We start from the raw sequence: 57,671 nt of genomic DNA on the forward strand, positions 1-57,671 counted from the left end.
ACGGACAGCTTCTGGAGGAACCCGACCCCGCGTCGGGCTACCACCACGCCCTGACGTCGATCGACCGACTGATCAAGATCAACAACCCGCCACGCGGCCTTGATCAACAGTTAGTGAAAGACCGAGGTTAGTACATGTTCAGCGTTCTCGGTGATGGAACGCATGTGGCTGATCACCGTGACCAGCCGGCCGGTTGTGCTGTGGTCGGTCAGCGTATTGAGGGCATCGCGCAGGAAGGTGGTGTCAAGGGTGCCGAAGCCCTCGTCGAGGAAGAGCGCTTCGACGTGGCCGGTCGCACGGCTGGCGAGTTCGACTACGGCGAGCGCCAGGGCGAGGCTGGCGAGGAAGGTTTCGCCGCCGGAGAGCGTCTTAACATCTCGGGCAGCCATGGTGTCCATATCGATGATCCGGAAGTCGGCCGCGAACCTGTAGCGGCCACCGGAGATCGAGAGCAGGATCTCGCTTGCCTGGCGAAGCAGCGCTTGGAGGCGCCGGCTGACAGCGTCAGCGATGAACTTGCCCTCGGCCAGCACTACCGACAGTTGCGCAAGAACATCGACTGTGCCAGCCGCAGCATCAATCCGCTCCTGCAACGCGTTCACCACGGGGAGTTCCTCCCGGGCGCGCTCGATCTGCCTTTTCAGGTTCTGGACCGTACCGTGGGCGGCAAGGTATTGCTGCTCGAGGTCTTCTTCGCCGGCGGCACCAGCCGTATGGCAGGCAAGGCCGATGGCCTCTCCGGCAGCCTTCTCGGCACGCTGCTGTTCGTCGATTTTTGCGGCGCAGATGCCGAGGAGTTCCTTTGCCTGAGCGAGAAGATCAGCAGCCCAGTGCGCCTGCGTGTCCAGGTCTACGTGCGCGGCGGGCGCGGCCGCCGGTTCTTCGAGTCCGAATGCCCCTGCGGCGTCGTTAACCCGCTGCGCCAGGGTCAAGAGCTTGTCTCGCAGCGTCGCCGCCGGCTTGGTGATTTTCTTGGCGTAGGTCGTCTCCAGCGCCGCGCTCCGCGAGCGCAGGCCGGCGAGCGCTTGTTCGGCGCCGGTCCATCGGCCGGCCAGCTCCTGAAGGAGTCGCTGATGGGCTTCGGCTGCTGCCTTCTGTTGCTGGACTTCCGCGACGTCCAGGGGTGTGGCGAGAGTGAAGCGGGCGGGTAGGCGGCTGGCCGCCTCGTCGATCGATTGGCGCAAGGCGACGTTGTCGCGTTCCTGCTCCTGATGGGCAGACATGCGCTTGGCGTGGGCCTCTGAGAGGGTGACGAATTCGGTTCTGGCGGCGGTCGCGGTATCGCGGGTGTCGTCGCGAATCTTTCCGGCGCGCTCGACGTCTTGCTGCGCTTTGGCAGCGTCATCGGTGACCAGTTTGAGGATCTGCTCGTCGGTTCCCGACAGGTCGGCGTCTCCAACGACTTCCTGGAGGCTGATCAGCGCTTCACTGAGCAGGCTCTCGGCTGTGGTCACGCTCTGCTGCGCGGCAGGCAGGTTGTCTCGTTCCAGGGTTTCCACCCGGGCGGCCGCTACGGCGGCCGCCCGACCCGTCTTCTCCGCCCGGACTCGGGCTTTCTTGTGGGCGTCGTCGGCGGCGGTGAGGTCGGGTGCGATCGGTGCCGTGAAGTCGGCAGGCAGGGGACGAGTACAGATGAGGCATGCCGCGCCGGGTTCGAGGTCCGCGGCGGCGTGCGCTGCGGCGTTCGCCTTCAGCAGCGCGCGGTGCGTTTGTTCGCTCTCGCTCCGGTTGTGCTCGGCCTCTTCTGCGATACCCGCCGCTTCTCTTGCCTTGGCTATGGCGGTGCCGAGAGCCTCTTCCGTCGTGGCGAGTTCTGCGCGTGCCTTCTCTAGGTCTGCGGCGGCTCCGCGCCAGATCCTCAGTCGTTCGACGGCCTTGTGCTGCCGATCCTGGGCTCGTTTGAACGCCGTTTCCGCGTCTGCATGCGTCTTGTTGGCCGCCGCGACGGCTGGCTCAAGACCGGCCAGGCTCTGTTGCACGCCTTGTAGCCGGAGCTGCTCGACGGCAAGGGCTGCGGCGTTCTCCGTAAACTGCCGGTGGCGTTTCCGCTGCTGGGGTAGCTGTTCGGCGAGGTATTTCAGAGTGTTGATCGTCGTGGCGGTGCCGGCCACATTCCCGCCGTACTGCTCGGCCTGTGTGAGCTGACCTTGCAGGAGGTCTTGCTCGATCTGCAGTTGGTGGGTCAGTTGGTTGATGTCGGCGCGCTGGCCGTTGAGCGTTTGAGCCTGCAACGCCAAGGCGTGTAGCTGGTCGGCGGCGCCGGCAGGAACTGCGGCCGCCAGGGATTCCTTCAGCTGGGTCAGCGTGCTGGCCGCCCCGGCGGCTCGTCGCTGTTCGGCACGCGCATCAGCGATGGCGGCCCGAGCATTCTGGAGATGTTCCAGGCCCTGCTGCTGCACGCTGTGCTGTTCGGCCGCGGCGGCCAGCGCCGCGGCCGGGTCGTCGAGGAACCTCCTGCGGTGCAGCTGGTACTCGTTGAGCCGGTCCTTGAGCCGCGCCTGAAGGGTTCGGGCGTGCTCGCGGACCTGGCCCAGTTGCTCGAGACCGAGGACGGAGTCGAGGACTTTGCCTCGGTCACGGTCGCTCATGCGCAGCAGTTCCTGGAAGCGGCCTTGGGGCAGGACCACGGCACGTAGAAAGGTGTCGCAGTCGAGCCCGACAATCCGCCGGATCTCTGCGGTGACCTGCCTGGCCCCGGTGGTTAGGGCGCCGGTGTCGAGGCAGGTCAGCCGGTGCACTGACGTGGCGGTGTGCCGGCTGACGGACCGTGATACCTGCCATCGGCGGCTGCCGACGGTGAACGTGAGTTCGACGGCGAGGGTGCCGTCACCGCCGTCGGCGATCAACGGGGATGCGGTGGCAGCGTAGGTGCATCGGTTGTAGAGGGCGTAGCAGATCGCTTCCAGAATCGTCGATTTCCCGGCGCCGGTGTCGCCGACTATCGCGATGAAGCGCTTATCGGTGAAGTCAATGGTCTGCTTCGCGGTGTACGTGCCCAGGCCGCAGAAGGTCAATGTCTGTGGTCTCATGCCGCCCCTCCGATGGTGCCGTGCTGGTTGCCGGCAGCGGGAAGGCGATCTCGGGGTCGGCCGCCAGTAGCTGCTCTTCCGGCAGCTCGGGTGGTTCGTGTTCGCTGGCGTGCGGCAGCAGGGTGCTGAAAAGCTGAAGAACCTGTTGCGCCGAGACGCCTTGGACACCGCGGGTGGCGAGGTATTCGCTGAACAACGTCGTGGTGTCGACGTCGGTGGCGTCGTCGACAGGGGCGAGCAGTTCGAGCCTGCGGTCGGCGGCGTTCTCCCGTAGATCGGCGATGGTGGCCTCAGGCAGCAGGCCGCGGATCTGGCCGGCCAGGTTGTCGATGTGGTTTTCGGTGTTGACCGTGACCAGGCAGATGTCCGTGGTCACGGAGGCCGCCGTGGTGCGGATCTCGTCGAGCGTTCCGGTGATGTAGTGCAGCCGGCGGCCGCGCTTTAGCGGAATTCGTTCAAGGACGGCGCCTTGGCCGGGCTGCAGCGTCGCGACGACGACGCTCTTGTCCTCGCCGACCTCACCGAAGTCAAGCTGCAGGGGTGAGCCTGCGTAGCAGCCCGTTACGCTGGTGGTCGGCAGTGGCTGCGGTTTGTGGATGTGACCGAACGCCGCGTAGGTGACCACCGGCAGGTGCTGTGGATCGGTGGCGTAGAAGTCGCAGGTGTGGCTGGGGTTCTCGGTCCGCGACGGGATGGCGCCGGCGATGTACTGATGTGCGGCAAACACACTCACGTCGCGGGACGCGTCGAACCCGTCTCTGAGCTCGCGCATGAGGCGCTGCTGCAAGCCGGCGATGTGTCCGGCGTAGGTGATGCGCCGCTGGCCGGGTTCGTCGAAGACGTTGACGATGCGGTTGGCGCTGATGAACGGCAGTGCGGCGACGTGAATCGCCTGCTCGCCGGCTGGTAACCGCAGGACTTCACCGACGGCGTTGTCGTGGCTGGTGACGAAGTGGATCGGCGCGGACCGGCTGAGCAGGTCGTGCAGCCAGTGCAGGTATGCAGCCGAGTCGTGGTTGCCGCAGACGACCACGACTGGAGCGATCTCGGCGAGGTTGTGCAGCGTGCTGGTGGCCAGTTTGAGCGAGTGCAGCGGTGGCCGCTGCATGTCGAACAAGTCACCCGTGTTGAGAATCAGGTCGGGGCGGGTGGCGGCAGCGATTTCGGTGATCTCGGCGAGCACCGCTTCGTGGTCGCTCGCCCGGGAGTGGCCATAGGTGGTACGTCCGAGGTGCCAGTCGGAGGTGTGCAGTACTTTCACGTGCGACCTCTTCGTCGTCAGTGGCTGCGATCGGTGGGAGGACCGGCATTGTGAACCCGACAAGGGCCGGCCAGAACGGTGCCAGGGGTGAGCTCAGAGGGCCCGGATGCGGTGGGCAATGAGATGTTCAAGCAGGGCCTGGTTGGCTTCCCAGCCGTTGGGAAAGCGCGGTTGCGTGTTAAAGGGCACGGGGTCGGCGGAAGGGTGGGCGTCCAGCAGGTCGGAGATGCCGTCGCGGGCGACCACGATGCAGGCATGCCGGTGCCGTGAGGTCAGGACGCACAGCCGCCCGGATTCGAGGTGGAACGCCGTGGCGTCGCGGCGGCCGGACAGCGGATGTAGCACGATGACGATGTCGTACTCGCTGCCCTGCAGCCGGTTCGCGGTGTCGACGCGGATGTTCGGATAAGCGGTCTCGGCCAGCCCGCTTTTGATGGCAGCCATCTGGTCGCGGTGTGCCACACCGATCGCCACTCGGTCTGCCGTCACCCTGGCACCATCGGGGTGGCGTTCATCGCGGAGCATCGTGCCGCGCTCGAGAACACGCACAGCGAGCGCAACGACCGCGGCGACCGCTTCAGCGTCGGTGCGCACCGTGTGCCGGCGCGGCAGTTGGTAGAAGGCCCAGCCGTTGGCTGCGGCATGTTCGATCGCCCGGTCAGCGGGGCTATTGCCGAGGCTGCGGGTCGGCAGCCACATCTCCCGCGCGCCCTGTTCGGGCGCGGATTCGAAGGGTGCGAACGGATAGAAGGCGTCCGACACCGGGATCGCGGTGTGAGGGGCAAGCCGCCACGAGCGCGGCAGCTGCCGTTCCGGGATGTCCGGATTGTTAGCGAGCATGGCGGCCACCGCGCTCTGCAGCGGGCTCCAGGCCAGGCCGGTCCATCGGTCGACGTTGACGACGGAGAACGGGTCGAGTTGCCCAGGGTCGCCGACGAACGCAGCCCGTTCGAACGTCGAAGCGAGTCGCAACAGGGTGTCCGAACGCATCTGGTACGCCTCGTCGATGATCGCCCACGGCCCGCGCTCGGTGATGACGGGGTCGAGCCACTTCGCTGCGGTGGCAACCACGATGGCTGCCTGACGCAGATCGGGGAACCGGTTCGCAATCAGGATGTTGGAGGCGGCGAGGGTGGCCGGCACCGGGTAGCCGTAGGCGGTGTATCGGCCGACGGTGATCCGCGGATCCACGGCGGCGATCTTGGCGACGAGATCGTCGACTTGGGAGTTGGTTTGTGCGACGACGCGCACCTGGTCGCCGTGCCGGGCCAGGTGGTGAGCCATGTAGGTGACGGCGGTGCTCTTGCCAGCTCCGGGGGGTGAGTTGAGCACCACGCCAGGTTGCGGACCCTCGGTCAATAACCGAAGTACGTCGAGGACCGCGGTGGGCGGGACATAGGTGACGGTCATGACCACGGCTCCTGGGCATCCTGCTCCGTCGGCAGGTAAGGCTTGGGCGGGCCGCCATGAGTCCACGGGGTGTCCTCCTTGCGCGGCAGCGTCGGCGCCCGGCGGTAGTCGTCCTTGAAGAGGCTGTAGCACACGGAGTCCCCTACGGCGGGGACGGTGCCGGGCCGTGGTTCACGCCCGCTGCCCATGCCCTCGCGAAGTTCCAGCTCGACCATCACCGTGTCGCCGTCACGAGTCACCGAGACGACCGTGGTCTTCTGGTCCAGCAACTCAGGCCGGCGCAGACCGCTCTCGCCGGCGGCGAGGCTGATCGCGTCGGTGGTCGATACGGTGATCAGCGGCCGCAGGCTCCTGCCGACCCGCCGGTTCGGGACGGCGGCGATGACGGTACCGACGAACGCCTCACCGATCATCCGAGCCTCGGCCATCACCATCGGGTCGTCGAAGGCGCGCTCCGCGTCATACTGCTGCTGGGCCCGTTCCAACCAGTACAGGCGCCGGGCGGCGTACACCGCTGAGTCACGTTTGGGCTGCGCCCCAGGGCTGGTCGCGATCCAGTCGGCGGCCTGCGTGAAAGCGTCAAGGTCCCGTTCCCAGCGAACACCGACATGAGCACCGGCCGGAAGACTAGGGTCACGCAACAGGGTGATCGCCTGCCACATCCGATGCCAGGTGCCGTCGAGCTGCTTTCGCAACTCCTTGCGGATCTTGTCCTCGGCGATGCGCGACGCCGCCGGGCTCGCCGCCTGGTGGTAGGCGGCGAGCAGCGGCTCGAGGATGCCGTTGTCGAACGACGGATCCGTGGCAGGTCCGGCAGGCGGTACCTTCAACGGATTTTCGCAGGCACGCGCGGCATCCCGCCCGGTCATCCCGGGTGGCGGCGCGATCCAGCCGAGTACAGCGGGAAGATGCTGGTCCTCCTCGGTGCTCTGCCCGGTTGCCCAATGCAGGGTCAGCGCGTCGGTCGCCGCGACCAGCATGGCGGAGCCGGCGTATTCAGCACGGTCGGCGAGGAACGTCAGCCATTTACCCATGACCGGGATGTTGCGTGGCACGGCCCACTCGCCTGTACTCCTTCGCAAGCGGGTGGAGCGCCCGAGGATCCGGATGAACTCGACGCCGGCACGGTTCGGCACCCAGACCTGCGGTGCGTCCGCGCACCGGTACTGCACGCCGGACGCGCCGGCGCGCACCGGAAGACGCCGGTTCGTGCGCGGCGTGATGTAGGCGGCGAAGATCTTGGCCAGCTCATAGGCGAAGGCAACCTGCTGGTCACGGTTCCGGGGCTGCGCAACCGTCAACAGCTCCGGTGTATCAGGGCTGGTGCCAATCATGACGGCGAGCGGGGCGTGGGCCTCGCCCGCCATCGCCAACGGCACGAACACCAGCGGCTCACTGCTCACATGCAGATGCCGGACAGTCGTCAGGCGCTGCGCCACCGCCTGGTCGCTGGCATGGGCGCGGGCCAGGGACGTCAGCAGGCTCACATCAAGCTCCCGAGCAACTCGTCCCGATACTGTTGGGCCCGCCGCAGCAACTCAGCTTGTTCGACCTGGTCCAGGCCAGGAAGGCGCGTACCGCGAGCCAGACCGACGACCTCACCGATCGTGTCCAGCGCCAGCTCCTCACGGACCTGCCGGCCGAGCACCGCCGTGGAACCTTGTTCCTCGGAGCGGCAGAACCGCGCCATCTCACAGGTGTCCAGGCACGACGGTGCGTAGCGTGCCGGCACCAGACGCAGGCCCGCCTTCAGCTCCTCGGCGGAGCGGGAACCGGCCGGGCCACGCAGAGCGAACGTCAACCCTGCCGGCAGGTTCGACAGAATCGTGTCGAGGTCATGCATCCGCATCAGCATCCGCCGGACCGCCGCGACCTGGTTCCGGACGTTGACCCGGGCCGCGAACGGCTTGTTGATAAAGTTCTGCGGGCACACGAAGATCGCCTCGTCCGCCACCAGGTCCTCGTCGAACCCGTGGGAACGAAGCAGTTCCCGAAGGGCGTAGACGTAGACCGCAGCCTGCAACTCTGCGCCTTCCACCGCGGCCGCAGGCGCCTGGCCGTCGATCACCGAGAACGACTTGACCTCGACGATGTAGAACTTCCCGCCCGACTTCACAGCCACCAGATCGGGCTCGAGGAAGACGTCGTAACCCGCGACCGTGATCTTCAAGTACGGGTGGTCGAACAGCGTCCCGCCATCCTGCGCCGAGCGGGCCACAGCGGTCAGCCGCTGAACCGTGTTGCGGTACCGGGCTAGCTTGCCCTCGTTGCCGCCGATGGTCTTCAAGTCCTCGTGTTCGGCTTCCGGAATGGATAGCCCGATGTCCTCCCGCAGCAACGTCAGCAGCTGCGCACCGCCACTCGCCTTGACCTGGGCTTCGAACTGGGCGCCTCGGGCAAGCACCATCCGCGACGGCTTGGCGTACATCGGGTGCCGGATGGCTCGGGCCAGCTCGTCCTTGTCGATACCGGCTGCATCCAGCAGATTCCGGCGGCCGCAGCCCGGGTTGCCGACAATCGACGAGATAGCCCTGGCGTCGAGGCTCTGTGGTTCAGTGTCCCCCCGCAGCGCGTCAAGACGCGCCGTCAGTTCTTTCACGTGCTCTTCCTTCGCGTGGGAAGTGCGGATTCAAGATCAGGTGTCGCTCGCAGCATGCGACGCCACCTTGAGAGCGGCGCCGAACAGCTGGTGAAGATCGTCGAGCTGGTCGACGGCGCGCCGGGCTGCCGCTTCGCGCTGCGACAGGTCTGCGTCACGATGAACTTCCAGCTCGGCCTGCGCCGCACGCCGCACGGCGTCCGGCCTCGTCGTGTCGAATGAGGTGGCACCGCCGGGGATGTTGGCGGCGAACTGCCACAACAGACGCCGGGCGGGCAGAGTCGCCCAGTCCGGGTGGCTCAGGTGCTCGGCGATACGGATCGCCGAGGTCAGAAAGTGAACCCTGGGACTCAGCGGCCCGACGATACGGGTGGAAAGCGGCCAGGTGGAGACAGCCAGGAGACCGCGGGCAGGCGAGAGCCGGTCAGCGGTCAGGGCCGCACACAAGTAGTACGGCCGAGCCCACGGCGCCGTCTTGAAGGATCTTTCCTCGTCTCGGCGAAGGCTCGTCAGCTGCTGCCCGTTCAAGGCTCCAGCGAAGACCGCCTGGTGCAGGGCGACGATGAGCTTCGGCGCCGCCGGGACGCCCAGGAACGTCAAGGCCTGGTGGACCTGGTCACGAATCGACAGCAGGCTCCCGGCGTCCTGCGGCTCGGTCCGCGGTTGCGAAGCCAGCTTTTCCGGTTCGATCGCCAGAAGCGCGTCATCCCACTGCACCTCCGCCTGACGAAGGTCGGATCGCAGACGCCGCGCCTCGGCCCGATCACCGGCCATCAGGGCACGACGCACGGCTGTGCGCAGCTCGTCGATGCGCGCCTCGAGATCGTCGAGAGATTCAGCCACGGACACACCGTAGCCGCTTCCACGCGTTCCAGCAAGTTCCAGTTTTCTCCAAGAGTCCGCCGTGGACGGAACATCGGCTGGACCAGCAGAGCTTGCAACGAAGGCGACTCAGCCGATCAGCACTCCGCCACGCTCCATAGGAGGCACGCTGGACCCGGCTCGATGCTCCGATCCACGCTGCGCTCACGTGCGCTGTTCAGGCGCTGCTTCTCTGGTCGCCTGGCATTGCTGGCCTAGGTGACGTCATGCACTGATGAGGTGTGACTGGCCCGGACTTGGCAGCGAGCGGGCGAGGATTTCCGTGCCCGCGGCAGGAACACGCCTTCTAAGACGTCCTAGGAGGATAGGGTTCCTGGCCCGACCGTCGCTCCTCCTTCTTCGACTGCGGCCCCCATCCGTGTGCTGGCAGCGAGGGGCATGGCGAGGGCTGCGGCGGCATGGATCGCGAACACCGCGACGACGATCGTGGTGACCGGTAGGCGGCGTCGGGCGCCGGTGAGGACGAGTCGTCCGGTGACAGACAGAACGCCGAGCAGGCTGGCGGCGGTGGCGGCGAAGGTGGCCGGGTGGCGGCGAAGGTGGCCGGGTGGCCGCGGCTGATGAGGTAACCGACCACGGGGACGCCGATGGCGCTGGTGGCGGCACCGTGGGCGATCAGGGCGGCAACGAGGATCCAGAACCGGGGGTCGCGCATCACGGCACGCGCCGCAATGCGTCGCAGGGTGTGGTCCGGTCGCGCCACGGGGCTGGGTGCCCTGGCATGCGGCGGCCCGTCTTTCCCGGCAAGCGCTACGAGGACTGGAATCTCGAAGACCCCGCCGGCAAGGGCGTCGAAGCGGTCCGCCCGATCGGCGACGAGATCCGCACCCGGGTGGAGAAGCTCCTCACCGGACTGGGCCCCACCGCCTGACCAACCCGCCGGCGCTGCCCGTCGCTAGTCACCCCTCGGGCGGGGCCGACAACTCGCTCATCCGGCCGCTGACACGGCCGGGACAGGTCAACACGGCTCCCTGCCCGCAAACTGACGGTGGCCCGGTACTGGTTCAACCGGCGCATCGATGGTGTTGGTGCAACGATGTACGGCGTGCCAACTGCGAAAACTGCTACACCTGCCGTCTCGCCGCTGGCCGGCGAGCCGATCAAGCGTGCCGATGCCGAGCGGCTCGCGGGAGTGCTGAAGGCATTCGCCGACCCGGCCCGGCTGCGACTGCTCAGTCTGATCCAGTCCGCCCCGGAGGGCGAGGCGTCCGTGAGTGACCTCACCGCGCCGCTCGGTCTCTCCCAGCCGACCGTGAGTCATCACCTTCGGATCCTCACCGAGGCCGGCCTGCTCGAACGCGAAAAGCGCGGCGTCTGGGCGTACTACCGGCTCGTGCCGCCCGCGATCGCGGCGATCGCCGACCTGCTGACGCCACCCCGCAAGCGAGCGACGAAGAAGGCCCGCTGAGCGGCACCCGCGAAGGCCGGCGCCCAATCCTGCGGGTGCCGGCACGGGCGTCCGCTCTGGTCGCGGGTACGTCGGCCACGCCGGCAAGGTCTTGCCTCATCCACGGTGCCGGGCTGGTCGGATCGGTGGCGACACCGTGGTTAGGAGTAGGGACACCAGTTTTTGCCCGTGGTCGGCCAGCCGGCGCCGCTGGCCGTGAGCCGCTTTAACGGTGGCGATAGCCGACCGGGCGTCAGACCAAGCGGTGGTCGAGGGCGGTGTGGGGGGCGAGCAGCGGTTCGAAGATGTCGCGGCCGAGGGTGACGGCCTGGTCCTGGTCGAGAACCGTGGCGGCCAGGCTGGGGTGGGCGTCGATCCACGCCTGAGCGCCGGATGCGCTCGTGAAGAAGTTGATGGTGGAGCAGCAGGTGTCCACGGAGCGACCGGCGTCTCCGGTGGCCGCGTACACGATCACCGCTTCGGCCGGCTGGAAGGTGGCGGCACCGTTGGTGATGGTCACGCGGACCGGTTGGCCGGTGTGCGGATCGGCGGAGGTGATGGTCGCGTCGGTGCCGAGCATGAACGGCATGCCCAACGCGTCGATGGCGCACATCGCGTACACCTCGACATCGCCGAATGAAACCCGGTGCGGCGTCGGCGTTGGGGAGAACGGGTAGGCCGCGACCACACGCCCGCCGCTGTCGAGGGCGACAAGGTCTTCCCGGGCAAGTTCCCGCAGCGCCTTCGCGGTGTCCAGGTCCGCCTCGCTGGCGGCAGCGCGGATGTCGGCATCAGTGGGGGCAGCTCCGGTGGCGGCGAAGTGATGCAGGATCGCTCGATGCACCTGCTGGAGGCTGTCGGGGAGCTGCTCGGCGCGGCGGGGCCGATCTGTCCGGATCGCATTGCCCGGCTGCTGGCAGCAATCGACCCGGCTCTGCTCCCTTGCGGTGGTAGCGGGCCCGGCGCCTATCGCCTGGCGGAGGGCAGCGCGGATGCGCTCGCCAGTGGGGATATCTAAGCGACAGGCCGCTGAACCGTCGCCGGTGGCGCCCATCACGTCCACGCCGTTGACCAGGATCGACGGAGACGGATAGTCGCCCACGACCTCGGTGACCCCCGTGATGGGCAGACCGACGTCGGCCAGGGCCGCGCGCAGCTCATGCCGAGCCGGCGCGAGGTTCGGACAGTCCGGCACCGAACGAAGCTCAACAGCCACCCGGCCCTCTGCGGTGCGATCTGCTGCCGCGGTCATCACAGCCCTCCTAACAAACGGCCCGGGTGGCATCACGCGTCGCCGACTGGCCGGCACGGCTCTACCCGTACCTGACTGAACCTTTCAGTCAGGGGAAGGTCAAGGCGCGACGATAGACGCCAGATGCGGATCGGGGGAACTTGCGTGATGCCGGAGATGGTGAGCCGGCCGCGTTGACCGGTGCACATCGGGTCTTGCTCGCCGTCGCGGTGGCGGTCCACGCCGTGTAGTACCTGGGTCAGATTGGGATGACCGGGCCGCCGCCGGCGATGCCGCCGTACAGGCCGGGCTGGCCGGTCAGCACGCTGCAACCGAGGTCGATCGCGGCGAGCACCGCGGTGGCGGCGTCGACCCTGCCGACCGTGTCGAGGGTGACTGCGAGGGCCTCCCAGCTGTCCGGCGGTGGCGAGAGGATCTCGGCGATCGGGTGGTTGACGAGCAGCTGCAGGCGATCCGTGTCGACGACCACCCGGGCGGCTTCGGCCACGCACAGTACCGGCAGCCCGAACACGCAGTTCTCTTCGTCGGCGACCTCGGCGATCACCTCACCGACGTCAATCGACCCTCGAGTGAAGGCGATGATCGCAGAGGCGTCGAGGACGACCCGGACGGCCGGTTCGGTCACGCGGCGCGGGCCGGCAGGCCAAGCTGCTCGCGAGCCTGGGCGTCGAGCTCCGCCGTCCACCGCTCCCGGGCCTCGTCCAGGCGGCGGCGCGCGCGAGCCTTCCCCTCGTCGGAGACGACGATGCCGGCGGCGGCGAGGATCTCCTCGCTGCGGGCGCCGGTGTTGGGGCTCCTGTCGGCCATGCCCGCAGGATACCCCCTGGTAGGCGCGGGAGTCACCAGCACGCCGCCGGCGCTGCTGCCGGGCGCTGGGGCTACTGGTGCTGGTGGGGCAGTTGAGCGTGGCACGCGAACGGCGGGAGCGCGACCTCGAGGAGAGGCGTACCCGGTCGCCAAACGCATCACCGACTCCGGCCCATGCCTGGTTCCCGGTTAGCATCCCGACCGGCCGGTCCTGCCCGCCACCATCACCCACCGGCTCCAACGCCTCGGCCTCCAGCCCAGCAGCTACCGCGCTGCCGCCCCTGGTTCACCTGGCCGTCGAGATGCCCCCGGCCGTCCTCGGCGACATCCTCCCAGTTAACCGGGCCGTTGCGGCGAGCTGGAGACAGCCCGGCGTTCGCGGAGGTGCTGCGAGAGCGAGTTGCGGGGGTACGGAATGGAGTTGCCAACGCTGCGTGGCGAGCCCTGTACTGACGGCGCCCTCCCCGCCTCTACCAGGTCCGCACCCGCACCGCGCCCAGATCGACGACCGGTGCCGGGCAGGACAGTGCCGAGCGACGCAGGGCTTCTGCGTCGCGGGCCGGTATACGCCGCTAATCCGGACCGGCGCCGCCGCGACCGCCTACTCCGGTGGTCCCGCAGCGACGTCGATGCCGGCCCTGGCCAGTAGGGTCAGTGCCTCCGGGAAGGCGCGGTTGAGCGGGCCGTGGTTGATGCGGACGCGGCTAGCAAGTTCATTGTCCCGGGCGATGCGGGTGGCGTCGCCGAGCACCGTGAGCCGGTAGTGCCACCATCGCACCGCTCCGTCGCGCTGCTCTACCCGGATCAGGTCATCTGCGGCCCGGGCGGCGATCGCCCATCTGCCGTTCGCGCCGGTGGCCCACACGGCGACGACGCCGGCGCCGTCGATGGCATCGAGAGCCTCGGCGGCCGCGTGGAACGGGTTGGTGAAGGCGCCGCCGACGTGGAGTGCGGTGTCAGCGTGCCGGTTCACCCGCCAGGCCGGCCGGCGGTCCTCCAGCTTGTCGATGGCGGTGGCGAGCGGGTCGTCGTCGACGATCATCACCGCGGTGCGCATGACGTCGTCCGGGTCGATGGGGAAGCCGCGGCTGTTGCTTATGGCCTCCGCGTAGTCAGCCACGAGGGTGGCGTCGGCGGCGACCACGAGGTGCGCGGCCCGTTCGGCGGCCTCCTCGTAGCGCAGGTACTCGGCGGGGCGGCCCGCCGTGGGTAGGTGGTCGCGGATGAGGTAGAGAGCGACGGCGGCCACGCTCGCGACGTTGGCCTCGATGGCCGCTGGCATGTCGTCCAGGTCGAGCGTCTCGACCACCTGGGCGAGCACGGTGATCCACCCCTGCTCACCGTGCGGCGTCTCCCAGGCGCCCAGTTCGACGCCGACGAGCACGAGCGTCCCGACCGCCAACCGGTCGATGGCGGGCAGGTGGGCGAGGTCGACGCGAACGGCACGGGTGAGCGCGCGGCCGACGCGGCGCAACTCGTGCAGCGCTCGCTCGTCGTTGTCGTCGTTCGGGTCGCTCTCGTCGTCCGCGTTGCGGGAGCCGCCGAGCTCGGCGTTCTGCCCGGTCGAGGGGTCGATGTCGTCGTTGACGGTGTTCGCGTCGTCTCCGTCGAGTCCGGCGGCGCGTTCGTCGCTGAGGAGGTCGGTCGGCTGGAGCAGGTCGCTGCCGTAGCTCGTGCTGGTGGCGGAAAGGGCCGCAAACCCGCCGAGTGAGAAGTGGAACATGGCTGTGCCGAGCCGGCTTTTGGCGTCGTCGCTGTAGCGCAGCCAGTCCTCGGGGTCGGTGTCGAGCCTCGGCGTGCCGGTGGCTGTCTCCGACTCGCCGGTGGGCCCGCTGGTGCCGCCTGCGGCGGGTAGGGCGATGCTGGCGCGGGAGGCGGCGAGCTGCCGGACCCCGTGGAGCCACCGTTCGGCCAGGCGCGCGTCGGCGAGGATCTCGATCGGTCCCTGGGAGCCTCCCCGCGGCTCGTCGCTCACCCGGAACATGGTCCGTTCGGGATCGGTGACGAACACCAGGTTTCCGTCGCGCGTGACGCCGTGTTCGGTCCATGCCGTCCGCACCCGGGATCCGCCGGGCAGGTCGACGCCGGCGATGAGGTGTTGGACGACGCCTTCGGGGACGGCACCGACGTCGGCCCAGGTGTCGAAATCGGTGTGGGAGGAGGCCACGATCCGTACCGGGCGGGGTGTGGGGTGCGCGAACGTGAGGTGCAGTCCGCCGGCGGCGCGGGTCGCCGCGAGGAGCGTGGCCCTGGTGGCCGTGTCGACGTGGTTGGTCGTGCTGATCCGGACGGCGGGCACCTCGTCGAGGCGGATCGGCACACCGCCGGGAAACAGCGGTGCGGAAGGCCGGGCAAGAACGGCGAGCTCGACGTTTCCGCCGTCGGCGACGGGCTTGAGCAAAGCTGCCGAGGACAGGTTGGGGCTGCCGGTGAGCGTCCAGCATGCGCCGTCGTAGCCGATGGCTTCGACGAGCTTGCCGTGTCGGTAGGAGCGGTGCCGGTCCTCCACCACCTCGAGGTCGATGCCGAGGTCGCCGATCACACGGGCTATCGCCTCGGGTTGCACGACTGTCCGGTGCCCGGATTGCACGGCGAGCGTGACACGTGCCGGGGCCAGACGCAGCGTCAGCTCCTGGATTGCCTCGGCGCGCGCGTCGTGAAACGGCGCATAGAGCCGCAGGCACTCCACGGGCGTGACCGGAAGCTGGTCGATGATGGGAGCGTCGGAGGTGTGCACCAGCCGGTGGCCCGTGTCAACGACCTGGCCTCCGCTCAAGGCTTCGAGGGCGGCGGCGGTGCGACCCATCGCGTCGGCGGCGGGCGGGCTGATCGCGCAGAGCCGGGCGACGCTCCGCAGCCATTCCGCCGCGTCGACGACCAGCCGGGGACACCTGTCCCGATCCACGGCGGCGATCGTCCAGGTCTCGGCGTTGAGGTGCCAGCCGCCGACCGAAAGGTTGCCCGAGCCGACGGCCACCAGCGCTCGCGCGGGCCCCACGATGACGGTGAGCTTGGGGTGGAAGGCCCTCCCCGCGGTTGGGGGTACGGCGAGGCCGTGCACGTAGCGGGTGCCGGCGTTTCGGGCGGCGCGCGGGTCCGGGTTGGACATGCGCAGATCGCCGACGACCGTGACGCGGGCACCGGTCGCCTGGGTGACGCCCAGCACGGCACGCTCGAAGAAGCCTAGGTCGGCGTTGAAGGTGCAGAAGAGCGCCTCACGGGCCTGCCGATCGGCGTGTTTCTCCTCGGCAAAGATGTACGGCAGAGGCGACGGCACTGTCACGACGTCGCCGGCGTTCTGGTAGTCGCCGCCGCCGACGTCGAAGGCCTGGTCAGGCAATGAGGTCACCACGGTCACCGATCCCCCACACGGCGTCGGTGCGGGCGAGCAGGCCCATGCCGGCGAGGATGCCGGCCAGTTGGTCCCACCGCAGCGAGGCGGAACCCGCCGTCTCGTCGGAGTCGCGGAACAGCAGGTCATCGCGCAGATGCACCCGGGTGGGAATCTTGAGAACGCCCTTTCGGGGATCGACGCGGGCCTTGGCCAGCGCGAGCCGCTGCGACCGGTCGACCATCGTGTCGGTGAGCCATCGGGCGAAGTCGCGCAGTGACCTGTCGTGCCATCGGTCAAGCTGGTCGGCCAACCACCGCGGCGCCAGCTGCTCGTAGCGGTCCTGTGCCTCGTGTCCCTCGAAGCCGTGCAGCTCCCGACCGGCCAGCTCACGCACACGGCGAGCGCCGAGGGCCAGCACGCTGAGGTCGCGCACGGGAGTCTCCAAGCCCAACAGCCCCGGATCGTGCTCGGCGGGCACCGGCCGTCCCGTGCTGTCCATGGTTCGTGGCAGCCCATCCCGGAACGCTCCGACGGTGCTGTCGGGTAGCAGGTCCGCGAGGTGTGCGGCCAGCTCCGCGCGGGGCGTGAGCCCTTGGATGCCGTTGACAAGCCAGGCCCAGAGGCTCCGCCACGCCGTGACGGAGTAGTTGCGCAGGATGAGGCCCCGCCACTCGTCGGACAGCTCCAATGCGGACAGGACCGGGTCGCTCATCGCCTCCGGCTCGTATGCAAGAAATCGCGACACGTCACGGGTTACCCGGCGGACCTCCGTCAGCTGAATGACGCGGGCGATCATGCGCAGCGTCTGCCGGCGGACACCGGCCCGCGTCGCAGGCGTCTCGGCGTCCGAGGCGGCGAACAGTCGGGCGAGCCAAGCGCCGTCCGCGCTGGTGGCCGAATGGCAGATGCACAGCGACTCGTAGGCGTCGAGCGTCGCGTCGTCGAGGGTCCGCCTGCTGACCAGGTCAAGCACGTCGCCGAGCCCCTGAGCGACAGCACCGGTATCCATCTGGTCACCGGGACCGATGTCGTCGGCTCTGGTCACGATTCGAAGCAGAACCTCGGAGCCCCGGTACGCCGGCCAGAAACCCCAATTCGGCTTGGCGTAGACACCCGGCGCGGCCAACTCCGCCACATCCACGCCGCCGTCGGACCCCCGCCTCAGGATCTCGTCGTATCCGTGTGGTCGGGACAGCGCCTCGTGGGCGAAGCCGGCGGCGCGGTAGTGACGCGCCGACACCGCCCCAACGACGACCTCAGCCCGGCGCAACAGGCTCTGTGCCGCGCTGCGGGGCAAGCCCCGCCTCTGCGCCTCCGCGGAGATCAGGCCGTGAAGCGCGTAGTAGCGGGCGTTGAGAGTAACCGTCGTGACCCCGGGCACAAGCCGATCTACAACGTTCATGGTGAACCGCTCCACCGACAGCGGAAACCGGCCCGCGTAAGTCCTTGATCCTGAAGACGACCACCCAGGACCAGTCACCACGGCCGCCAGTCTGCCGCCGGCTCCGACTCGGCGCAAGCACGGACGAGCGTCGAGGTGATAGCCAGGGTGACGACGTTGGAGACAGTCTCTCCGGCTGGCCGCCGCCGACGCCGTACATCCCGGGGCCAGCTCGTCGAGTGGCTCGGCACCGGCCCTCGTCATTGCGCCATGGACTGCGGGAGGTATCCACCCTGGGGACATCTCAGTCAGAAGCGGCAAGCCGCCTGTGGCCTCGTCCTCCGGCACTCCAAATCACTGATCTTCCGGCAGAGGGCACGATCATCGGGGCGCAACGCTCCATAGGTGCATGAGACCATGGGCGCCGCGCTCTTGCCCTTATGGGACAGAAGGTCGTTGAGCGCCATACTCGCTGCAGAGACATCCGCCTCTTAGCCCCAGATCGCTATGGCCGGGCCTGGACCGAACAGTTGGTCTTCGATGAGGCGGATCTCCTTGATCCTGCTTCCCTTATCCAGCTCGAAGGTGAGCCAGCCGCGAACGCAGTCTTTCGGCAGGACTGTGGCGGAGTAGGGCAGGGCAGGCTGCCGCGGTTCGGGAGTGATGTCGGCGGGCTGTAGTTGGTAGTCGTCGGTGGTCTTGAGCTGCCAGGAGCTCCAACTCGGGGTCGGCAGGCTCTCCCCCGTGGTGGCGTTGCAGATCTTCACATCGGCCGGCACCCACACTTTGCCCTTGTCGGGCTCGGAGTCCGCCTGTCCGTCAAATTTGGCCGAGTAAATGGTTACTTTCCAACCAGCGCCGGTGAATGTCTGGCCGATCTTGAGCCGGGCCGGGCCCTGGTCCTCAGTCGGGGATGGCGACCTGTCCACAGCGGTCGGGGTTCTCGTGGCAGGCGCGGCCGAACTGGCCTGCGAAACTGGACCCCGCGGTGCTGGTGTATCGGCGCTGTTGCCGCAACCGGCAAGGAGGACCGCCGCCGTGGCGACGGCAGAAAGTGAGCCTGCCTTCATGACCCGTAATCTACCGTCCCTTGTGGGGTGTCGCAGTGAACGCCTCAAGCGGCTACAACACCGTCGTGCGGACGAACGGCGCCGGGCTCTGCATCGACGTCGAGTGGGTACGCCGCCACGCCGGGAAGGGCTTCCGCGTTCATCCCGCCGGTGGGTCCTGGAACGAACCTTCGGCGGCCTGATGCAGCACGGTGACTCGTGTGTGACTACAAAACCCTCCCTCGGCGCCCCTGCGACGATGATCCGTTGGGCGAGCCGACGCTGGTCGCTGGTGAAGTACCTCGGGTGGTGCCGAGGAAAACCAAGGGCGACCCGGGGAGGAGAATAGCCATGACGGGACGAGACAGACGATCAGCAACCCGCTTGCTTACGCCCCTGTCTCGTGCAGCGGCCTTGCAGCCGCTCGAGAGAGACCCTCGCCTTCCACGATGGCTTCTTGCAGTTGCCTGACGAGTTGGCGCAGGCTCGCGTCGAGGTCGACCTGGTCTTTCGTCTGGGCGATGATCTCGTCGCGTACGTTGTCGACGAACGGCTGCCAGGTGTCGCGGGCGAGCCGCGTGCATTCGGCGATGACCTGTTGACGCATCTCGGCCGCGGCCTTGTCCTGGTTCAGGCGCGTGCGATTCGCGAGGTGTTGGTCGACGAACTTCGTCAGGTAGACGGTGAGGGGGAGCGCGGCTTCGACGGTGCCGAGGTACGGCTTCACCTTCTCGGCCATCTTTAACGTCTTGGTCTGCTTGCCGGCGGTCTCCCCGACGTCCTTGGTCATGGTCTTCAGCACGCCGAGCAGCATGCCCCCGATGTTCTTGGTGTGTTCCGAGATCTGGCCTAGCCCGTCCGGCGCGGTGGCGGCGTTCTCCCCGGACTTGAGTGTCCCGACCAGCGAAGCGAAGCCGGCCCAGGTGGGGAGTGCGCGGTCTCGCTCCTTGCCCTTGCGGATCGACTGCCGCAACCGATCTAGGTGGCCCTCATTCTTGGCGAACCACTCGCCGACCGTGCGCTGCAGGTCGTCGGCGGCGGAGCCGGACTCCCACGACCGCCGCAGCACCTCGTCGATGAGACCTTCGAGGCCGGCCTGAGCGGCCCGGTCGAGGTTGCCGAGCTGCCTCTCCCATTGGCCGCGGCGATCGACGCCGTGGGCTGCCACCCTGGCCTGTTCCGCGTAGTCCGCCAGTTGCCCGCGCAGTACGGACAAGGTCTCGTCCAGCACCGCTGACCAGTACCGTTGCCCGGCCGCATGCCGCCACTCCGGCAGGGCCGACGGGGACACCGCCCCGAAAGCGTTCGTGAGGTCCTGCATGCCGTCCCAGTCCCGGAACTCGTCCCAGGTGTCGCGGCCGAGATCGGTCACCGGCCCGGCGGTCTGGAACGGGTCCTGCGAGACGACGAAGACCGGCACCCGATCGTCCAGGCCGAACAGGTCCCGCAACTCGCGGACCTTGCGGTCACCGAGTTCCCGGTACCCCGCGGGGTCGTACTCCGGGTTCCCGAAGGCCTCGTCGAACCGGGAGATGACGAACCACATCGTCCCGGCCGGCCAGCCCCGCGTGAACAGCCTCCGGAGCACGTCACGTTCGGCGGTCACCAGCTGCGGGGTCAGCACCGCGATGCCGACGTCGGTGAGCCCGACCGCGGCCATCGCGCGGGAGCTGTTCTTTTCGCGGACGCCCGACGCGCCGACGTCGAATCCGGGGGTGTCGCGGACGATGCACGTACCCAACTCGACCTCGTTGACCTCGAAGGTCTCGTGACGTGCGCTGATCGTCAGCCAGCCGGGAACGTCGCGGCCCGAGTCGACGAGCAAGCGGCGCAGCAGGGAGCTCTTGCCGGTGTCGTAGGAGCCGAAGAGGGTCACCACCGGTTGGTCCCGCTTCTGGAAGGCGCCCCAGTCGTCGGCGTACCGCCCGGGCGATCCACCGGGAAGCCGCCCCAGCCAGTCGCGCACCGCGTCAATGTCAACCACTGTAATCCGTTCCTTCCATTTCTTCCGCGGCCACGATCAGGGCATCGGCCACCTCGACACGTACCTTCGCCGATTCCATCTGCTCGACGATCGACGATTCCCGGGCGAGGTGTTCATCGAGCAGCGCTTCGAGGTCCCCCGTCCGCTGCTCGAGGTAGGAGACGTGACCTCCCCACTGCTCATCGCGCATGATCAGATCGACGATCATCGCGGCCGTCTCGTCGATCTTCTGCCACGCCAACTCCTGCCGCTCCCGGTGCTGGCCGGCCTTCTGGGCGTCGGTGGCCATCTCCGCGATGTCCACGGCGGAGGCGATGGCCCCGAGGACGAGCCCGACCCGGGCGACGTTGGCGCCGCCCTTGACCGCGCCCCACGGTTTGAACTTGTAGTTGAACTGCTTCAGGACCGTGTAGAACGCGTCCCGGTTTCCGAGGGCTTTCGCGAGCGGCGCAACGGCTCCTGCGACACTGCCGGCGCCCGCGACGATTTCCTCGTACCAGGCGGTTCCCTGGGCCTGGAACTCTGCCGCGGGCTCGGGCGCCACCTGGAGTTCGGCAGCGCGAATCTCGCGACTGATCGTCGGGAGGTGATCGCCATGCCACTCGGCCAACCGGCGTGCCGCGTCGTCGCGGTAGCGTTCAAGATCAGCCTCGACCTGCGGTGTCTTCCACCAGGACTCGACGAGGCTCGTCATCTTCTGGGCGTCCTTGCGGTCGAGGTCCGCGACCGCGGATTTCGCCGGCACCGCGTGGCGGTCCACCATGCGCCGGGCGTCCTCGCGCAGTGAGCTCTCGACAATCATGGCGTCGCGCACCGCGTCCCGGAGGCTGGCGATCAGCGGTTCCAGGTGGCTCAGTGCCTTCTCGCCTTCGGCCAGCACCTGGTGCAGCGTATGCCGGTGACGCTTAAGGGCAGTGACCGCCGCGTCGAGGGCGGCCGAGCACGTCGCCTCGGCCAGCCGCTCGTCGGAGAGGCCGGACAGGGCGCTCGTCAGTGCGGCCACGCCGTCCCACAGCCGATGCTCGTCGAAGTCTGCGGGCTGGGCCGTTGCCGCCCCACCGACCAGGCCGAACGGATCCCCGGACAGGCAGTGGATCCGGTCGAGCTCCACGTCGGCGCCACGCGCGGCGAGGGCCGCGCGTAGCTCCTCGCGTTTGCGGTTCTGCAGATGGAGGAAGTCATCGGGTGCGGTCAGCGGATCGACGCCCAGCTCGTCGCACCGGTTGATGAGAAACACCATCCGCCCGCCCTTGGCGGCGGTCATCTCCGTGCCGCGCAGGAGCTCCTCCAGCATCGAGGTGTTGCCGACCAGCAGGTTGACGTGGACGACGACGAGCACGAGAGCGCCCTCGGTGATGGCCTCGAGCGCGGTGGCGTCGTGCTCGTCGTGTCCGCTCTGCAGGCCGGGCGTGTCCACGAGATCGAACCCCGGGAACCGGTAGCGGGTCGCGGCCGTGGTTGCCGGCAGCGCCCGGGTGTCGAACGCGGTGTCCGGCCGCAGGCCACCGTCCATCATGATCCGGTGGACCAGCGACGACTTACCCGAGTTGTAGTCACCCAGCACGGCGAAGGACGGCCGCGCCCCGCGGACGCGCCAGAAGGCTCGGACGACGTCGGCCAGCGCCGGGTCACGCCGGGCCGCGTCCTCAAGGTCGTGGCGCCAGGAGTAGATCTGCGCCGGCGTCGGTGACCGCCACGCCGCGGTCACGGCGTGTGCAAGCCGCGTGCGGTCCGCCTCCTGGCGACTCGCGTACGCCTCGCGCACCGCCTCGCTGATCCGCACCGGCTGGTGGTCGACGCCGGACTCCAGCCAGTCCTCGCCCAGCAACGCCCGGTTCACCTCGGCCGGGGTTTCCCCCATCCGGCGCTGTGCCCGCCGCAGGACGTCGGTCACCGCCGGCGTGGGCCGAACCGCGTCGGCGTAGGTCCGCAGGCTGTCGAGTAGCCGCGTGATTCGGGCGCGCGCCATCCGACGCTCGATCGCGGCGCTCAGCGACTCACCGACCGTGGGCCCCAGCGACGTCCACGCGGCTCTGCGGCTGTCCTGGACGAGCGCGTCCTCGTAGGCGACGAAAGTCCGGTCCACCGCCCGATGACCTTCGGCGATGGCGTCGGCCTTTGCCTTCCGGGTCTGCTCCGCGCCCTCCTCGCTCGCCTTCTTACCGAAGTACTTCCCGACCTGCGTGACGATGCCGATGCCGGCGAACGTGGTGGCGAGCACCCAGCCTGCGGGGTTCCAGATGAGCGGCAGCGCAAGGGCGCCGAGACCCACCGCGATGCTCGTGCCCTGGGCGGCGTCACCCGCCAAGCTGCCGCCCTTGTCACCGGCGATCGTCGCGGCGTGCACCGCGGCCGGCCCGCTCGCAGCGGACTCGTCGTCCACCGCGATCTCCAACTCACGCTGCAGGAACACCTGCCGATCCGCCCACACGGCCTGCGCCGCGGTGGTCATGGCTCCTTCGTCATACGTGGCCGCCCGAAACTCGGGCTCGCCGAACGCCTTGCGCTCGGCGAAGGCCCGCTGAATCGCGTCGTCCACGTTGACCTTCGCCTGCCGATGGCAGCCCGCCAGGTGCGACGCGGCGAGATGCCGGACGAAACGGTCCAGCGACCCCTTGGGCGGCGAGGTGTACGGGCCGCCCCGCGCCTGCTCGGACAGATCGACCAGGTCTCCGCTGAGCGCCGCGTCGTGCTGCCACTGGGCACGTTCGGCGTCCTCCGGATAGCCCAGCACGGCGAACAGCGACTCGACCCGCCGCTCCAGGGACTCCGCCTCCCGCTCGAGTTCGGCCGCCAGGTCTTCGAGCTCGCCGATCCCGCGGCGGCACCGTGACCGGATGTCCTCGCGCAGCGCGGTCAGCCGCAGATCGGCGCCGCCCTCCGCGATCGAGGCGGTGATAAGGCGCTCCAGCTCGGGAAAGTTTGACCAGCGGTCGAGGTAGTCCGTACCGAAACGCTCCCGTTCGTTGTGGAAGTCCTCCGGGAACGGACCGCGGAACGGGGTCGCGGCGCGCGCGTACAGGGCCCGCTGGCTCTGGATCGCGACGACCGGGACGTCGAACAACCCGATCTGGGCGAGCTGGGTCCGGATGTTGTCGGCGTGCTGGCGAACCGTCTCGGACAGGTGCCGGCGGCCGGACTCCCGGACCACCGCCGGGTGATGCCAGCGCCGGTTGCGGGAGTTGAGGACGGCCACCACCGGCTTTCCCCGGTCGAGGACCCAGGCGGCGATCTTCTCGAACTCCATCGCCTGCTGGGACTGGCTGTCGAAGCACAGGAGCACGATGTCGGCGATCTCAACCGCCGCACGGGCCCGGGCTTCGAGTACATCACGACTCTCGGAGGCGCCCCAGCCGTTGATCCCGGGTGTGTCGAACAGCCGGCAGTCCCGCCACCCGACATGGCGCACCTCGGTGGTGAAATCGTTGTCACCGGGCGAGACGTACGCCCCGTCGAGCCGGCCGAACACCGACAGCAGGGTGCTCTTCCCGGCGCCGGTCCGCCCGAAGAACGCGATGTTGAATGTGCCGAGCGACTCCCGCTCACGCTCAAGGTGACGCCGCAGCTCCGCCGGAAACCCCTGGACGAAGTCTTCCAGCCGAGCGATCGAGCCCGGGCCCTGGCCTTGAGTGAAGGCGGCGACCAGGTCGTCCGTGATGTCGTCCAGGTGCATCAGTTCCGCGCGTCCCTGCTCGACGGCCGACCGAACGGCCTCCTCGAATGACCGCACCTCTGTCGTCAACTCATCATCACTTTCGCTGCCTGACGGGCCACCGCTCGAATGCACCCTCAACTTGCCGGCGACCACACACCGAGAAGTTGTCTACGGGATGCGTGGCGATCTTGTCCAGCGTGAAGCTGAGATCAAAGCCCGTCTGCCGGGGGGAGAATTCCAATGCTTCACCTGATCAGGCGCAGCGGTGCCGGCCAAGCGATGATCGGGTACTGCTCGACCGGGTCGGAAACGGCTGCGTGGGTGGCCGCGTCTCGTCCGCGGACGGGGACGCGGATTCGGTAGGCCCCAGGCCCGGCGGCGGTCAGGGTCGGGATCCGGTCGGGTCCACCACTGCGGCGCAAGGCCACTGGGATCTTCGCCGCAGGGAGAACGATGTTCACGAGCAGCGGCACGACCCCAGTACCGAGATCCGGACGCCGCACGAAGGGCAGAACGCCGTCCCTCGTGTGGCAACCTCGGGTGGCGCTTGTTTTGTCAGGGATGGCGGAGCTCCATCGGATTTCGCCTTACGGGGCGAAGCCGCTTGCTGTAGCGCTTTGCGGGTTTTCGGACCGATTCGCCCTTTCTTGGTCTTAGCGCGGCGCCGTTTGACGGCCAGGCTCTCGGTACCAGGTATCGAGATACCAGGCGGCGGAAGAATGCTCCTCACCAGGTCGGTCGATACATTCGACCATCCCATGTTGCGGAGGTGACGCGAGATCTCCCAGGTGGCCCACAACGGCCGGCGCGCATGAATTATAAAAACCGCCCGGCGAATTTCCTCGAGAGGAGGGCGAACCTCAACAGGTCTGGGTGTCGCAGCGACCACTATCTCCTTGCGGGGCTTCGGGATGCGCTTGATTCGGGATTGTACCCGGCGTACGGCAAGAGAGATTTCTTTCGATGTCAGGCGAGCCCAACCGTCGCCCTTGCGGTGAAGAATTTTTTGCACGGATTCCTGCGCCTTCGAGCGCAGGATGACGGCAATCTCACTCTCGAGTTCACGAACTGACGGCTTCGGTGCGCGACGGATGCCTGCCGAAGCCGCGGTCGCCTCCGCCTTGCCTCGTCGCCGGGCAGGGGGCTTGGATTTGATAACCAGGGGTGCGGAAGAGCGATCAGGTGTGGCCAGAGCCCGGTCCAGCCACGCGTCAGGCCCGTGATCGGAAGCTTCGTCGTCAGTCCTGTCATCCGCCGGGGACGAGCCACGACCGAGGTACCAATCGTTGATTGTGCGGCCCCTGACCACCGCGCCCCTTTCGAAGCAGCCATCGGGACTCCAGGATGCCAGCTGTCGCGTGGGAAGTCATCCTTCACGCGGCCGGGTCGTTGTGGATGTAAGCATTCGTCCACTGCCGTGAGCTGAGGGCAGTCTGTGTGGTGGACCAAGCGCCGTCCACACCGTCCGCTGGCCTACCACAATGCCCGGGCCGGGCCTGGTGCAGGTGGATTGAGTCAGTCAGCCGAGAATGTGTCGGGTTCGCGTCGCGCGGCGTAGCGGTCGAGCAGGATCGGCACTCCCGTGTGCACCCACCATGGAACGTGGACGGCACCGGCAGACATGCCGTGGCCCGGGTCGAACTCGGGGACGTATATCGCTCCGGCGTGGTCGTGCCACGGTGCCGATTCGCGGCTGGTGAGATGTTCGCCGACAACCTGCTCGATGGTGTCCATGATGAGCGTCCGTAAGTCGAACCAGTCGTCTGGCAGCGGCGTGTCGGCGAACCGCGCGCGAAGTTCTCGCCACAGGTAGAAATCGCCGCGCAGCGAGTACTGGATCGGCTCGCGCTCAAACAAGGAGCCGACGCTGTCTGTGTCGACGGACGGCGGACACCGAACCCAGACGGCCGCGCGGGTTCGCTTGTGCATGGCTTCGTCGAATGCGACGAGCCGCACCTCGTCGACGCCCGTCTCGGCGGCCGCGATGGTCTCGATCGCCGCCTCGATGGCATCGGCGTGTGGCCAACCGCGGACGCCGGTGCTGATCAGCGGGAACGCGACGCTGCGCGCGCCCAGTTCGTCGGCGACCTTCAGCGCGCGGCGGTAACACGACTCAAGCAGGGAGCGGTCGCGCTGCCCGGCGTGGTAGTTGGGGCCGACGGTGTGGATGACCCACCGGGCGGGCAGGTCGCCTGCTGTTGTCCATCCGGCGTCGCCGGTGGCGAGGCCGTTAGGAAACCGGGCGATGCAGTCACGCAGGATCGCCGGGCCTCCGCTGTGATGAATCGCGCCATCCACACCGCCGCCTCGCCGCATGGCCTTGTTCGCCGCGTTGACGATGGCGTCAACGTCCTGCGTCGTGATGTCCCCGAGAACGGCGGTGATGACTGGCACGGCATCAGTCTGCCCGGAGGCACCGACAGTGCAGCGACCACCCCGGTACAAAGCTTCCCGCTCCTGCCGCTCGCGGTGCAGCCGGAACGGTGACTACGTTTCGGGAGCGTGGAGGTGCTGCTGAGCGGCGGGCCCAATGAGCGCCAGGTGGTGCCCGGCGTGGGGAGACCGCCGTGTGGCGGGCCTGCCTGCGCGAGATCAAACCCGCGTACGGCCACCGGCGCGGCCGTGACCCACGCGTCTACCGACACCGCCCTGACTGTTGCCAGCCCTACCCCGAGGCGCCCTGGACCGCCGCGAATGACCCGGCAGCCCGCCGAGACGAAGCGGCAGCCAAGATCATGGTTGGGCTCCCGCTGCACGCCCACATCGCCGGCCAGCCCTGGGGAACAAGAGGTCGGCTTGGGTGGCCAGCAACGGCGACACGATCAGTGCGGCCCAGCCAACCGGGCGCCTCGGCGACGAATAACAATTGTTGATGCACCTCCACGAGTGCTTGCACGTGCAGGCCCCCGTCGCTGTCCCTCAGCCAGCGGGCCCGGTCGGTGAGGGTGAGGTGTGCCAGGGTCAGCACGCTGGAGGGCCAGAGCGTCGCGTCGGAGGTCCCCATCGAGCGCGAGACTGGAGCGGCCACATTCGCGAACCTCGTAGCCGAACTCGAACACGTCACACAGCCAAATCGACCTGCTCGGCTATGTCTGAACGAACCGCGTCGGCTCCTGCAGGACAGCGGTTGCGCCGCCGAGGTCGGCGAGGCGAGACGCTAACGTCGCCAGCGCGAGCCGCTCCGGCAGGGCTTCGCTGAACTTGAGTCCGTCAAGAGCTTTCTTGTTGACTTCGGGCAAGCACAGACGCTGATCTGCGTCGGCGATGAGGGTCCGCCATTCTTTCCGAGTGAGATTCGCCCGTAGGCGGACCTGGCAGTCGTCGAAGCGTTGGACCGGGTCGACCACCTCGGTCAACGTGGCCGCCAAGGTGGCGTTCGCGCGGAAACCGGCCCAGGTCCACCACCGTAGGTCACCACCATCCCGATCGCGGAGGATTACGCTGCCCCCCGGATGTACCAGCGAGGATCGTTCATCCCGTTCGTGAGCGAGCCGCTTCGCTGCTCGCTGAGTGAGCTTCACAGGGGGATCAGCACCAAGAAGTACCTCCCGCATGGCGCGGCTCAGCTCGAATCCAAGACCTGCCCACCCCCCGGTCATCCAGCGAGCCTTTCCGCCACTCTCGGCGGGTTCGACGAAACAGCGCCGGCGCCGCCAGTCGATGTAGGTGACCCGCCAACTTCGCCCGTTGAGTAGCAGTCGACGGTCGCCCTGCACCTCCTCCGTGAGCAGCGCGGGGTCCACGCGGCCCAGCTCATCGCGGCCCACCAGGACGGTGAACTCGGGTGCTCCGACGAATACCGCTGTCATGCCCATGAAGTGTCGGTGCCCGAAGCGCCGTTCAGCTTCGGGACCGATGTAAAGCATGTCGCTGTCGCTGTCGAGGTAGCCCTGATCGATCAGATGGCGAAGGATCGGGGTGGCGCCGCGGCCGAAGGGGTCGAGACCGTTCCACCACTGCGGCCAGTTCTGGTCTCCCACTCGGTGTTCTTGCAGGCAGAGCGCGAGCATCTGCTGGGCGACGATGTGCCGTGGCTCTGGCGGGGCGACGACTGGCTCGACCCATCCGCGGCCCCAGAGCACCAGCAGGGCCGCTGCCTCCAGCAGGGCGTCGCCGCTGCGGGTGAGAAAGAGGCAGTTGCGGATGCTGCCAGGCCGCCGACCTGTGCGCCCGAGTCGTTGCAGGAATGAGGCCACGGTCGAGGGGGCGTCAATCTGAATGACACGGTCGAGATCACCGACGTCGATTCCCAGTTCGAGTGTGCTGGTCGAAACAATGACACAGTCGCGTGCCTCGGCGAACGCCTCTTCCGAGCGTCTTCTTTCGTCAGCGGACAGCGAGGCGTGTGACAGGAAGGTAGTGATGCCGCGATCCCGCAGAAGACTGCCGAGCTGTTCTACGGCCTGGCGGGATTCGCAGAAGACCAGCCGTTTCTCACCGGAGTGCAGCCCGGCGAGCACGGTGGCAGCATTTTGCAGGGATCCGACGAAGTCGAGTTCGATTTCACCCGGCGGAGGTGTCACCGTAGTCGCCGTCGCGGCGACCGGCAGGTCAGGAGCGATGACGCTTCCGGCCCGAACACCCGCGCCAGAGCCCTGCAGCCAGGTCAACAGGCGATCCGGATTGCCCACGGTTGCCGAGAGCCCGATCCGCTGAACGGGGCGGCCGATCAGGTGGGTCAGACGTTCCAGGACGGCGAGCAGATGCCAGCCACGGTCGTCGCCGGCAAAAGCGTGCACCTCGTCGACGACCACGGTACGCAGACCGGCGAAGAACGCCCAATGGTCGACGTTACGGCTGACCAGCATCGATTCCAAGGATTCCGGCGTGGTCAGGAGCACGTCCGGGCGGGCAGCCAGGATGGCCCGCCGTCGCGACGCGGTGACGTCGCCATGCCAGAGCGCGGCTCGCCGTCCCAGCCAGTCGGCGTAGCGTTCCCAGCGCGGCAGCAGATTGTTGAGCAGAGCTTTGAGCGGGCAGAGGTACAGCACGGAGGTACCAGACCAGCCCTCGGCTGCCATCCGGGACAACAGCGGAAACGCTGCCGCTTCGGTTTTGCCCCCAGCGGTCGGGGCGAGGAGGAGGGCGTCCTCGCCAGCCAGAAGCGGCCCCACAGCAGCTTCCTGCAGGGGTCGCAGACCCGGCCATTGCAGGGAGTTGACGATGTGGTGCAGCAGCACGGGATGCAGCAGGTCGGCGGTCACACGTCTAGTTTGATGTCGTCGGCGCTTGCGGCGTTGCGTTCCACGTCGGTCATCTCCGCTGCCGACATTGTGGGCGCGTAGTGCTGCCTCGGGTCGAAGTCCGGGAACTGGTCGACCCTGTCGAGGACATCGCCCACCAGCTTCTTCAGATACAGGCGCGGCACGATGCCGACCTTTCCACCCAGGCCGCCGGCAACGGCACGAGCCAGCTGGTCAAGGTACGCGCCGTCGACCAGAGTCCGTATCCGGTCGGGAGCAGTTGACCCGGCGGCGTAGAGATCCCGAACGCGGCCACCCAGCTCGACCAGGGACCCGATCGTGAAGCCCGGCAGACGGATCTGCACGGCCCTGGGGTTGTCGAATCTGGGATCCGTGCCGAAGTCGACGGCAAGCCGTTGCGCCAGCGGAGCGAGCCGTTGCACGCCCTGCTGCCCGTCGTAGAACGCAGGCGTGCCGGTGATGACGAGATGCAGCCCGGGGAAGCGTCCGGAGTGCACCTCGTCGATCATCTGGCGCAGCGCATTGAGTGCCTTGTCCCGGACGTCGCCACGGACCCGTTGCAGTGTCTCGACCTCATCGAGGACAACGACCAACCCCGGATGGCCGGCGTCCCGCAGGACGGTGAGCAGCCCCTGAAGGAAGGCCATGGCGCCGAAATGGTCGAGCTCGCCACGGATTCCGGCGGCTCCTTTCGCCGACGCCGCGACCTGTGGCTGTCCGGCCGTCCATGCGGCCAGCCCGTCGGCGACGACGGTGTCGCCCGAGCTCAATGCCGCCCGGTAGCCACGCAACGCCAGTGCGAAGAGCGGGGAGTGCTTGCTGACCTGGGCGAGCCGCTGTTCGAGGAGCCGATCCACCGCCGCGCCCACGTCTGCCTCCGCAGCGGGATCAGCTTCGAGCGCATCGGCCTCCAGCGTGAACAGCCAGGAGTCAAGAACAGCGCGGAACGCGCTGGATGGTATCGACGCCGTCCGCATGGACTCGGTGATGCGCCGGTACACGGTCTCCAACCGGTGCAACGGCGTCTGGGTCTCGGAGATCTGTACCTCGGCCGCGGCGAAACCGCGGCGGAGAGCCCGCTCGGCCAAGTGTCGAGTAAAGAAGGTTTTGCCAGCGCCGTATTCGCCCCGCACCGCCTTGAACACGGCGCCGCCAGAACTGACCGTGTCGAGCTCGCCGTCGAGAGCGGCGGAAAATCGGTCGAGGCCGACCGCGAGCAGGTCGAGTCCGCTCTCCGGAACGGTTCCACGGCGAAGCGCATCGATCACCTCGCGTCGGCGCCGCTGGGAGACGTCCAGCGTCACGAGGGCACCTCGAACTGCTCGGACAGGAGCGTGACGTCAAGCATGACCGTGCCGGTCGCTGGTTCGACGGCCAAAACGGCGTACCCCTCAATGTTGAGCAGTTGCTGAACCTGCGTCAGCGCACCCCGGAGCCGGGTCTGTGCCACTCCTAGGGCTTGGGCTGCGAGGGTTGGCGCCAGCCGGTTGGCAGCTGCCCCCACCAGCGCGTCGATGATGCTCGCAATCTGATCGTCGGTGACGATGAGGCGGCCGTTGATCCTCCGCTGCGCCTTGTAGACCGAGCTGGTCACGACGGCCTGGCCGAGTGTCACCGCCGGTTGCTCGGTGGCCTGCGGGCCCAGGTCGAACAGGGCCGGCCTGTCCTGTCGATCTCCGCGGCTCTTGGTGATCGCGGCTTTCGGGGCTGGCGGCTCGGCAGGCAGCCACGGAGCGGCCGCGGAGGTGAGCCACCAGGAGGGTTCCTGCGGCGGCAGCAAGTCCAGGCCGGCCCGGTTGCGGGTCTCATCAGGTACGAGCACGGCGACCGGGACGACGACCTCCGCTGCGCTCGCTCCCCCGTGGTAGCCGGCCTTCAGGGGCCCGTACCTGAGGGTCTCGTCGACGGCCAGGACGGCTCGGTGGCCATCGGTGAGGACGCGAGGGCCGCTGACCTCGATCTCGTCGTCCTGGACGGGAGCGGTCGCCGGGCGAGAACGAGCACTGGAAATATTCGGGTACGAACGTTGTGCGCCTTGGCGGCGTTCGACGATGTGACCGTGGTCGGAGGTCACGACGACCGTCCGCCCTGCGGCTGCAGCCCGAGCGAGAAGCGGTTCAAGATGCTTGACAGCGTCAGCGGTCCAAACCGTTCCCGCAGGGTCGCTGCGGTCGAGTGCGTCGTCGATCGTGTTCAGAACGACGGTCACCAGCGACAGCTCGATGTCATCGATGGCGCTGCCGACGTCCGGGCTGACCGACCAGCCTGCTGCCGTCGTATCCACTGCCTTTTTATGGAAGAGCCGTGCAGTGATCTTTCCGCCTTTGGCGGTGATTTCCGCGTACCCGTGCTGTTCTTCGGACTGCTGCCCGCGGGTTAGGCGGCCGGAGAGCAAAGAGGCACGACTCACCTCGGTGACTGACGGCAACGCCGCGAGCGCTGCGGTCCTCCGGCGGTTGCCGGCTCCTGGCAGGGCAGCCTCGAGCCAGCCGAGACGTGTAGTCGCGTCGGACAGGATCTCCGTCGCGACAGCGGCGCTCATACCGTCGAGGACGAGCAGCAGCACGGGGGCCTTGCGGGCGAGCGGGATGACGCAGCCTGGTAGCAATTGCTCTAGGTACCAGATGGTTCCCGAGTCGGCGGGCACGCCGCGGCTGGTAGGGATTGACGCTGAGGCGAGCGCCCGGGCGAAGCGACGTTCCTGGGCGCGACGTCGCTTCTGCGCGGCCGTGACGACGGCGTGGAGTGCGCTTGACAGGCTCGGATCGTCAACGCCGCCGAACGCGTCGTTGATCGCCGCGTCAGCCCATGCCGCGTTGTCGAGGTACTGGCGCACGAGAGCGCCAAGCGCACGGGCATCCGAGGCAGCGCCGGGCGGAGGATCAACTTCAGAGAGCCACCGGACAAGTCGTACCGCAGCCTCGAAGGGAACGCGAAGTGGCGTTTTCGCTCCGAGCCGGTGCTTCTGAACTGCTGCCCAGGCGGTCTCGACGGTGTTCGTATTGTCGAGATGGCCAGGTGAAGCGATTGCCCGACGCAGGGCGTCGGCAAGCGCGACAAATCGTGCCCGTAACCCGCCGGCGAGAAGGTCTGAGTAGCGGGCCAGCGGCTCGGCCTGGATCTGCGCGAGAATCACGTCGGCCCGGTCGAGGGAGCGCGCAACGTCGTCGTCGGCGCGCCGATCGTGAATCAGGTCGGACAACAGTGTGTCCGCTGCTTGCCCGAGTGCGGCCAACGCGACCGGCGAAGGGCTGGGATCGCCCCACCGCGGTTCGAGCCGGACCAGAGCAAGTTGGGCCTGATGCGCTGTCGGCGGGTCATATCGGTCAGCGGTCAGCAAGCGGAGGACCAGCCCGAGCGGTACGACGTCGGCGAGCTCGCCGCGAGACAGCAGCGCACGTATCGGGCCTGCCGCCGAGCCCGCCCGCTGGGCGATCCAGTCAAGCGTGGTGTCGGCGAGCAGGTCTCCGACGCTTCGGCGCAAAGCACCGAGGGAGGCGACGCTCTGCGCAGCGATCGACCAGCGGAGGACGCCGAGGACGTCGGCGGTGTCCGTATCGAAGCCGAGGTGGGTTGCGGCGACGGCGCCAAGCGCGTGGGTGCGGGTGAGTACCCCGGCCGGGGCTGCGGGCCAGCCCGCCTGCGGGGTTGCAGCGACCAAGGCGGTCGCCAGCTCTCGGTTGTCCGGTCGGCTGGTCAGGGCAGGGTCGATCCCGGTGGCAGCGAATCGAGTGCGCACTGCCTCCCACGGGTCAGGGCTGCGCAAGCGCTGCCAGATGAAGTGGGCGAGGATACCGGCGCCGAGGTCGGCGTCGTCACGGTCGGTGACGACGACGAGCCAGTCGCCGTCGCGGTGGTCGCCGAGCAGCTCGCGGGCGGCCAGCGCTGACTCGGCCGCTCGTACCCGTACGGTCTGGCCCTGTTGTTGGAGGTCCGCGGTGATGGCGCGGTCGGGGACGCCACGGATGCCGATGACGCCGCTGCCGTAGTTCTTGGCGCGAGCTTCGTCAACGATGGCGAGCACCATCGATGCGCTCACCCGCGTTGCGGCCATAGCGACGGTCACGGCAGCACTCGCCACGTCACCTCAACGGTGACGTCAGGGTTGTCGTTCAAGAAGGCTTGCAGCTGGTCCATGATCTCTCTGTTTCCCGCTCCGCCTGCCCGGCTGGAACTCCCTGCCTTGGGACCCGACACCACCGGCGGCTTTGGCTTGGGCATAGGACCCGTCGGGGGCGAGGTGCTTCCCGCCAACCAGCTGAAAATCCCGTCCTCGCAGGAGGCAAGCGCCCGTCCAATCGGGACTGGCAACTCGTCCTGCTCCAGAGCGGCCCGTAGGCCGTTCACGACGGCAGCAGCATCCGCGGCGCGGCTTCCCTCGCCCTTCATAGCTTCGCGAAGCGGGTCGAGCCGGTGCCAAGGAAACGCAGTGAGTGCCTTGTCAACAGCGTCCGCCGAAGCCAGAGATTTACCCGCGGCGACTGGAGTCGCACCGCCGAGATCCGCCTTCGCCAACACCTGGACGAGCTTGACGCCGTCCAGGTGACGCAGTTGCTGCATCAGCGCGGAACAGGCTTTGGCGGTCCTCAGCCGGCTACCTTCTGCAATCGCCAGACGTCGGTACGCCGCCTCGATCGCTCCCACCAATCCGGGCGCTGTCTTCGACAGTTCCGCTGCCTTGGTGGCGACCTGCCCTACGAAATCAGCCACAGCGGGCGCGGTGAGATACGCCCCGGCTGTGATGCCGAGCATAGCGCCGGCCACGGTTCGCGCCGCCTCCCAATCACCGGCGGACGGCAGTTCCTGGGTGCGCAGCTCCATCACCGGGGTGAGCGAGCCAGGCTCCGGTACGACCGGGAGCGCCGTCCCTTGTTGGAACCAAGCCCGCTGCCGCAGCGCCGCCCACGCGATGACAACCAGGTCGGCGACCTCGTCCCGCAACCCATGGGCGGGCGAGACGTCCCGGATCCAGCGCCGCAGCTCCGCGACGGTCACCGGACCGTCGGCGGGCTTGCCCTGTTCCTGCGCTCGTCGGCCAAGTGCTCGCTCGATCTCCTGACCCCACGGGGTGAACCGATCGTCGCCGAAGAGGTAGTGCATCTCCGTGGCCTTGCCGACGCCGAGCGGCTCCGCGATCCGTCGTACCACGGCGGCGTCGGCCTGAAGCTCGACGCGCTTCTCGCTGTCCGCCGCGGTCTGTCCGACGTACCGAGCAACGGCTTTGAGGTCGCGGACTTTGACCTCGACGTCGCCTGGCTCGAACAGCGGATGCGCGGGGTAGAGGGCCTTGAACGCCTGGTCGAGCAGGTTGTTGAAGGCCTGACCGAGCGTGGCGCCGACCGGATTGACAGGGGCGAAGCGACGCTCGAAGGAGAACAGCGTCCGCTCGTGTGACGCGTCCTCCATGAGGACGCCCGGGCGCGGTGACGCGGCGCCGTATGCCTGCTGCACCGCGTCCTCCAGGCTGCGCCGCAGCGTGTTTCGCTGGGACTCCAGGATTGACCGGGCCAGGGCACGGTCGGCCTCGTTGAGGTGGTCGGCGTGCCCCTGCCAGCGCTCGGTGCTGCCGTCGAGCAGCCAGTTGAGGATGACGAGGCGTCGCAGTTCGCGGATCTTGTCGTCCGACAGGAACCGCGGCAGCCACACCACGGTCCGCTCCTGCACACCGCGAGCCACCATCTCGTCCAGCCGTTGCAGGTCCTCGGCCGTCGAGTGGCCCGGGTCGTCGAACGGGTGGTCGATGACGATGCGCCAGGTGTCCGGGGCCGCCCGGAAGTGGTCGTCGGACAGCCAACTGCGGTCGCGAACGTTGCCGAAGAGCACATCGACCTTGCGCTTCGAGCCACGCCAGATGAAATCGTACGGGTAGGCACCTTGCAGGTCCTGGGACGCCAGCGTAATGCCCAGGCTTTCGCTGACAAGGTCCTTCAACAGCTCACGGCGCCGGCCCTCGTTGTCCTCGGCCTTGGCCCGCTCCACGATCGACTCGTAGTCGACGTCGGACAGCTGCACCCGGATCGTCGGGTTGCGGTCGTCGCCGTCGAGATGGATCTCCGGAATGTCCCGGGCCCAGGTACGCACCTTGGACAGCACGACAGCCGCCTCACCACCCGGCAGCGGCGACACGATGGAACCGTGGTTGAGCGACGCGAGTCGGGCCGCGGTCAGCGCCATCAGGGCCGGAACCTTCGGGGCGACGGCCGACAACAGGAGGGTCTTGGCCAGCCGATCGTCGGTGCGGAATCCCGGCGGAACCTTCTCGGGCTCCTCGCGCAGGGTCCGCTCGTCGATGCCGTGGATCCCGAGCAGCAAGGGCCGCAGCTTGTCCGTGTAGAGCTTGTTGGCCGACCGGAAGAGAGCAGCCGCCTCGGCGTCCAGCGCCTGCCCGGTCTGCCCCTGCACCACGAGGTCAAAGGAGTCACCGACCGGGATAATTTGGTCGATCGTAAGAGTCTCGCGCCGGTCGACGAGCATCTGCTGCATCACCTTGAGCGCGGTCCGCTCGCGCTGCATGACGCTGGCCAGGCTGCGCAAGGTCGACACCAGGGCCGGAGAGAACGGGTAGGTGAGGCGGAACGCCTTCTCATCGGAGCCCCGATGCCGTTCATCGGTGTTCACGCCGTCGAGCAGCACGTCCCACACCGCCGGCCGGCGGTCGATCGCACCGAACGCGCCCTCGAGCACGGCGGCAGCATCGGCGTCCTTGGGCTGCAGGAGGCGGCGATTGGCCACGTACGGCAGGTTGTCGTCGCCGAGCGGGATGACACCGAACCGGCCTTCCTGGTGGCGGAAGGCGCGGTCGAGCGCGTCCTGCTCCGCGCCGCTGGCGCCCGAGTCGGCGAACCAGCGCCGCAGGTCCATCTGCCGGGCCACAAAGGAGATGAGCGGGATAGGACGACCACCGATGGACGACTCGACCAGCTTGGTGAGCTTCTGCGATTCGCGGCGGAAGAACTCCCGGTCCTGCACCGAGAACGCCAGCCACAGGACCAGCTCGTCCAGGAACAGGACCACGGCGTCGTAGCCGAGACTCTTGGCGTGCGTCGAAATCGCCGCCAGGCCGGTGTCCAGGTCGACGTACTCCGCCTGCTGCGTGTAGGAGCGGAAGTACGTTTCGACCAGGGCCGAAACCAGCTTCTGCCGGCTGGGGCTCGCGGCCGAGGCCGCACGAGCCTCGGCGTAGCGAACAGCATCCCACTCCCCCGCGCCCAGCACGGCAGCCCAGGGATCGGCCGCGCCGCCGCCCTCGCCCCCTGCTTCGCCGTTGAGGCCGGCGAAGAACTGCTGGTCGCCGAGCTGGGCCCGGTAACGTTCAGCGTCTTCGAGAAGAGCATCAGACTTGTGTACGGCGGGCAGCGGCGCACCGGGGCGGCGCTCGGCGATCTGGCGGATGTAACCCTGGAAGAGGGCCTCCTCCATCGTCCGCGCCCCGAGCATGTGGAAGGCGAGTGGCAGGATCTTCCGGTCGGCCAGGACGGGATCGTGGCGCGCCACCACGGGCTGAAGCTCAGCCTTGGAGCGGGCGGCCGGCTCGTGTTCGAGGAGGGCATGCAGCACGGCCATGAAGTGCGACTTACCCGAACCGAACGAGCCGGTGAGGAACGAGCCGCGGCTCGTGCCGGAGGTGATTCCCTCGGCCACCAAGCCCATAGCCGCGTCGAACGCCTCGACAAGTGCATCGGTGACGACATACTCGTCAAGCGTGCGCTGGACCGCGCTGCGCCCGACCGAGTCGGTCAGACGCAGAACGTAGTCCTCCGCGCCAGCACGCTCGGGAATGGTGATGACGTCGCGGAGCGGGGTACTCACGCCTTCTCCTCAAGCTGCATCGTCATGGCTGTCACGACCTCGGTCGGCGTCCTCGGCTGGCGGCCGGCGGCCTCCAGGCACCGAGCTGCTCGACCGTCATGCCCACCTGGTGAGCGCGACCGCGCAGCTGTTCTTCGAGGTAGTCGGCCAGGTTGAGCTGATAGGTGGAGTCGGTCTCGTCGTGCCACTGCCGCACCCACGGCTGAAGCTCCGCAAGACCGGCAACCAGGGGGACAAGCTTATCGTCGGCCCAGCCTTCGGCCTCCCGCTCGGCGATCACCGCGTTCAGGGCCAGGGCCTGCTGAGCGTGGTCCCAGCCGGCCCACCCGAGCAACTGGGTGGGGTCGGTCTCTCGCCCTGCGTCCGGGTAGAGGATAAACCGCTCCTTGGGTACGTCGAGCTTGCCCCGGTGCTGCCACCACGACTGCTTCCGGAAGTCCGCGGACGTGTACTTCGGCGGCACCGGAATCTCACCGACCTTCTCACCCTCGTCCTCGCGGCGCTGCAGCTCCCAGGTGTGCTCCCAGGCTTCACGCTTGCGCAGCCCCGAATCCTTGAGCCGATATGCAGCAAGGAACGGCACGCTTTCAGCGTCCAGCAACGCGGAGAGCTGCTGGGTGACCGACCGGTCCTTGCGACCGTCCCAGAGCTGCAGGACGGAGACGAGGTCCGCATCACGGGTCACGATGTCGGAAAGCTGGGCGACAGACCGCGCGGTAGGCCGCCCCTGCGCATCGAACCAGTACGAGCGTGCCTCCAAACGGTCGAGCAGCCATGCCCGCAACGCCTTCTCGACCCGCTTCTCCCACGGCTCGGTGGCCCACCGCCGCTTGTACTCAGGGCGCTCAAGTAGATTGATGAACTTGTTCGACTCGATCAGATCAAGCCGCCGCTGCACAAGATCACGATACGCTTGCGGCCAATGCGCTGGGATTTCACTGACGGGTTCCGACCCGTGACGCGTGAACCATTCTGCCGACTCGCCATCCCGAATGACTTTCTGGGCAAGTGCAATCTCGAATGCACGCTCCCCGGGGCGGATACCGGGGCTTACGCCCTCCGGAAGGGTCAGATCGTCCGCAATGACGCCGTAGGAACGGTAGACTTCCCAGTCTAGCTCCTCCTGCTCAGAAATCATGCGCGCACGCAGCTCGTCAAGCTCGGCGGCGATGTTAGAAATTGCGGAATCCGACGGCATGGATCCTTCGTCTGCGAGCGAGCTGAAGAGGTCGGCTGACTTCTGGGCTGCCTCGTCGAGCAAGCGGGCCCGAGCCAAAGGCGAAGTCCGAGGCAGCGGGAAGTCCTTTAGAGTCGTACCGGTGAACTCGTAAAATCGTTCCCAGTCCGAGGACGTAAATCCTCCACCCTCGCCCCGAATCCCTTTGTCGTGGCTGTTTTGCTTGAGCCAGAAGCAGGCGGTCGAGGAGTTCAGCACTCCGAGCAGCGCGAGGTGATCGTCCTCCGTCGCCCCTTCCGGTAACTTAATCACCGGCGCCGACTGCTTAAAGACCTTCCCACCCCGATCTAACACAAAATGGTTATGCGTCGCCACAAAAGAAAATGCTATAGAGAGGGATGAGGCGCCCCGATCCTTCGGAAGCTGATGCCACTCATACCATGGTCGACCGTCGCTGAAGTAAGTGCCCTTCGTAAACGTGGCACGGTTGCCCAACTCGGTACGACTTCTCCAAAGGTGGCGCATCCACGCCTCGCAACCTAGGGGCAGGCCTAACTTATGTTCATTGTCGTATGGAAACCACACCGGCACGGTTTGGGCAAGGCTGTAATCCCTCACCCCGTCACCGACCACGAGGCGCCCCGTGTATGCGAGTTCCAGGCGATGAGCACGGGCATACGCAGGCGTGACCATCATCGCGTCATCTGAACCCTGGATTCCGAAAACACCGATTCGATACGTCCGTTCCCCAAGGCGTCCCGCAGCTTTGTTTAACAGTTCCAGGAGGCCTCCTGCGCCGCCTCCGCTAAGGCTCCACGGATGCGTGACGAGAGTGGAGCGTGGCAGTTGGGTCACGGACACATACTCGTTCTCAAACTCATTCTTACCAATGTTCGAAACAATTGATGTCCAGACGGCGCCTTTCTTGGGATCTTCGGGTTGGCCGGGCTCTCCTCGGACGCCGAGCACCGACTTCACCGTGCTACTTCTCGGTGGCTGCCGACGTCCGACAAGGATCACCGTGGGCGTCCCGTGGCCGGGAATGAAAGCGCCGGAGGTATCGACGAGAAGGCGGAGGTCCTGCCGGCTGAGAAAATCCTCGATCAGTCTGGAGCCGAACTCGCGCTTCATGAACGAGTTGGATGTGATCTGTCCCGCCCAGCCGGCAGGGTGATCGGAGTTGCCGGACCTGGCGAGCTGGAAGAACCGTTCCATGAACGGAACGGTAAGCGCGTACTTGCCCTTGCAGGTTTCGTACCGCTTGCGGTAGCCGTCGTTGAGTGTCTTGTCCTTGACGGTGATGTATGGCGGATTGCCCACCACGACGTCGTACTTGTCTGGCTCCAGAATTGCGCGCAGCGCCGCAAGGTCCTCCGAGGAGTAGGCGAAGCCGCTGAGTCCGGCGTCGTAGTCCTCCACGCCGGGCAGCTCCAGCGCTAGCTGCGGTCGCCCATGCAGCAAGGAATCGCCTGCCGCGAGGTGAAACCGGAAGGCGGGCGCTTGCTCCAAGGATTTCAGGTCCGCAGCCTGTAGCGCTGCGAGCATGAGGCGGAAACGCGCGATAGCGACGGCGAAGGGGTTGAGGTCCACGCCGTGGATGGCGTCGAGTGCTTCCTGCACTCGTGCCTGCACCTCCATGCCTGGCGCGTGCGCGGCCCAGCGATCGTTGAGCCGGGCGAAGGCGCCGAGGAGGAAGTGGCCCGACCCGCAGGTGGGGTCGATGAGCCTGAAGCCTTCGAGCGGTCGCTCGGCGAGCGCCGGCTCCATTGTCTGGTCAAGGATGAACTCCTCGACGAACTCCGGGGTCTGGAGCAGCGCGAACGTCTTCTTGGCGTAGTCAGAGAGGTCCTGGTAGAGGTCGCCGAGGAAGCGGGTCGACAGATCAGGATCGGCGAGGTCCCAGACGAGGTCGCCGTCGGCGGTGCGTTCGCGCCAGAAGGCGATGAGCCGCTTGGCGGCCTGGCCGGACGGGGAGACCGTCCACAGCGGCGAGTGTGACTCGACCAGATCCCGGGTCGCCTCTGTGCTTCGCAGGTATTCGACCGCTTGGAGCACCCACTCCCGGTCGGTGTCTTCGGGGTGGGCGCGGAAGTAGGCGAGTTCCGCGTCCAGCGCCTCCTGCCGGCGGTCGGCGGGGCCGGCGATCCAGACCGGCTTGAGCAGGCGGTTGTCCTCGCAGAATCGTACGAAGACCGTGGTCAGGACCCACGCGACCGCTGCCTGCGTCACCCGGTCGTCGCGCCATTCCTGCCACGACATGGCCGTCCGCTCGCGGCTTTCCGCGGCCTTGTGCTCCTGCTTCCACGTCGCGAGGACGTCGGGCTGCGAGGCGACACGGTCGCGGAGGTCGTCCTCCAGATCGAGGACCACCTTCTTGAGCGCTGCCGTCAACCCCGTTGAGACCGCCATTGCTACTACTCCTTCTGGGTGGCTGCGCTCAGAGCAGCCGTGCTGTCGATCCACTCGTTGTCGAGGTTGACAAACTGGTTGGGTGCGGCGAGTGGAACCGGCCGGCCGTCAATCACAGGACCGTGGTTGCCGTTGAGCTGCGGCACGAGCAGCCAGACCGCACGGCGGCGCGGGGCGGCCAGGTCGGTCCAGCGGGTGAGCAGCGCCATGTTGTCATAGCGGGCGAGCGGCGACGCGTCCGTGAGCAGCACGGGCGAGTCGTCACGTCCCGCGGACAACGCCCGCTCGACGGTGGCCTCGACCTCGGGCCAGGATCGGCGGATCAGCTCCTCCAGACCGCGACGGGGACGGCTCGACTCGCGTTCGGCGTCGGCGGCGCGTACCAGATCCCAAGGCATGTTGGCAGCCGCGGACACCGACCGCAGTGCCTCCAGCAATGCGCCGGTCAGGTCGACCGTGGTGGCGCCGTAGCGGGCCCGGGCAGCTTCGATCAACCGGCTCAGGCGGTCGGCCCGGGTGCCGAGCGCGAGGAACGACCGGCTGCCGATGGACGTTTCCAGCCTCGCTCCCAACGCGCCGGTCGTGCCGACGGGAGATGTCGTCACCGCGAGGCTGGTCGCCGACCGGGACTCCAGCCCCGTTGTGGCCGCGCCGGTCTGCAGGGCCCGATAGACGCGCAGCCGGTCATCGAAGGTCAGGCCGAGACCCGCGTCCGTGATCAGGCTGTCGAGCGCCGGCCGCTGCGGCAGCGCCGACACCGCGGGGAACCGGACCCGTACGCGTTCGCGGATTTCGTCCGGGGTGAGCTGCTGCCCGCCGAAGTCCGCGAAAGTCTGAGCCAGGGCCGCCACCGCGGTGAGTTCGCGGTGGTGCAGGTCGCCGGCACCGGTGGCGGCTGCGTGGGTCGACGCGGCTGCGGCCAGAGTCACGCGGCGCAGCGGATCGGCGAGGGCCGCCGGCCAGCTGCTCTCCGCGGGAACGGCCGCTTCGAGGCGGGCTTGCACACGCTGAGCCGGAATGATCGCGTTCGCGGCGTCACCGGTTGCACCGACCAGGCGGTCCGCCTCCGCTGCCAGCGACTCGGCAACGTCACACAGCGTCTGATCCTCGGCTAGGAGCGTAACGACGCCGGCACGTCGGCGGACCCAGACTGCCAGCTGCGAGCCGTCGGCCTTGTTCATCGCTTTGCGCCGTTCCAGGGCGAAGCGGAGCAGGCCACGTGCCAACCGTTGGTCCACATGGGGCTCGGGTGCGAGCGTTTCGAGCACCGTACGGGTCAGCTCGGCGACCGTCGCGACGGAGCCGAGCTCGGTGAGGCGGGTAGAGACTGCCTCTGCCAGCCGGTCAAGAAGGGCTCGCGCGTCATCGTCGCCAGCCCACCGCTCCTGCAGGGTTCCGAGCAGTGTCGTGATGCGCGAAGGCTGCACCGGCTCGTCCAGGTTCGCCCCGAGCTGGGCGTGCGTGGCGAAGGCATCGAGCGCTGTGTCGAACCCCAGGACCAGCCGGACGACTCCGCCGCGTGACGGTGAACGCGGTGTGGCGACGACACGCAGCAACAGGTCGGCGGCGGCCGTGGGAGTGAGCGCCGGACCGCTTCGGTCGGTCGTGCGGACCTCGGAGCCGAGCCGGGCGCGCCACTCCTTGATGCGTGACGTGATCTGCAAGCGAGTCGAGTTCGCGACCCCCTGCAGCCGGGACAGCCTGACCGGGTCGACGGTCAGCAGCTCGCCGACGGTCTCGACGGCGTAGGGCTCCAGGGCCGACAGGGCCCGGCCGGTTAGCCCGGAGTCACGCAACGGCGTGGTCAGTGTGGCCTTGGCAGCAAGTTCGTCGTACGACTCGCCGGGCTCGGTGGTGTCGTCCTGCGCGAAGATCTTCAGCCACGCGGTGCGCATGGCCTCGGCGGTGTGATGCCGGGCGCCGGCGTCGCTGGCCAAAGCCTTGCGGAAGAAGTCGACCAGATCGCCGGCCAACGTCTGGTCGAACATTTCCGGCCTGATGGTGGCCTCGTCCCGGGTGCTTCCCGGGTCGCCCTTGCCGTCTCCGTAAACCGGGACGCTGCCGGTTGCCATCTCGAAGAGAACCACGGCTGCGGCATAGCGTTCCGCCGCCGAGTCGTATCGATCCCGGGCGCCGGTCAGAAACGGGTCGAGGTACGGCGGAGTGCCGGCCTGCGTGGCGGAGGCTGCGGCGCGGGTCAGGGAGAAGTCGAAGAGGATCAGGTGCTTGGTGCGGTCGCCGCGGCTCTCCCGTACGCCCAGATTGGACGGCTTGATGTCACGGTGATCGATCCCGGCCTTGTCCAGCGCGACGAGGCTGTCGAGAAGGTCCTTTCCATACCGATCAAGCAGGTCGTACGACAGCCGGGTGCGCGTCCGCAGAGCGCTGGTCAACGTTTCGGGTCCGGCGCTTTCGAGCAGCAGCGCCCGCCGGCCACCAACGACCACGTGCGGATCGAGAACCTTCACGATGCGGGGATGGTCGAGCCGCTTGAGCGCCTCCGCCTCATCGTCGAGACGCGTCGCGGCCGTATCGTTGAGGGCCACCTTGAGGACGCACTCGGGGTCTCCTTCGGCGAGCAGATCCTGCACGAGCAGGCCCACGGCCGTCGAGCCCTGCCCGAGCCGCCGGATCAAGCGGAACCTTCCGTCGAGAACGGTGCCGGGTGCCGCCTCGAGCGGGTCGGTCTCCTCGTTCGCGGTGGCGGCGTCGCGCTCGGCCGCACCGAGCTGCGACAGGAAGGTCGTGACGTCGGCCGTCCGCCGGCTGGGTGCCGGATCGGTCGCCTTGAGGACGAGCGAGCGCAGCGTCGAGGGGATCTGCGGCAGCTCGATCGCCAAGTCGAGGCCTTGCTGGTCGCGCAGGCGCTGCTTCAGGGCACTCCGGCTCGGTGCCGGCGATCGCCCGGTGAGCAGATAGAAGGCCAGGCTGCCCAGACCGAACACATCAAGCCGGATGCGGTCGGCGTCCGCGCTCCAGGCCCCCTCAGGCGCGGTGAACACCTCGGCCGCCCCTGATCCGTGATCGTCCAAGGACACGTCGACCAGCGACGTAACGCCATGAACCGTGCCGCTGGTGGCTGAGACGCTCTGGAGACTTCCGGAGCCCTGCCAGTCACCGACCCGAACTTTGACGTCACCCTGGGTGCCGGGGACCGGACGCACCCACACCGCGGGCGGAATCAGCCCGCGGTGGACGACCCGGTTGTTGTGGGCGTACTGCAGAGCCTCACCGATCTGGCGGATCATCGACAGCTGCGTCGCCAGCGGTACGCCCTGTTCCTGGCCGGCGAGCCACAGGTCGAGACGTTGCCATTGCTGGTCGTACGGGTAGACAAGCCCGATGCCAAGTTCGGATTCGACCAGGTCACGAGGGCGCAGCAGCCCGTCGTGCTGCAGCCGCGACATGATGCGGAACTCGTGCTCCGCGATCTGACGGGCCGCGGCTCGCTCCGGTTGACTCGCTGTCGGCGGCAGCACCCGGAAACGGATCCGGGCACGGTCCTGCTGGACCACCCGGTGGTAGGCGAGCCAGTCCTGCCAGCCTTCGTCGGAGTCGATGGCCTGGTCCTCGATGACCCACGAGCCCGCCTCGCGTTCGCGGCGCTGCACGAGGCCGATGCGTTCCAGCAGCTTGACCAGGATGTGTTCCTGGTTCGGGCCGATCGCCCGCCGCCCTGCAGGTTCGAGCACGAGTTCGGAGATGCCGGTGAGGTGGCTCTGCGAGACGCGGTCGTCGAGGCCATAGAGGTTTATCGCACTCGCCGGGCTGAAAACGCAGCGCAGGTCGGGGTGGTGCAGGAAGACGGCCTCCTGGACGAACGGAATGACGTCCCGCTCGTCGGAAATCTGAACCTTCTGCTCCTGCGCCCACAGCCGCAGCTCGTCTCTCAACTTGCTCGCGAAATACTGCGCTTTACGCCGCGTCAGCTTGAGCGGGGAATCTTCCGGCCGCCGACCGTCACGGGTCCAGCGCTGATCGTCACCCCGGAGTGTGCCGGAGTAGTACTTAAGCTCGATGAGGTGCAGCTGCTTACGACCGAGAAGAAGCAGGTCGACCTCGTGCCATCGGCCCCGCGAATCGCGGAACTCGAAGTTCGACCAGGCGCGAAACGGCGTCTCGTCGGGCATGATCGCCCGGACCAGGGCCAGTCCCTCGGCTTCGTGGGGAAACTGCGAGGGCGAGACGTCGACCCACCGGTCCTGCCCAGCCTCTGCCACTATTCCCCCCCCGCGCCACGCCCGGTCCGTCCCCACCGCTCCGGCCGCAGCAGCATATCCGGTCAGTAGCCGACGGTCGTCGTCTCATTCGGCAGGACCTCACCGAGCGTTGGGTCAGCGCTGATGAGTGCGGCTTCCTCACCACCAGGACAAGGGACCTCCAGCCCGTCGGCGCTGCGCCGCCACGGGATCTCCCCTCCGGAGCGCCTGTGCCCCTCGAGCGCCATCGCGTCGCCGTCCAGCCATCGCATGACGGCCGTGGCGGCGGCCACACCGCTCGTGATCGCGCGGGCAACGCCGTCGGACGAGAGCGGATCGACGCTGGACGCCGCGTCGCCGACGGCGGCCCACCCCGCGGCCGCCACGCGATCCAGGACCGCGCTGTGGGCCCGGCGGACGACCGGGCCGGAGCGGATAGAAGAACGCCCTGACGAGGTGGGCCAACTGCTGCCCCAATGTCACCATCACCGTCGTCCGCGCCTTCTGACGGCATCCGGAGGGCGCCGCGCCGGCCGGTTCCTGCTACTTGCCCGGTTGGTTGCGGTGCCCTTCCTGTATGGGTTTGACCGAGGTCAATCAGGCGCTGCGCGCGTACGTGCAGAAGGGGTCTTCGCCTTCGTCGAGGATCAGCGGCACGTCGTACACCGACAGGTCCGGCCTGGGTCGCGCGTACCGCACCCGGTGGCGCCACCGGTGGTGTTCGTAGGCGGTGTCCACCTGAATCTCAGCCACCACGGTCGGCTCGGCCTGGGCGTAGCGCAGCGGCTCGGGCCGCTCGAACTGGCCCGACCAGGCGGCCGGTAGTGAATCGGGCCAGGGGTGGATGACCGTGCGCCGCTCGGTCGGACGTGGCGGGGACAGCAGTCTCGCCAGCTCCTGTCGCTGGGGCGTGGCCAGCGGGTGGGTACGGCCGGTGTACCGCAATCGACCGCGCTGGTCGAACCGGCCGAGGAGAGCGGTGTCGGGGTTGCGGATGCTGCCGGTGACGCCACCGATGATCGCCTCCGTGGTGGCACGGGCCCGGAACTTCGCCCACCCTCGCCGGCCAGGGTCATACCGGCTGTCGAGGCGCTTGATCACGACACCTCCCACACCCGCCGCGGTCCAGCTGGTCAGCCATTCGCTGACCTCGGCGATGTCGGCGCTCTGCGGGGTGACCGCCAGCTGCGGCGGGGCGCCGGCGAGTAGCCGCACCAGCCGGGCGCGACGCTCGACCAGTGGCGCGTCGAGCACCGGCTCTCCGCCGGCGTCGACGAGAAGATCGAAGGTGACGTAGTAGGCCGGGTCCTCGCGGGCTTCGCGCAGCAGCTGCCGGCCGGCGGTGACCCGCCGTTGCAGCAGGGCGAACTTCGTCCGTCCCCGCTCCCAGACGACCAGTTCCCCGTCGAGCACTCCTCGCCACGACCATCCGCGGTATCAACCCGGACGTGGTCGCTTCGCAGGAGGTGGGCGACCCTCAGTGCGCCCAGGACCTCGCCCGCGCGGTCGGCGATGGCTGGCAGGTCCAACTCGCCGAACCCACCGGCGGCCGGCCCATCCGGGTCGGCATCCTTTCGCCCCACCCCGTCACCATCGAGGACCAGATCGTCGACCTTCCCGACGCTGGCCTGCCCGCGGTACCCGACGTCGACGGCACCACCATCACCCGGATGGGCCGCGGCGCCCTTTCAGTCCACGTCGACGTCGGCGGCGGCCTGCGGCTGATCACCTGCCACCTCAAGTCGAAACTGCTGACCTACCCCGACGGCCGCCGGTACCCGAAGAACGAAGACGAGCGAGCCCGCGGCGCCGGCTACGCCCTCCTGCGGCGGACCGCCGAAGCAGTTGCCGTCCGCGTCCAGCTCAACAAGGTCATGACGGCCTCCGCCACCAACGGTGAACCCGGCGTACCCACAATCCTCTGCGGGGACCTCAACGACGGACCCGACGCCGTCACCACCACCCTGCTCAGCGGCCCGAGCGACGGAGACATCAACCGGCCCGACAAGGGCGACCCCGTACGACTGTACAACCTCGCACCACTCCTACCCCTCGGGCGAACCTACTCACGCATCTACCAAGGACGAGGCGAACTCATCGACCACATCCTCGTCTCCCGCGACCTACGCCTCCGGGTCGCCAGCGTCGACAGCCTCGTCGATGACATCGGCTCGATCACCGCCTCCACCGACACCCGACGCCCCGCCACCGTCCCCGACCACGCCCCCGTCATCTCCCGCTTCCACGCCTGAACAACGCTGACGACTCGTTCATATGCTCTGTTCATCCTCCCCGCGCGGTCCGAGCGAGATCCCTGGCTGTACGCGCCGCCTCCGCCCGGCTTCAGCGGTTCGCTGTGCCCTTCTGACCGTGAGCGGAGCATGCCGGCACGGAGCCTCTCCGCCGCCCGCGCACGGGCTCTCTCTGCTCTATGGACTGACTGCTTGACGGCCAGCTGAAGGTCCCGCACTATTGGAGTAAATCCCGCCCCTCTTTAGGAGAGGCCGATGACAGGAGTGCAAGCCAACTTCGAGTGGCGGCGGCTCGGCACCGTAACGATGACCGCCGACAAGGTGACCTTCCCTAGCGGCCCTGCCGTGCCCGGCGTCTGGCGGGTAAGCGTAGGTCCACACGCACACCATGGATCCGCCAAAGATCTGCGGGCTGCGATGTACGCGTTGACCACCCCTGGCCCAACTCAGAGCACCAACCAGCGAGTCCACGACGCCGCTCGAGCTGGCCTCGCCCGGGGTCAGCTCGCGGTCGTAGACGTGATCACCAACGCCCAGGTGAATATCCACGGGGAGCAAGTACCGCTGGGACTGGAGCCGGACGACAATCGGGCGTTCATCAAGGCAGCCGCAATCCTCGCCGCTGAAAGCCCCGACCCCGACCCCGACTCCGCCGACTACCGCAGGACACTCGCCGCTGCACAGCGAGCCGTCACCGCCCTTGCCGCGACCGACATAATGAGGGCAGACACCCACGGCAAGCCGACCCAGCCCGACAGGCTTGACGTCAAGATGATGCGCGAGGCACTCGCCACGCTCACTGCCCTCGTCACTGAGCACGACCGATACTGGCCTAACAGGTGGGGGCATGAGGGCAATCCAGGCCCGCGATAGCGGACACTGCGGAGCGACGCGCAGGATCAGTGCCTGACGACGAGCGGGTGCCCGCGACATGCTGGGCGCCCGCACGAGCGCGGAATCCACGCAGCGTATTCCACTCCACCGGCCGCCAGTCATCCTGGACCTGCACGATGGCCAAGATCCGGCCCCGCGTGCCGTCCGCCGTCCACCGCCGCAATCGCTCATGGCACCGACCCGACCGCCCGCACCGCCCGCCACCTGTACGTCTGGGGCTCCGCCATCAGACGTTTTCCAGCTGCTCGGACCGCTCGCCGATACCGACATAGAGCTCAGCTGCCCGTTCGCCAAGCGGAAGCCGGCGGGCCTCCACTGGCGACGCACCCAGCGCGGGGAGCAACCTGCCACTCGCCGGAGCGCAGCTCCTTCAGCAGGAAGCTGCAACGCAGTGGTCGACGCTAGAGTCGGCTCATGCCCGAACACCCGGACAGCGGATCGCCAGAACTCCAGGCCCGAGTCGAAGCCGTCGAAGAGTTTGTGGGCCTCGCCGATCGTCTGTTCGTCCTCGGAGGTATCGAATGGTCAGCCGTCGAAGCCGACCATCGCCTGCTTGCGATCAACGCGGCGTTCCGTCGTCAGCTTGAGAGCATCAAGGCAGCGGTCAGTCTCGCGAGGCTGGACCTCGGGCACCAGGCTGTGGCATTTGTCCGGGCAGCCCTTGAAGACGTGATGTACCTGAAGTTCTTTCTCGACCTTGATCGAGCGAGATCACAACGGCTGTTTCCACTGCTCGGCCGTTGGGACGGGCTTCGATCACTTCTAGCTCAACGGGCATACCTCGGTGACGAGCGGATGACCAAACTCTGGTACGAGATCGAGTTCCTGGATGCAGCCGAGACGCAGCGCAGCAAGACGCGTGAGGAACTTAAGGAGCTTCGGAAGGAATACGGGTGGTCGGGTGGCCTACTGCCCTCCGGCGAGTGGATTGCTGAGCGAGCCGGTCAGCGACCGCTCTACGACTACCTACACGCGGCGACGAGCCGGGCACTTCATTTCTCCGCCGGGGAGATCATGCGCAGGGGATGGGGAAACCCAGCAGGCGAGGTGGTCACGGACGAGCCGGAGTTCCGTCACCATCTCGCGGAATTTGCGCTGCACCAGCTGGTGCTGCTCTTCTTCGAGACGTGGACCATCGTTGACGATACGAAGGCGGCCGGCATCACAGTCGCCGACAATGTCGAGGCCGTTGAGGTCGATGCCGTGGTACAACGCATTGCGGCGCTCGGACAGGTTCCTCTGGTTCATGCCGCCGAATGGAACCTAACGCCAAACGGACCTTCGCCGATGCCGCCGAGAACGCGAGTGGCGCCGCCGGCGCCTACGCAGCAGTCCCGGTCGTCGACAGAACCAGCAACCTGAGGAACCGCAACCCGGCGAAGCTCCGAGGGGTCAGGCCACGGCGAACCAGTCTCCATCGGGCGTGTAGCGGTAGTCGAAGCCCATGTCGTTGAACAGCTGGCGCAGGCGCTTCGCCACCTCGACCGACGTGTCCGCCAGGTCCTCTCGGGGCACCACCACGTCGGTGCCGGGCAGGTCCTCCAGCACGTCGACGAACATGCCCATCGCCGGGGCCTGCACCCACGCGCCGGGCGGGATGACGCCGGTCACCAGGCCGGCAGCCCCGTAGCCGAGGACGGTCGCCATGCGCATCAGCGCGCCGAACGCCTCCCGGTGGGTGTCCTTCAGATCGCGGGTCCGGTAGTGGTTCGCATGAACCTTCTGGAACACGCCGACCACGCTGGCGAAGTCGGCCGCCGTGTTCAGGTTGCTGCGGGAGGTCCAGCCGCGCTCGTGCACCGTTCGCTCGCACCGAAACTCGTCGATGGTGCTCTGCGCAAACCACAGGTACTCCCAGGTGAGCTCGCTCTTCGGCAGCTCGAAGGGCACCCGGCGGTGCACGGCGTGGGCAGCGTCGCCGTGCTGGTGCAGGCGCACGTGCTGGGCTTCGTGGAGTAGGCAGTGCCGCATGGACCCCAGCCCTTGGGCGGCGAGGCGGGTACCGACCACGACCACCACCTTGCCGTCGGGCTGGGGGGACGTCTTGGCGGCGGCGCGGGCACCGTCGGCCCGGTCGGCCCGGTACTGGCTGACGAGGGCCGCGTCGAAGGCCAGGTCCACCTCCGTCGCCATGTACTCCGCGACCACCTTGTCGTACTCGTCGGTTATGACTACCTCGACCTTCCTGGGGTCGGGCACCTCCGCGGTGAACTCGGCGAGCACGGTCTGCCAGGCGGCCTGCTGGGCGTCCGGCAGCGGCCGGGCAACCCTGTACGTCACATTGATCTCCATGGGCACGCAGTCCAGTATGGCCGCCAGGTGGGACAGATGACCGTCGCGCGCGCCGCCAGCGACGCTACGTGCACAGCTGCCCTACCGTCAGGCCATGGCGGGAGCGGACTGGATGGTCCTGGCCGCCGGGCTGGGCGGCACGGTGCTCGGCTCGGCACTGCAATGGGCGCAGGGCGCCATTGCGGCGCGACGGGAATGCGCACGGGAGCTGCAGGGCTGGTCGAGGGAGGACCGGCGGCTGGGGACCGAGAAGCGGCAGCAGATCTACGCGGACACGATCGCCGCCACGCGCCAACAGCTCGCGCTGCTGAGGGGGACCGCTACCCCTCCATACCAAAGGTCGGGCGGGACCAGCCGGACCCTGCGACCAGGAACAACCGAGAGGGGCAGCGCCCACCGGAGGTGCTCGCCGACTGGAAGCGCCTGGTCGCCGAGGTCGAGTTCTACGGCTCCGACGAGGTGCAGGCAACGGTCGCCAAGCTCGAGCTCACGTTCGACGCCCTGGAGAACGCCCGCCTCTTCCAGAAGTCCCCGCCAGCCACGGCGCTTTACGCGATGGCCTGTACGAGCAGTGCATCGCGCTGATGCAGCGCGACCTGGGCCTGTCGGAGGGCGGGCGAGCTGCTCTCGTCGAGGGCCCGAAACGACGCCTCGGAGCAGCTTCACCCCAGGCTGGAGCTGGACCTGAGGCCCGTGATGCAGCGTCACATGGCGGAACGCGAGAAGCCCCCGCCTACCAACTGATCGAACGCTTGTTCTATAGGCTGGCGGGGTGGGGTGGCGCACCCGATGGCACATCACTATCCGGTGGGACCGGGCCGAGAACAGCCCGGCCGGCGTGTCAGTCGTCGAGCGCGTCGTCGACACCCCGGCCGACCTGGGCCGCCTGGTCAACGCCGCCCGCGCCGACCCGCACGTGGTCGCCTTCCCGTACCGGCCGGTCCGCGAGCTGGTCGGCGACGAGCCGCAGCGCTGCCGGGCCGGGCACCGCTACGCCGGCGGGTCGGCGACCCGGCCGGTGCGCGACTGGTGGCCGTGCGGGTGCGGCGGGCACCTCGCGATTCGGTGCCGGTGCGGCGACGTACGCGTGGAGCCCGCAAAGTGCGCGGAATTGCATTAGATGCAACATTGGTGCGGTCGGCGGTCTGAGAAGAATCCCAGGTGAACGGGGCTCTCTGCGCGCATGACGTCGAGGTGTTTCTCGGCGTGTTCAGGGCGCGTCAGGTAGCTGCAAGAATGATGCACCTGATACAACGTCGGAGTGCGGCGTGATGACCCTGGCTCGGCGAGCCTCGTGCTGGCGCCCAACGTCGTGCATCTGGACCCGGCGCCCGTGGTGTTCGAGGAGATGCTGCGGGGGTGGGCGACACAGCAACGCAGTCGCTTCTTGGCTGAGGCGACGGTGACGCAGCGGTTGCGGTTGACGCGGCGGCTGGCGGAGTTCTCGGGGCTGTATCCGTGGCAGTGGACGCCGGCCGAGGGAGAAGCGTTCATCGCTCATCTACGCGGCGGCGACAGGCCATTGGCACTGTCGACGGCTCGCGCGTACGAGGTTGACCTGCGGATGTTCTGTGAGTACCTGCTTGATGCACGGTACGGCTGGGCCTCGTTGTGCGTCGACCGGTTCGGCATGGCACCACAGCAGGTTTTTCACCAGGACAACTCGGTGATCCATGTCGAGGACTACGAGGGCGACCCGAGCCGGCGACCGCTGACCTACGACGAGTTGCAGGCATTGTTCGACGCCGCCGACGGACGGGCGGAGCAGATCAGAGCGCGAGGGGTGAAGGGCGCGTTGTCCGCGCTGAGGGACGCGGCGATGCTGAAGCTGACGTACGCCTTCGGGCTGCGCCGACGCGAGGTGGCGATGCTTGATCTCGTTGACGTGCGATCGAATCCGAAAGCGCCGCAGTTCGGCCGGTGCGGGATGGTCATGGTGCGCTACGGCAAGGCATCGCGGGGCGGTCCACCGCGGCGCCGCACCGTGCTGCTGGTGCCAGAGATGGACTGGATGGTGCCGGTGGTGAAGCACTGGTTGCATGAGGTCCGCCCGGCTCTGGGACCGGGGAAACATCCGGCGCTGTGGGTGACCGAGCGTCGGGGGCGGGTGTCCACGCGGTTGGTCAACGAGGCGTTCGTCGCCGCGAAGAAGGCGGCCGGGTTGGACCCGGCGCTCGACCCGCACTGCCTGCGTCACTCCTACGTCACCCATCTGGTCGAGTTCGACTACCCGGTCAAGTTCGTGCAGGACCAGGTGGGGCACAAGTTCGCCAGCACCACGGCGATCTACACCGGTGTGTCCAACGAGTACCGCAATCAGCTGCTGCAACGCGCCTTGCAGGACCGGCTCGGACGGATGTGGGAGGCGTAGTGATCAAGAAGATGGGTTACCGGTGGCACCTTCGGCAGCTCATGGCCGGCAAGGACATGTTCGCCACCACGGACTTGGTGCCGCTGCTGGCCGAACGCGGTGTCACCCTGTCCCGGGAGCAGGTGTTCCGGCTGGTCACCCAGCCGCCGCAGCGGCTGTCGATGGACACCCTCGTCGCGTTGTGCGACATCCTCGGATGCACGCCGAACGATCTGATCGAGCCGCAGGTGGTGAACCAGACCGTCCGCAAGGCTGCCGCTGGCGGCGGCAAGGTCGCGCTACCGGCACCACCGCGGGCCGCGATCCGCCGGCCACAGCACGGATGAGCGCCCGCCGGCAACGCAACCGCAACCGCTATGCCGGCGACCCCACGGAGGCCGCCCAGGAACGGCTCTTGGGTCACGTGCTCGCGGCTACCAGCGGTCGCCTGTCCCGCGAGGCGGCGCGGGCCCTGCTGGAAGGGGCGAACGCCTGGACGTTCATCCCGATGCGCCAACTCGACCAGCACCTGACTGCCCGCCCGGACGCCCTGCTCGCGCCGGACCCGCACGCACCGAGGGTCTTCCTCCGGTTGGTCTACGCCCTGGTCGACGCCGGCTTCGGCGATGCCGTCACCCTTCCTGGCTGCGCGAGCTGTGGTCGCTCGCTCCCGGACCTGCAACGCGGCCGACCACACCCGGACGGGATCGGCCGATGCTGCCAGCCGTGCATGCTCAAGATCGAGCAGATCATCTGCGCACGATGTGGGCGCCCGGGTGACCGCGCCGCCCGCCGCGACGAGGGTGTGATCTGCCGCTCCTGCTACAGCACGGACCCGGCCCGGCAACAACCGCGCGCCCGCTGCGGACGGCGACGCCAGCCGACCCGGCGGACACCGGACGGCGAACCACTGTGCCAGGGGTGCGCGCCCCGCCCGGTCCATATCTGCGCGACGTGCGGCCTATCGGCGCCCGCCCACGCCCTGACCAGCGAGGGGCCCATCTGCCGCCGCTGCTACCAGCAGCCAGAGCGCCGCTGCGGAGGCTGCGGTCGCACCCGGCCCATCAAGCAACGCGCCATCGGCGGCGACCCGGATCTCTGCTCCGCCTGCAACCAGTCACCCGTGTCCGAATGCGGGGTCTGCGGCCGGTGGCGGCACTGCCAGCGCGGACCGGACGGCGCGCTTCGCTGTCCCAGCTGTCGGCCCCGGCCGCTGCGTGAGTGCGCCGTGTGTCACCGCCACCGCACCACTCAGGCGTTCTGGCCACTGGGGCCGGTGTGCTCGACCTGCTACAGCGCGACCGTGAACAACCCCTGCCCCTGCTCGATCTGCGGACAGCACCGGGTCCTGGTCGGTCGCGACGACGGTGGGGCCGGCACGTGCGGGCCCTGCGCGATCCGGGTCGCCGGCCCGATCGAGACCCGCGCGAACCTGGACTACCTGTGCGCCTCCTGCGGCGAAGCCGGTGACCTCTACGCCGCGCACCGCTGCGCCCGCTGCGTCCTCACCGACCGGGTCAGCGACCTTCTCGGCGACGAAAACGCCGTGATCGGCCCTCAGCTCCTGCCCTTCGCTGACGCCCTGGTCGATGCAGCCGCTCCCCGGAACGTGCTCGCCTGGCTACGACGCAGCGACTCCGCCCGGCTTCTCGCCGAGCTGACATCCACCGGAACCCCGGTCACCCACGACGTCCTCGACCAACTACTGCAATCACCGAGGATGGCCGCGGTCGACTACCTCCGGAAACTGCTCATCGCCACCAACGTGCTGCCCGATCGGCTGGAACCCCTTGCCCGGCTCGAACCATGGCTCGACGCCCAACTCGCCGACCAGCCCGCCGAGCATCAACGACTCGTGCGCCCCTTCGCCCAGTGGGTCGTCCTGCGCAAAGCCCGCCGAGCCGCCAACCGCGGTCGATACACCGGCAGTTCCGCCAACGCCGACCGCGAGGACATCCGCCAGGCGCTCGTCCTACTGTCCTGGCTCACGGAGCGCCACCTGACGATCGATGACCTCACGCAAGCTCACCTGGACGAATTCATGGCCCTCGCCAGATCCAAGCGACGTCGAGCGGTCCGAGCGTTCACGGCCTGGACCGCCGCCCGCCGGATCACTCCAGAGCTGACCATCGCTCGCCGTCGTGACGACACCCCATCGCGGTTCATCGCCGAAGAACACCACCTCGATCTGCTGCGACGCTGCCTCACCACCGGCGATCCCGCGCCGCTCGACGTGAAGGTCGCCGGCAGCCTCATCCTGCTCTACGGCGCGCGCCTGTCGAAGATCCATAGCCTGACCATCGACCGGCTGAGCCGAGACGACCGAGGCACCTACCTAGCGATCGACTCCGTGGCGGTGCTGCTGCCACCGAACCTCGCCCAGCTCGTCAACCAACTCATCGCGGAACCACCACGCACGTTCGGTCTGCGGCCCACCACCCCGGCGCTGACGACCTACCTGTTCCCCGGCCGACCGCCGACACGGCCCATCGGTCCAGCCCACCTCGGCGCCCGGCTCCGGCGGCACGGCATCCCCGTCGGTGCTGCACGTAACACCGCTCTCATCGCTCTCGCGGCCGAGTTGCCCGCAGCCGTGATCGCTGACCTGTTCGGTCTGACCTACAAGACCGCCAGCGCTTGGAGCAACTACGCGCAGGCCGACTGGACTGCCTACCTCAACAGCCGGCCCCGCCCCGACGCGACCGTCCAAAGGATCCAGCCCGAAGACAACGCTAACGGTTGATCCTCATCCGTTGCCTCAGACCTGGCCCAACGTCGCGCGGCCTGCTCGACGCCCAGGCATTCACCGGGGTGGGCAGCACACCGCTGCGGTGGTCGTCTTGCGCCGGCGCAGCAGGACCGCGATCACCCACACGGTGGCGGCCGTGGCCAGCCCAACGGCGAGGGCGATGCCGCCGATCGCGGTGCCGCCGAGCCCGGCGAGGACACCGGCGACGATGAGTAGGTGCACGGTGCAGCAGGCGACCATCGCGCCGATCCCGCCAGCGATGGCGGCCGGGCCGCCGACGGTGGATGGGTGCTGGGCCGGGGTGCTGCCGGTGGGAGGCACGGCGCTCACCCCTCCGTCCTGCGCGTCGGGGCGATGCGAATACAGGCGGCCAGGGCTGTGGCGTTGTCCGCGGCCAGAGATCGGGCCAGCATGATCAGGTCGGCCACCCGAGGGTCGGTGACCTGGTAGAAGGTGCGCCGCCCGTCGCGGCGGGCCGCAACGTAGCCGCAGTCGGCCAAACAGGCCAGGTGGCTGGAAACCCGGCCCTGGGCCAGGCCGACGTGCGTCACGCACTCGCCGACCGTGTGCGGCTCGTGCAGCAGGAACTCCAGCAGCCGCAGCCTGGTCGGATCGGCGAGGGCGCGGAAGAACTTGGCCACCATCCCCACCCCCTCGTCCTCGGCCGGCAGCAGCGCCACGGCCGGCGTTGTCAAGGCCGGCGTCGCACGCTCGGTCACCTCACCACCCCAATCCTGGAATCATCCGGATAAGCAGATGCTAGCGTGGCATCCGAGGATCCGGTACCCGGATGGTTTCCGCTTGAGGACGGTGCGTGATGCGGTACGACCTGGCAATCGTCGGCTCCGGTGGCGGTGCCTTCGCGGCGGCGATCGCCGCGCGGCGTAAGGGCAAGCACGTGGTGATGGTGGAGCACGGCGACGTGGGCGGCACGTGTGTGAACACCGGGTGCGTACCGTCCAAGGCGTTGCTGGCCGCCGCGCACGCCCGCCACGTCGCGCTGGACGCGGCCCGCTTCCCGGGAATTCGCGCGAGCGCCGAGCAGGTGGATTTCCAGGAGCTGATCGCCGGCAAGCGGCGACTGGTGGCAGACATGCGGGCGGACAAGTACGTCGACCTCGCCGCCGAGTACGGCTGGGAGATCCTCACCGGCCACGGCCGGTTCACCGAGGGCCCGCTGCTGTGCGTCGATCTGCCCGACGGCGGCAGTCAACGCATCGAGGCGGAGAACTACCTGATCGCCACCGGCTCGGCCCCGTGGATACCACCCATCGACGGCCTCGCCCAGGTCGGCTACCTAACCTCCACCACGGCGATGGAATCCGACCACCTGCCGCAGTCCCTGCTGGTGGTCGGCGGCAACTACATCGGCCTCGAACAGGGGCAACTGTTCGCCCGACTCGGCACCCAGGTCACCGTGGTCGAGACCCTCGACCGACTCGCGCCCAAGGAAGAACCGGAGGTGTCCGCTGCCATCGAGCAGGTCTTCGCCGACGACGGCATCGCCGTCCACACCACCGCGACCGTACGGTCGGTACGCCGCGAGAACGGACACGTCGTCGCCGTGCTCGACGGACAACCCGGCCGACAGATCCACGCCGAGCAGATCCTGATCGCCACCGGACGCCGCCCAGTTGTCGACGGCCTGAACCTGGAGACGGTCGGAGTCAAGACCGGCCAGCACGGCGAGATCCTGGTCGACGAGCACCTGCGCACCACCAACCCGCGTATCTGGGCCGCCGGAGACGTCACCGGCCACCCCCAGTTCGTGTACGTCGCCGGCGCACACGGGTCGATCGTGGCCGACAACGCCTTCGACAACGCGGGTCGCACCGTCGACTACCACCACCTGCCGCAAGTCACCTTCACCACCCCGGCGATCGCGTCGGCCGGGATGACCGAGGCCCAGGCGATCAGCGCTGGTCACCGCTGCGACTGCCGGGTACTGCCGCTGGAGTACGTGCCACGCGCGATCGTCAACCGCGACACCCGCGGCCTCATCAAGCTGGTCGCCGACGCCGACACCGGCCGACTCCTCGGCGCCCACGTGGTCGCCGACGCCGCCGGAGAGGTCATCGCCACCGCCGTGTACGCCCTCGCCAACGACATGACCGTGCAGCAGATGGCCGACCTGTGGTGCCCATACCTGACCATGGCCGAAGGCCTCAAACTCGCCGCCCAGACCTACACCCGCGACGTGTCGAAACTGTCCTGCTGCGCCTCCTGATTAACCCGCGCCCACCAGTCCCAACGACAGGAGATGCCTGGTGAATAGGACAGCCGCCACCGGCGAAGACCTGGGCGTC

The 57,671-nt window shown here is 68.1% G+C and carries 39 protein-coding genes and 1 pseudogene (1 of these 40 running past the window's edge); 14 read left to right on the forward strand and 26 right to left on the reverse strand.

Annotated features, from left to right (window positions below; translation table 11 throughout):
- Nucleotides 1-110 precede the first annotated feature (110 nt).
- The 6 genes from ABD52_RS07460 to ABD52_RS07485 all read right to left on the reverse strand — a co-directional run bounded on the left by ABD52_RS07460 (nucleotide 111) and on the right by ABD52_RS07485 (nucleotide 9,142).
- On the reverse strand, nucleotides 111-3,029 hold the full coding sequence (locus ABD52_RS07460; RefSeq protein WP_082171237.1) for an AAA family ATPase: 2,919 nt from the start codon (nucleotides 3,027-3,029) through the stop codon (nucleotides 111-113).
- A complete protein-coding gene (locus tag ABD52_RS07465; RefSeq protein WP_053065314.1) occupies nucleotides 2,968-4,290 on the reverse strand; it encodes an exonuclease subunit SbcD in 1,323 nt (440 codons plus the stop codon). The genes ABD52_RS07460 and ABD52_RS07465 overlap by 62 nt, the downstream gene beginning before the upstream one ends.
- 93 nt (nucleotides 4,291-4,383) lie before the next feature.
- Nucleotides 4,384-5,700 (reverse strand): AAA family ATPase, encoded by a 1,317-nt coding sequence (locus tag ABD52_RS07470; protein ID WP_047891328.1) that lies wholly within the window; start codon nucleotides 5,698-5,700, stop codon nucleotides 4,384-4,386.
- The gene (locus ABD52_RS07475) at nucleotides 5,697-7,187 is read right to left on the reverse strand and encodes a hypothetical protein (RefSeq protein WP_046566794.1); all 1,491 of its coding nucleotides are present in this window, start codon (nucleotides 7,185-7,187) and stop codon (nucleotides 5,697-5,699) included. The genes ABD52_RS07470 and ABD52_RS07475 overlap by 4 nt, the downstream gene beginning before the upstream one ends.
- Nucleotides 7,184-8,299 (reverse strand): hypothetical protein, encoded by a 1,116-nt coding sequence (locus tag ABD52_RS07480; protein ID WP_225319484.1) that lies wholly within the window; start codon nucleotides 8,297-8,299, stop codon nucleotides 7,184-7,186. Before ABD52_RS07480 ends, ABD52_RS07475 begins: the two co-directional genes overlap by 4 nt.
- 36 nt (nucleotides 8,300-8,335) lie before the next feature.
- Nucleotides 8,336-9,142, reverse strand: a complete 807-nt coding sequence (locus ABD52_RS07485; RefSeq protein WP_046566883.1) for a hypothetical protein — start codon at nucleotides 9,140-9,142, stop codon at nucleotides 8,336-8,338.
- Between the two features lie 586 nt (nucleotides 9,143-9,728).
- Here ABD52_RS07485 and ABD52_RS40670 point away from each other — a divergent pair.
- Both ABD52_RS40670 and ABD52_RS07495 read left to right on the forward strand, forming a co-directional pair.
- Entirely contained in the window at nucleotides 9,729-10,052 is a 324-nt protein-coding gene (locus ABD52_RS40670) for a hypothetical protein (RefSeq protein WP_225319483.1), read from the forward strand.
- Nucleotides 10,053-10,217: 165 nt separating this feature from the next.
- The gene (locus ABD52_RS07495; RefSeq protein ID WP_046566796.1) at nucleotides 10,218-10,589 is read left to right on the forward strand and encodes a helix-turn-helix transcriptional regulator; all 372 of its coding nucleotides are present in this window, start codon (nucleotides 10,218-10,220) and stop codon (nucleotides 10,587-10,589) included.
- Between the two features lie 232 nt (nucleotides 10,590-10,821).
- Here the strand turns inward: ABD52_RS07495 and ABD52_RS07500 are convergent, their stop codons facing one another.
- The 6 genes from ABD52_RS07500 to ABD52_RS07525 form a co-directional block, all read right to left on the reverse strand.
- Entirely contained in the window at nucleotides 10,822-11,820 is a 999-nt protein-coding gene (locus tag ABD52_RS07500; protein ID WP_053065315.1) for an alkylmercury lyase family protein, read from the reverse strand.
- A 238-nt stretch (nucleotides 11,821-12,058) separates the two neighbouring features.
- Complete coding sequence (locus ABD52_RS07505; protein ID WP_235437391.1) at nucleotides 12,059-12,364, reverse strand: hypothetical protein; 306 nt, start codon at nucleotides 12,362-12,364, stop codon at nucleotides 12,059-12,061.
- 77 nt (nucleotides 12,365-12,441) lie between these two features.
- Nucleotides 12,442-12,627 carry a hypothetical protein gene (locus ABD52_RS40120; protein WP_046566800.1) on the reverse strand — a complete coding sequence of 62 codons (186 nt, stop codon included), beginning with the start codon at nucleotides 12,625-12,627 and terminating at the stop codon, nucleotides 12,442-12,444.
- 601 nt (nucleotides 12,628-13,228) lie between these two features.
- Nucleotides 13,229-15,967 carry a hypothetical protein gene (locus tag ABD52_RS07515; protein WP_047891305.1) on the reverse strand — a complete coding sequence of 913 codons (2,739 nt, stop codon included), beginning with the start codon at nucleotides 15,965-15,967 and terminating at the stop codon, nucleotides 13,229-13,231.
- Nucleotides 15,960-17,378, reverse strand: coding sequence for a hypothetical protein (locus tag ABD52_RS07520; RefSeq protein WP_047891306.1), 1,419 nt, complete (start codon nucleotides 17,376-17,378; stop codon nucleotides 15,960-15,962). The genes ABD52_RS07515 and ABD52_RS07520 overlap by 8 nt, the downstream gene beginning before the upstream one ends.
- Nucleotides 17,379-17,833: 455 nt before the next feature.
- On the reverse strand, nucleotides 17,834-18,412 hold the full coding sequence (locus tag ABD52_RS07525; RefSeq protein WP_152748208.1) for a hypothetical protein: 579 nt from the start codon (nucleotides 18,410-18,412) through the stop codon (nucleotides 17,834-17,836).
- Nucleotides 18,413-18,447: 35 nt separating this feature from the next.
- Between ABD52_RS07525 and ABD52_RS39735 the strand changes: the two genes are divergently transcribed.
- Nucleotides 18,448-18,594, forward strand: coding sequence for a hypothetical protein (locus tag ABD52_RS39735; RefSeq protein WP_161801610.1), 147 nt, complete (start codon nucleotides 18,448-18,450; stop codon nucleotides 18,592-18,594).
- Nucleotides 18,595-18,779: 185 nt separating this feature from the next.
- On the opposite strand, the gene ABD52_RS07530 is transcribed toward ABD52_RS39735, so the two are convergent.
- From ABD52_RS07530 to ABD52_RS41655, 3 genes are all read right to left on the reverse strand, one after another.
- Nucleotides 18,780-20,270, reverse strand: coding sequence for a GTPase domain-containing protein (locus ABD52_RS07530; protein WP_235437392.1), 1,491 nt, complete (start codon nucleotides 20,268-20,270; stop codon nucleotides 18,780-18,782).
- Nucleotides 20,271-20,367: 97 nt separating this feature from the next.
- On the reverse strand, nucleotides 20,368-24,183 hold the full coding sequence (locus ABD52_RS07535) for a GTPase (protein ID WP_152748210.1): 3,816 nt from the start codon (nucleotides 24,181-24,183) through the stop codon (nucleotides 20,368-20,370).
- A 1,362-nt stretch (nucleotides 24,184-25,545) separates the two neighbouring features.
- Entirely contained in the window at nucleotides 25,546-26,424 is an 879-nt protein-coding gene (locus tag ABD52_RS41655) for a macro domain-containing protein (protein ID WP_047891309.1), read from the reverse strand.
- 108 nt (nucleotides 26,425-26,532) lie between these two features.
- Here ABD52_RS41655 and ABD52_RS40680 point away from each other — a divergent pair.
- A pseudogene (locus ABD52_RS40680) lies at nucleotides 26,533-26,728 on the forward strand (hypothetical protein).
- A gap of 388 nt (nucleotides 26,729-27,116) precedes the next feature.
- Here ABD52_RS40680 and ABD52_RS07550 read toward each other — a convergent pair.
- From ABD52_RS07550 to ABD52_RS07585, 8 genes are all read right to left on the reverse strand, one after another.
- Entirely contained in the window at nucleotides 27,117-29,234 is a 2,118-nt protein-coding gene (locus ABD52_RS07550) for a DEAD/DEAH box helicase (protein ID WP_047891311.1), read from the reverse strand.
- Nucleotides 29,231-30,538, reverse strand: a complete 1,308-nt coding sequence (gene brxD, locus ABD52_RS07555; protein ID WP_047891312.1) for a BREX system ATP-binding protein BrxD — start codon at nucleotides 30,536-30,538, stop codon at nucleotides 29,231-29,233. Before brxD ends, ABD52_RS07550 begins: the two co-directional genes overlap by 4 nt.
- Nucleotides 30,535-33,261, reverse strand: coding sequence for a BREX-2 system phosphatase PglZ (gene pglZ / locus ABD52_RS07560; RefSeq protein WP_161801611.1), 2,727 nt, complete (start codon nucleotides 33,259-33,261; stop codon nucleotides 30,535-30,537). The genes brxD and pglZ overlap by 4 nt, the downstream gene beginning before the upstream one ends.
- Nucleotides 33,262-33,296: 35 nt before the next feature.
- Complete coding sequence (locus ABD52_RS07565) at nucleotides 33,297-37,043, reverse strand: DUF6079 family protein (RefSeq protein WP_047891313.1); 3,747 nt, start codon at nucleotides 37,041-37,043, stop codon at nucleotides 33,297-33,299.
- 31 nt (nucleotides 37,044-37,074) lie between these two features.
- Nucleotides 37,075-40,629: a BREX-2 system adenine-specific DNA-methyltransferase PglX gene (gene pglX / locus ABD52_RS07570; protein ID WP_047891314.1), complete on the reverse strand. Its 3,555-nt coding sequence runs from the start codon at nucleotides 40,627-40,629 to the stop codon at nucleotides 37,075-37,077.
- Between the two features lie 5 nt (nucleotides 40,630-40,634).
- Complete coding sequence (gene pglW / locus ABD52_RS07575) at nucleotides 40,635-44,849, reverse strand: BREX system serine/threonine kinase PglW (RefSeq protein WP_047891315.1); 4,215 nt, start codon at nucleotides 44,847-44,849, stop codon at nucleotides 40,635-40,637.
- 62 nt (nucleotides 44,850-44,911) lie between these two features.
- Nucleotides 44,912-45,214 (reverse strand): NAD(P)/FAD-dependent oxidoreductase, encoded by a 303-nt coding sequence (locus tag ABD52_RS07580; protein WP_047891316.1) that lies wholly within the window; start codon nucleotides 45,212-45,214, stop codon nucleotides 44,912-44,914.
- A 211-nt stretch (nucleotides 45,215-45,425) separates the two neighbouring features.
- Complete coding sequence (locus tag ABD52_RS07585; protein WP_053065319.1) at nucleotides 45,426-46,241, reverse strand: hypothetical protein; 816 nt, start codon at nucleotides 46,239-46,241, stop codon at nucleotides 45,426-45,428.
- A 23-nt stretch (nucleotides 46,242-46,264) separates the two neighbouring features.
- Between ABD52_RS07585 and ABD52_RS07590 the strand changes: the two genes are divergently transcribed.
- From ABD52_RS07590 to ABD52_RS07600, 3 genes are all read left to right on the forward strand, one after another.
- Nucleotides 46,265-47,080, forward strand: a complete 816-nt coding sequence (locus ABD52_RS07590) for an endonuclease/exonuclease/phosphatase family protein (protein WP_347405051.1) — start codon at nucleotides 46,265-46,267, stop codon at nucleotides 47,078-47,080.
- A 255-nt stretch (nucleotides 47,081-47,335) separates the two neighbouring features.
- A complete protein-coding gene (locus tag ABD52_RS07595; RefSeq protein WP_152748213.1) occupies nucleotides 47,336-47,953 on the forward strand; it encodes a hypothetical protein in 618 nt (205 codons plus the stop codon).
- Between the two features lie 435 nt (nucleotides 47,954-48,388).
- Nucleotides 48,389-49,336 carry a DUF5677 domain-containing protein gene (locus ABD52_RS07600; RefSeq protein WP_047891319.1) on the forward strand — a complete coding sequence of 316 codons (948 nt, stop codon included), beginning with the start codon at nucleotides 48,389-48,391 and terminating at the stop codon, nucleotides 49,334-49,336.
- A 30-nt stretch (nucleotides 49,337-49,366) separates the two neighbouring features.
- Here the strand turns inward: ABD52_RS07600 and ABD52_RS07605 are convergent, their stop codons facing one another.
- Entirely contained in the window at nucleotides 49,367-50,254 is an 888-nt protein-coding gene (locus tag ABD52_RS07605; RefSeq protein WP_151011034.1) for a hypothetical protein, read from the reverse strand.
- 414 nt (nucleotides 50,255-50,668) lie between these two features.
- Here ABD52_RS07605 and ABD52_RS07610 point away from each other — a divergent pair, with 414 nt between their 5' ends.
- The 5 genes from ABD52_RS07610 to ABD52_RS38160 all read left to right on the forward strand — a co-directional run bounded on the left by ABD52_RS07610 (nucleotide 50,669) and on the right by ABD52_RS38160 (nucleotide 55,359).
- Nucleotides 50,669-50,851, forward strand: a complete 183-nt coding sequence (locus tag ABD52_RS07610) for a hypothetical protein (protein ID WP_047891321.1) — start codon at nucleotides 50,669-50,671, stop codon at nucleotides 50,849-50,851.
- A 187-nt stretch (nucleotides 50,852-51,038) separates the two neighbouring features.
- On the forward strand, nucleotides 51,039-51,386 hold the full coding sequence (locus ABD52_RS07615; protein WP_047891322.1) for a hypothetical protein: 348 nt from the start codon (nucleotides 51,039-51,041) through the stop codon (nucleotides 51,384-51,386).
- Nucleotides 51,387-51,527: 141 nt separating this feature from the next.
- The gene (locus ABD52_RS07620; protein ID WP_225319481.1) at nucleotides 51,528-52,637 is read left to right on the forward strand and encodes a tyrosine-type recombinase/integrase; all 1,110 of its coding nucleotides are present in this window, start codon (nucleotides 51,528-51,530) and stop codon (nucleotides 52,635-52,637) included.
- Nucleotides 52,638-52,639: 2 nt separating this feature from the next.
- A complete protein-coding gene (locus ABD52_RS07625) occupies nucleotides 52,640-52,963 on the forward strand; it encodes a helix-turn-helix transcriptional regulator (RefSeq protein WP_200905174.1) in 324 nt (107 codons plus the stop codon).
- 1,199 nt (nucleotides 52,964-54,162) lie between these two features.
- Nucleotides 54,163-55,359 (forward strand): hypothetical protein, encoded by a 1,197-nt coding sequence (locus ABD52_RS38160; RefSeq protein WP_152748214.1) that lies wholly within the window; start codon nucleotides 54,163-54,165, stop codon nucleotides 55,357-55,359.
- Between the two features lie 60 nt (nucleotides 55,360-55,419).
- Here ABD52_RS38160 and ABD52_RS07635 read toward each other — a convergent pair whose 3' ends face one another.
- Both ABD52_RS07635 and ABD52_RS07640 read right to left on the reverse strand, forming a co-directional pair.
- Entirely contained in the window at nucleotides 55,420-55,695 is a 276-nt protein-coding gene (locus ABD52_RS07635; protein ID WP_047891324.1) for a hypothetical protein, read from the reverse strand.
- Nucleotides 55,692-56,084, reverse strand: a complete 393-nt coding sequence (locus ABD52_RS07640) for a helix-turn-helix transcriptional regulator (protein WP_047891325.1) — start codon at nucleotides 56,082-56,084, stop codon at nucleotides 55,692-55,694. The genes ABD52_RS07635 and ABD52_RS07640 overlap by 4 nt, the downstream gene beginning before the upstream one ends.
- A gap of 98 nt (nucleotides 56,085-56,182) precedes the next feature.
- Here ABD52_RS07640 and merA point away from each other — a divergent pair, with 98 nt between their 5' ends.
- Both merA and ABD52_RS07650 read left to right on the forward strand, forming a co-directional pair.
- Complete coding sequence (gene merA / locus ABD52_RS07645) at nucleotides 56,183-57,592, forward strand: mercury(II) reductase (protein WP_013476053.1); 1,410 nt, start codon at nucleotides 56,183-56,185, stop codon at nucleotides 57,590-57,592.
- A gap of 40 nt (nucleotides 57,593-57,632) precedes the next feature.
- Nucleotides 57,633-57,671: the beginning of a hypothetical protein gene (locus tag ABD52_RS07650; protein WP_013476052.1), read on the forward strand. It continues 390 nt past the right edge of the window; 39 of the gene's 429 nt are visible here — the first part of the coding sequence; its start codon is at nucleotides 57,633-57,635; its stop codon lies off the right edge, out of view.

Origin of the sequence: Micromonospora sp. RV43 (assembly GCF_001029515.1) — a bacterium.
Taxonomy (GTDB): Bacteria; Actinomycetota; Actinomycetes; order Mycobacteriales; family Micromonosporaceae; genus Micromonospora; species Micromonospora aurantiaca.

Excerpts from the sequence above, each read along its gene's own strand:
- ABD52_RS07460 (WP_082171237.1), bottom strand. The coding sequence starts at position 3,029 with ATGAGACCACAGACATTGACCTTCTGCGGCCTGGGCACGTACACCGCG.
- ABD52_RS07470 (WP_047891328.1), bottom strand. The coding sequence starts at position 5,700 with ATGACCGTCACCTATGTCCCGCCCACCGCGGTCCTCGACGTACTTCGG.
- ABD52_RS07495 (WP_046566796.1), top strand. The coding sequence starts at position 10,218 with ATGTACGGCGTGCCAACTGCGAAAACTGCTACACCTGCCGTCTCGCCG.
- ABD52_RS07500 (WP_053065315.1), bottom strand. The coding sequence starts at position 11,820 with ATGACCGCGGCAGCAGATCGCACCGCAGAGGGCCGGGTGGCTGTTGAG.
- ABD52_RS40120 (WP_046566800.1), bottom strand. The coding sequence starts at position 12,627 with ATGGCCGACAGGAGCCCCAACACCGGCGCCCGCAGCGAGGAGATCCTC.
- ABD52_RS07525 (WP_152748208.1), bottom strand. The coding sequence starts at position 18,412 with ATGAAGGCAGGCTCACTTTCTGCCGTCGCCACGGCGGCGGTCCTCCTT.
- pglZ (WP_161801611.1), bottom strand. The coding sequence starts at position 33,261 with ATGGTGCTCGCCATCGTTGACGAAGCTCGCGCCAAGAACTACGGCAGC.
- pglX (WP_047891314.1), bottom strand. The coding sequence starts at position 40,629 with ATGGCGGTCTCAACGGGGTTGACGGCAGCGCTCAAGAAGGTGGTCCTC.
- ABD52_RS07595 (WP_152748213.1), top strand. The coding sequence starts at position 47,336 with ATGACAGGAGTGCAAGCCAACTTCGAGTGGCGGCGGCTCGGCACCGTA.
- ABD52_RS07600 (WP_047891319.1), top strand. The coding sequence starts at position 48,389 with ATGCCCGAACACCCGGACAGCGGATCGCCAGAACTCCAGGCCCGAGTC.
- merA (WP_013476053.1), top strand. The coding sequence starts at position 56,183 with ATGCGGTACGACCTGGCAATCGTCGGCTCCGGTGGCGGTGCCTTCGCG.